Source organism: Streptomyces sp. MS06, from assembly GCF_047200655.1.
Taxonomy (GTDB): domain Bacteria; phylum Actinomycetota; class Actinomycetes; order Streptomycetales; family Streptomycetaceae; genus Streptomyces.
Genome location: NZ_JBJZOJ010000007.1, coordinates 1 through 57,671, shown reverse-complemented (window position 1 = coordinate 57,671; position 57,671 = coordinate 1). Strand labels below are relative to the sequence as shown.

Here is a 57,671-nt window from a genome sequence, read left to right as displayed (position 1 = left end):
GGATCGAAGGTCCATGTGGTCTACCTGTCCTACCTGTCCTGTACTGCCCCGGGTTGACGGTCCGTCTGGCTTGCCCGGGCCGCGTCGGTGGCGGGTGGATGACTCGGTTGTGCGGTCTCCCGGGGTTTCGCGTTGCGCCGGTCGCGTGTCTCTAACGAGCCTCCCGGGTTGCCAGTTGGTCCGGCGAGTGCGCCACCCCGAATGCCTGCGGGATCGGCTGGCCGGCCATGTAGAGGCGGTCGGCGGTGCGGCGCGGGAGCGGGAAGTGGCGGAAGGCGCCCTGCACGCGGCCGTCCCGTGTCATGGGCTGCGCGTCGAAGCGGGCGACCGTGGCCAGCCGGTACGGCTCCCCGCCGTGGCTGGACAGCAGCGCGATCTCGGTGATGCGGCGGGCGCCGTCGGGGAAGCGGGTGAGCTGGACGAGGGCGTCGACGGCGCTGTTGATCTGGTCGTGCAGGGCCACGAAGGGGATCTCGACGTCCGACATGGAGGCCAGGGTCTGCAGCCGGGTCAGGGCGTCCTCGGCGCTGTTGGCGTGCACGGTGGCGAGGGAGCCGTCGTGGCCGGTGGACATGGCCTGGAGCATGTCGAGGGATTCGCCGCCGCGGACCTCGCCGACCACGATGCGGTCGGGGCGCATCCGCAGCGAGTTGCGGACCAGGTCGCGGATGGTGATGCGCCCCTTGCCCTCGACGTTCGGCGGGCGGGACTCCAGGCGGATGACGTGGGTCTGCTGGAGTTGGAGTTCGGCGGAGTCCTCGATGGTGATGATGCGTTCGCTGGGCTGGATCAGGCCGGACAGGGCGTTGAGGAGGGTGGTCTTCCCGGTGCCGGTGGCTCCGGACACGATGACGTTGAACCGGGCCTGCACCAGTCCCGCGAGCAGCAGCAGCATGTGGTCGTCGAGCGAGCCGAAGCCGGCCAGTTCGGGAAGGGTGAAGGAGCGGGGGAAGCGGCGGATGGTGAGCGTCGGTCCGGTGAGGGACAGCGGGGGGATGATGACGTTGACGCGCTCGCCGGAGGGCAGCCGGGCGTCGACCATGGGGTGGGACTCGTCGACGCGGCGGTTGACGGTGGAGACGATGCGCTCGATGGTCTGCATGAGCTGGTCGGTGGAGGCGAAGCGCAGCGGGAGCTGTTCGACGCGTCCGGCACGCTCGACGAAGATCGCGTCGGGGCCGTTGACCATGATCTCGGTGATGGAGGCGTCCTCCAGCAGCGGTTCGAGGATGCCGAGGCCGAGTGCCTCGTCGACGACGCGGCGGATCAGTTGGGAGCGCTGCACCGTCGACAGCACCGGGCCCTCGCGGCTGATGATGTGTCCGAGGACGCGTTCCAGGCGGGCTCTGCGCTCGGCGGCGGCGAGCGATCCCATTTCGGCGAGGTCGATCTCCTCCAGCAGTTTGGCGCGGTAGGAGGCGACCAGATGGCCGTCCTGGCCCCGGACGGCGTTCTCCTCGGGGGGGTTGACGCGTGCCCTCAGACTCATCCCTGCGGCCCTCCTGGTCCTGCTTCCGATGCGCGGTCGAGCGGCATGGTGGCCGTCCGGTGGGCCTGCCCGAAGTCCCAGCCGGGGACCAGGGAGGGAATGTCGACGTCGGCGGTGACCCGGACCGCGTCGCCGAGGTCGGTGCCGGTGCAGCGGGTGCCGTCGGCGAGCCATCCGCTGACCGCCTGCGTGCAGCCCCGCTGTGCGCTCTGCTGGAGCGAGGCGCTGCGGGCGCCGGCGCGGGCGGCCGTTCCGGCCTGCTGTGCGGTGTAGGCGATCAGGCCGAGTTGGATGCCGGCCAGCGCGACGAGCAGCAGGACGGGGACGAAGCCCAGGTACTCCAGGGCGACCTGGCCCCGGTCGGGTGCGGTGCCGTCGCGGGGTGTGCCGGTGCCCCGGCTCGCCCGCCTCGGCCACCGGTCGGTGCGGTCGTACGGCATGTCAGTCCGTCGCCTCCTCCACCGCGCCCGCCGATCCGTGGACGGTGAACGGGAATCCGATCGCGCCCGGGAAGAGGACGGGCACCTTCAGTGCGACCCGGGCCTTCACGTAGCCGCCCCCGGTCGTGCAGGTCACCTCCGCGTCCCCCCTCCAGGGCCCGGACAGCTTGTCCAGGCCGGCGCGCCGGCAGGCGGCCCCCCGTGCGCCGGGCGCTGCGGCGGTCGCCGCCCGGACCGCCTCGTCTGCGGCATTCCCCGCCAGCGTGAAGGTGTATCCCATGAGCACGCACTGCCACATCAGCACGAGCGTGACGACGATCAGCGGGGTCATGCCGAGGAACTCGATCGTGACCTGGCCGCGGTCCGCGTCCGCGGCGGCGCCCCGCCCGCGGCCGGACGCCGCGTCCCCGTCTGCGGTCCTGCCTGCTGTCCCGGTCATCCCCCGCCCTCCCGACGCCGCCGGAACACCGCGGCCCCGCGGTCGCCGCGGGTTCGGTGGCCGGCCCGGTGGCCGGTGCCGCCGTCGGCGGCCTTGGCCAGCCCGAGTTCTGCGGCCAGGGACCACAGGGCCTGCTTCACGGAGCCCCTGTGGTCGAGGTCGTGCAGGCGGCCGGCGTCCACCGCGGGCTGGAGTTCCTTGAAGTGCGCGGGAACGGCGGTGGCGGCGATGCCGGTTCCGGTGATCTTCTGGATCAGGGGTGGCTGGATCTCGCTGCCGCGGGTGTGCCGGTTGACCACGACGGTGGTCTCCTCCGCCTTGCGGATCTGGAGCCGGTCCCACATCCGCACGGCCCTCTTGGCCCCCCGGACGGCGACCACGTCGGGGGTGGTGACCAGCAGTGCGCGGTCGGCCATTTCGACGGCGGTGGCACCGGCGCCGCCCATCTGGGCTCCGCAGTCGATGACGACGGCCTCGTAGCGGGCGCGCAGGGCGGTGACGAGGTGGCGGGCGGCCCGGTCGGTGACCTCCTCGCCGCGTTCGCCGTCGGCGGGGGCGAGGAGCAGGGCGACACCGGTGTCGTGGACGAAGACGGCGTCGGCGAGGACCCGGGCGGTGATGTCGGTGATCGCGGCGAGGTCGACGACGGAGCGGCGGAACTGCACGTCCAGGTAGGAGGCGATGTCTCCGGTCTGGAGGTCGAGGTCGACCAGTACGGTGCTGCGGCCGGACGCCTGGGCGGCGAGGGCGAGGTGGACGGCGACGACGGTGGCGCCCACGCCGCCCTTGGCGCCGCTGACGGTGACCACGGTGCCGCCGGCGCCGGTGAGCGCGTCGCTGCCGTGCCCGAGGTGACGCCGGACGCCCACCGACCACTGGGCGACCGCCTGTACGCGGTGGGCGAGTTCCTCGTAGGACAGCGGGAGGGCGACGAGGCCGCGGGCGCCGGAGTCCATGGCGGCGGAGAACAGGCCGGGGCCGGCGTCGGAGGTGACCAGGATGACGCCGACGGCGGGGAAGCGCAGGGCGACGTCGCGGATCAGCTCCAGGGCCGGGGCCGGACCGATGAGCTCGTGCACGACGACGACCTCGGGCAGTTCGTCCACCGACTCGGCGGCGAGCCGGGCCAGGGTGTCGATCAGCTGGGTCGAGTCGGTCACCGGGGTCAGCGGCTCGGCGTCGGGGAGCTGGCTGAGCAGGGTGGTGAGGGACCGGACGGCGTCCGCGTCGCCGACCGCCGGGAGGATCCTGGTGGGCATGCGGGCCTCTCACTTGTCCTTGGCGAGTTCGTACGTCCGGTCCCGGTCGGGAACGGTGGAGTCGCTGCCGGGCGCGACCAGGGCGAGGCGGACCCGCTTGGCGAACGACTCGGCGTAGGTGAGGCGCTGGGCGTCGATGGCGGACAGCGCGAAGGTGATGGGGACGGCGTCGGTGGGCTGCTGGGTGCGGTGGTCGGCGTCGGGTTCGAGGGAGGTCAGCCGGCCGACGTCGATGACCTCGGCGTCGGTGACGATGACCCGGGACTGGTCGGGCCGCCCGTTCCGGTCGCCCTCGAAGGTGGCGTAGACGTTGACGGTGGCGCCCGGCCGGATCTTCCCGGCCACTCCGGTCGCCGCGTCGATCAGGATGGCGACCTCCTGCTGGCCGGGTTTCAGGGCCGGCCGGTCGACGATCATGTCGCTCTGCAGCAGTGAGCCCTTGCGCAGGGTGGTGACGGCGATCTTTCCGCGGAGCTCGGCGAGGTCGGTGACGGCGGTGTCCGGCAGCCACCGCTTCGGCATCGTCACCTTCCTGAACCGGTCGGGGGTGAGCGAGGTGTACGGCGGCACGTTGCTCTTGACCTCGTAGGCGGTGACCTTGGGGCCGACCTGTGATTTCACGTTCTGGACGACGGACAGCACGCCGGCGAACGCGCCGAGGGCGCACAGGACGGACAGCAGCAGGAGGATCACGCCGCGGCGCTGACGGGAGTTCATGAGCGGTGCAACCTCATCGGAGTAGCGGTCGAGGGGCGGGGCGGGGGAGGTCAGCCGGTGGGTGGGCGGCCCGCGTAGGGCTCGAGTTCGCCGTGGACGGGCGGGACGGCGGAGCAGAACACGCACCGGTCGCCGATCATGTCGAGTCCGCACCAGTGGCAGGCGTTCCGGCGGACCGAGGCGACGAGTTGGTACAGCACCGGCAGGTCGGGCAGGTGGGCGCAGAACTCGATCGCCCTGCCGGTGCCCCACCAGTCGGCGGACTCGGCGGGCAGCGGCACCTCGCGCAGGCCCTGGGCCCGCCATGCCGGGGCGAGGGAGGAGTTGACCCAGTCGGACTGGAGCTGTCCGCGGGCGACGAGCAGGCAGGTGCCGAACTCGGGTCCCGGCAGGTCGGCTCCGGGGGTCCCGAGGCGTACGATCCTCGGCTCGGGGTGGGCGAGGACGGCGAACTGGCTGCCCGGCACCCAGGAGCGGGCGTGCGCCTTGAGGTCGACGGGGATGCGGTCGAGCCGGGTCAGCGAGCCGAGCACGGCGCCGGCGTGGAGGTAGTGGGTGAGCAGCCGCCCGGCGGAGGCGAGCACGCCGGGACCGAGGTCGCAGGAGGCGAGTTGGCGGAGCTGCCGGGCGAGGACGGCGGTGCCGAGGGGAGGCAGCCCGGGCCGGAACAGGGCGATGCGGTCGCTCTCCAGGAGTGAGCGGATGGTGCGCAGCCGCCGTTCCACTCCGGCCGGGACGGCGTCGGAGCAGACGACGACCAGGTGGCCGTGCTGCTCGGTGAGCGCCCGCACGGCGAGCAGCGCCTGTTCCAGCGGGCGTCGGTCGAGGTCCTGGAGGACGACGGCGGGCAGGGTCCGCTCGTCCTGTGCCGGCAGTGCCAGGTCGGCACTGGTCACGGCAATGGCAGTTGGCACGCGCAGCTCCCCATCCACGCCTGTCGGTTCCCCGGGGTCACTCCGGTGCACCGAGATGACTTCACTGCGTGACTACCTGAGCACTGTATCCACGCGGATGTGGCCGGAGAACAGCGTTTCTCCAGCTGGTTGGGAACGTGTGCCGCACAAGTCACTTCAAAACGGGGCAGGTTGCGCGAGCCGGTGAGCCCGGCGGGGGTCGCGTTCCGGTCTGGACCTCTTGACAGCCGGATTGGTCTGGACCAACTTGTAGGCCAACGGTGGCCACCGTCCCCCGCTCCCCTCTCCCCCACCGGAGGCCCCAGTGCACCGCGCACCAGCACGGCCCAGACTCGTCTGGGCGGGAACCCTCGCGGCCGCCCTCGCCCTCTCCTTCGCCGGTACGGGTCAGGCCTCGGCCGCCGACGTCAACAACGTCGCCAACGCGGGCTTCGAGTCCGGCCTGAGCGGCTGGACCTGCTCCGCGAACAGCGGCACCGCCGTCTCCTCGCCCGTGCACTCCGGCACCGCCGCGCTGAAGGCGGCGCCGACCGGGCAGGACAACGCCCGCTGCACCCAGACGGTCGCCGTGCAGCCGAACTCGACGTACACGCTCAGCGCCTGGGTGCAGGGCGGCTACGCCTACCTCGGCGTCACCGGCACGGGCACCACCGACGTGTCGACCTGGACGCCCGACTCAGCCGCCTGGAAGCAGCTGTCGACCGCCTTCACCACCGGCGGCTCCACGACCTCGGTCACCCTCTACACGCACGGCTGGTACGCCCAGTCGCCCTACTACGCCGACGACATCGCGGTGTACGGACCCGACGGAGGAGGCGGCGGCACCCCCGCCCCGACGGTGCCGGCCGCCCCGGCCGCCCTGGCGGTCTCCGGCACGACGTCCTCGTCGGCGTCACTGACCTGGGACGCGGTACCGGACGCGACGGGATACAACGTCTACCGCGACGGCACCGAGGTGGCCTCGACGACCGGCACCACCGCGACGGTCGGCGGGCTGGCGGCCGCCACGGCCTACGGCTTCCAGGTGTCCGCGACCAACGCGGCGGGCGAGTCGCCCCTGTCGGCCGAGGTGACCGCCACGACCGCGCCGTCCGACGGCGGCGGAGGCGGAGGCGGAGGCGGAGGCGGCGACGTCCCGAAGCACGCCGTGACCGGCTACTGGCAGAACTTCGACAACGGGGCGACCGTCCAGCGGATCTCGGACGTCTCCTCCCAGTACGACATCATCGCGGTCGCCTTCGCCGACGCCACGACCACACCGGGCGCGGTCACCTTCAACCTGGACTCGGCCGGGCTCGGCGGCTACACCGTCGACCAGTTCAAGGCGGACATCAGGGCCAAGCAGGCGGACGGGAAGAAGGTCGTCGTCTCCGTCGGCGGCCAGAACGGCACCGTGTCCATCCGGGACTCCGCCTCCGCCGCGAACTTCGCCGACTCGGTGTACACGCTGATGCAGACGTACGGCTTCGACGGCGTCGACATCGACCTGGAGAACGGCATCGACGCGACCTACATGACGCAGGCCCTGCGGTCGCTGTCCGCGAAGGCCGGCCCCTCGCTGGTGCTGACGATGGCCCCGCAGACCATCGACATGCAGTCGCCCTCGAGCGGCTACTTCAAGACCGCGCTGAACGTCAAGGACATCCTCACCGTGGTCAACACCCAGTACTACAACAGCGGCTCCATGCTCGGCTGCGACGGCAAGGTCTACTCGCAGGGCTCGGTCGACTTCCTCACCGCCCTCGCCTGCATCCAGTTGCAGGGCGGCCTCGACCCGTCGCAGGTCGGCCTCGGCGTCCCCGCCTCGACGAGCGGCGCCGGCAGCGGCTACGTGTCGCCGACGGTGGTCGACGACGCCCTGGACTGCCTCACCCGGGGCACCGGCTGCGGCACCTTCAAGCCGGCCACCACCTGGCCGGGACTGCGGGGCGCCATGACCTGGTCGACGAACTGGGACGCGGCCGCGGGCAACGCCTGGTCGAACGCGGTGGGGCCGCACGTGCACGCACTGCCGTAGGGCGCGGACCCCGGATGTGACACCCGGCACACCCCCTCCGGTGCATGCCCGGCCGCCCCACCCGGCGGCCGGGCATTCCGGCGTGAAAGGGGTCCTTCCGGACGCCTGCTGTGCGCCGCGTCCGAGAATCCCCGGAGATCGCTGTGAAACATTTCCCGGGGCCCGACGCATCAGAGAGGTGAAGGCAGCACACACCCGCCACTGCGACAGGGGGAGCAGATGAGACAGGTCCGCGCGGAGGAGTACGCGGAATTCGCGGCGGCACGCGCAGGCCACCTGTACCGGTCGGCGTGCCTGCTCACCGCGGGCGACACCCACCTCGCCGAGGACCTGGTGCAGGAGACCCTGGGGCGGATCTACGTCCGCTGGGGGCGGGTCTCCCGCGTCGCCAATCCCGCCGGGTACGCGCAGACGGTCCTCACCCGGACCTTCCTGGCCCACAAGCGGCTGCGCCGGAGCGGCGAGCGCGCCACCGACGTGCTGCCGGAGGTCGCCGCGGCCGGAGCGGACGCCTCGCTGCGGCTGACCCTGCTGGACGCGCTGGGGCGGCTGCCCGCCAAGGACCGGGCGGTGGTGGTACTGCGCTACTGGGAGGACCGGTCCGTGCAGGAGACCGCCGACGTGCTCAACGTCAGCTCGAGTGCCGTCCGGACCAGGAGCGTCCGCGCCCTCGGGCGGCTGCGGGACCTGCTGGGCGAGGACATCGCCGCGTACTCCCGCCCCTGAGGCCGCCCTCCCGGCCGGGTCGGCGGGGCTCCCGCCCGCCCCGCCGCCACGTCCCTCCCGTCCCACCCCTCTCATCGACTCAGCCGGAACGGTGGTTTGCCATGCCCGTCGACCAGCACAGCAGCCCGTACAGCGGCTCGCCCGACGACCCCTTCGAGACCCGTGTCGCCACCGCGCTGCACCAGGCGGGCGGCGTCTTCGACACCGACCGTGCCGCGCTCGCGGCCGCGGGCGCGGCACGCGGCCGGCGGAAGCTGCTGCTGCGGCGCGCCGCCGTCATGGGCGGGGTGACGGGCGTGGCGCTCGCCGGGGTGGGCGGCACGCTGCTGATCCCCTGGGGCCCGGAGGGCACCGATCCGGCACAGCGCTCGTCGGTGGCGGCCTCGCCCCGGCCGTCGGCCTCGGCATCGGCGTCGGCGTCGGCGTCGGCTTCCGCCGCCCCGGTCACCAAGGAGCAGGTGCTCCGGACCTTCGAGAAGCTGATGCCCGAGGGGAAGTACACCAAGGAGGAGGGGCGCGGCACCGAAGGGAGGATCCCCGTGCCGTACGCCTCGATGGTCTACGACGACGGCGACGGGCCCGGGGCGGTCGCCGTCACCCTGCAGCGGGTGCAACCGGGCAGCAAGGCGGCCCGGGACTCGGTCAAGTGCCCCGACAAGGTGTTCACCCCGTACGACGACTGCACCACGAGCCGGCTGTCCGACGGGTCCGTGATCACGATCGTCAAGGGCTACGAGTACCCGGACCGGCGGGTGGACACCAAGATGTGGCAGGCGGAGCTGATCACGCCGAAGGGGCAGCACGTCAGCGTGCGGGAGTGGAACGCGGCCGCCGAGAAGGGGTCGCCGGTCAGCCGCCCGGAACCTCCGCTGAGCGCCGAGCAGTTGACACAGCTCGCCTCGGCCGCCGAGTGGCGCCCGCTCGCCGACGCCGCCCCGGCGCCCAACCCGCCCCACGAGCAGCCCTCGGCCCCCTCGGTCGGCGGCCATCCCCGGGCCACGCTGATCGCGCTGCTGCCCGCGGGCCTGAAGGTGGTCGGCAGGAGCGACGAGGAGGACAGCGAGTACGCGTACGTCGTCGTCGACGACGGCAAGGGCAGGACCCTGGTGCAGGTCAACGTGCAGCCGAACATGCTGGACGTCGAGGGCCAGCTCTTCCGCGCGAGATCCGAGACCCTGCCCGACGGCACCCGGGTCGCCGAGCACAAGGGCAACGGCGAGAGCGCCGGCATGGTGATGTGGACGGTCGACACCATGCGCTCCGACGGGCGCCGGGTCGTGATCTCCGCGTTCAACGCCGGCACGCAGCACGGGCCGGCCACCCGGTCCACGCCCGCGCTGAGCATGGCGCAGATGCGGAAGATGGCCCTCAGCCCGCAGTGGTGGTCCGGCACGAAGGGCTGACCGGCACGCGGACACGACACCGTCGCCGGCGACGGCACCGGCGACGGCACGGGCACGGGCACGGGCACCGGCACCGGCACCCGACCCGGCGTACCGCTTCCGCAATGCCGGTCGCGGTACGCCCCGGGGAGCCGGTCGCGCGGGGCGTCCGCGCGACCGGCGTCCGTGTCGGTGCCGTCCCGGGCTCAGTCGTCCCCGTCGCCGCCGCTCTCCTCGACCGCGCCGCCCGCGTCACTCTCGTCGTCCGCCCCGCCGGCTTCGTCCGCGCCGTCGTCGAAGTAGGCGTCCAGCACGGCGTCCAGCCGCTCCTCCCAATCGGCGAAGAGCGAGCGGGCGGTCGCCTCGATCTCGATCGGGTACCAGCGCCGGTCAGGTGTGTGGACGGTGACGGTGAACCGCTTGCCGAAGCGGCCGGTCTCCGTCTCCACCGCGCCGATCTCGTCCCAGCGGAACTCGCACGCCTGGTCGTCCAGCGCGAGCCGGACACCCCGGTGATCGGCGACTATCCGCGCGCGGCGGTCGGCGGCCTCGAAGACGGGGCCGTCGGGGTCCTCCTCCGGGCCGTCGGCGGAGTCGGCCGCGTCGCCGGAGCCGGACGGCCACCCGGCCTCCGGCGGCTCCTGCACCGACTCCTCGCCCTCCTCGCCGAGGGCGCGCTCCGGTTGCGCGTCCTCCGGCTCCTCGGACGCGGGCGACGTGAGCCCGGGGATGAAGGCCGGGTCGAATCCGGCGCCTTCCAGGGGCTGGCTGCTCGAACCTATGCGCTGCTCCACAGCGGGCAGTATGGTCGACGATCCTGTGTCGGGTGCAACTCGGCCCCGTATTCGTTATCAGACTCCAATCCGACCGGCTCCCCCCGACGAGCAGAACCAGCTGATCAGGGAGGCTCCATGCCCGCCGACAGTCCCGCCGAGGCCTTCGCCCGGCTCGCCGCGGAACGCGTCGACCACCGCTTCAGGGGCCTGCCCCCGGACGCCGGCGGGCTGACCGTCGGGGAGCTGGCCGCCCAGCGCCGCAACCTGTTCACCGGAGGGTTCACCACACCGGTGCTCACGCTGTCCGCCGAACGGCTGGAGCACAACCTGAAGCTGATGCAGGCGTACACGTCGCGGCACGGCCTGGTCCTCGCGCCGCACGGCAAGACCTCCATGGCCCCGGAGCTGTTCCGGCGCCAGATCGAGCACGGCGCCTGGGGCATCACGCTGGCGGTGCCGCACCAGGTGCGGGTGGCCAGGGCCTTCGGGGTGGACCGGATCTTCCTCGCCAACGAACTCGTCGACGCCGCGGCACTGCGCTGGATCGCCGCCGAACAGGCCGCCGACCCGGATTTCCGGCTGGTCTGCTACGTGGACTCGGTGCGCGGGGTCGCGTTGATGGACCGGGCCCTTGAGGGGACGGCCGAGCGGCCGCTGGACGTGGTCGTCGAACTGGCCGCCGGGGACGACGCGCGCACCGGCGTCCGCACCGCGGCCCAGGGCAGGGCGGTCGCCGAAGCGGTGTCGGCCGCGCCCACCCTGCGGCTGGTGGGCGTCGCGGGCTACGAGGGAGAGGTTCCGCAGCCGAGCGCGGAGCGGGTGCGGGCCTGGCTGCGTCAGCTCGTCGCGCTCGCCGCCGCACTGGACCGGGACGGGCGCTTCGCGGCGGCGGACCGGATCGTCGTCAGCGCGGGCGGCAGCGCCTGGTTCGACGCGGTGGCCGAGGTGTTCGGCGAGCTGCCCGAACTGTCCCGGCCGGTGCTGAAGCTGCTGCGTTCGGGCGCCTACGTCGCGCACGACGACGGCCACTACCGCAGGCTCACCCCGTTCAACCGGGTGCCCGAGGAGGGCGCCCTGGAGCCCGCGTTCCGCCTGTGGGCCCAGGTCGTCTCCCGGCCGCGGCCCGACCGCGCCTTCCTCAACGCGGGCAAGCGCGACGCCGCCCACGACCTCGACCTGCCCCTGGCCCGGGTGGTGCGGCCCGCGGACGGCGGACCGGAGCGCCCCGCCGACGGTGTCGCCGTCACCGCCCTGTCCGACCAGCACACCTGGTTGCGTACGGGCCCGGAGGCCGTCCTGGAGGTGGGTGACTGGGTCGGCCTGGGCCTGTCGCACCCGTGCACCGCCTTCGACAAGTGGTCCCTGATCCCGGTCGTTCGGGCGGACGGCACGGTCGTCGAATACCTGCGCACCTTCTTCTGAGGAGGAGTCCGGTGGACGCTCTGGTCATCGGGAGGCGCCGGCGGACAGGTGAAGGGCCACCCGAGCGTGATCGTGGCGGTACTGTTCAGCTCCCGCGGGTTCCCGGCACAGTCTGCTCGGCCCAGATGACCTTGCCGTCATCGGTGTAGCGCGTGCCCCAGCGCTCGGAGCACTGGGCCACGAGGAAGAGGCCCCGTCCGCCCTCGTCCATGGTGGCCGCATAGCGCAGATGCGGCGAGGTGCTGCTGTGGTCGGAGACCTCACAGGTCAGCGTGTGGTCGCGGATCAGCCGCATTTTGATCGGCCCAACGGCATGGTTCATGGCGTTGGTGATCAGTTCACTGACGATCAGCTCCGTGGTGTCCACCAGATCCTCCAGTTGCCACTCCACGAGGCGAGCGGAGAGGTCGGCGCGGACCTGGTGAAGGGCGGCGGGGTCGGACTCCACGTCCCACTCGGCGACCTGCCCGGCCCCCAGCACCCGCGTACGAGCGACGAGCAGCGCGATGTCGTCGGTCTGGGGCTGCGGATGCAGGGCGTCGAGCACGGCGGCGCAGGTCTGTTCGGGCAACGGGTCGGCGCGTGCCAGCGTCTCGCGGAGCAGCCGGAGCCCGTCGTCGATGTCCTGGTCACGACGCTCGACGAGGCCGTCGGTGAACAGAACGAGCCTGCTGCCCTCGGGCAGCCGAAACTCGGCGGACTCGAAGGGCAGTCCGCCGACGCCGAGAGGAATGCCGGCCGGTACGTCCAGGAACTCCACCGTCCCGTCAGGGCGGGCTAGCGCGGGCTTCAAGTGGCCGGCCCTGGCGATAGCGCAGTTGCCGGACACAGAGTCGTAGATCGCGTACAGGCAGGTGGCGCCGGTGACGGTGGTCTTGTCGCCGGCCGCGATCACGTCCAGGTCGATGAGGGTGACCAACTCGTCGAGGTGCCTGAGGAGTTCGTCGGGTGCCAGGTCGAGGGAGGAGAAATTGTGCGCGGCCATGCGCAGCTGCCCCATGGTGGCTGCGGCATGCACTCCGTGCCCTACGACGTCGCCGATGACCAGCGCGATCCTGGCGCCCGGCAGCGGGATGACATCGAACCAGTCGCCGCTGGCTCCCTCCTGCGCGGGCAGGTAACGCGAAGCGGCCTCGACGGCGTTCTGTTCGGGAAGCGCGCGGGGCAGCAGTCTGCGCTGGAGCGCCACGGCCATGCCGTGCTCGCGGGTGTAGCGGCGCGCGTTGTCGAGGGACACGGCGGCTCGGGCTGCCAGTTCGGCCGCGAGGGCGAGATCGTCCGGCTCGAAAGGCTCCGGCTTCTCCGAGCGCCAGAAGGTGACGACACCCAGCAGCACACCGCGGGCGGACAGCGGGGCCGCGACGAGCGAATGGATTCCGTAGTCGATGACGCTGGAGGCACGTGCGGGATCGATCGCCTGCCATCCAGGGGAGTCCCTCAGACGAGGCACCATGACGGCCTGCCCGCTCTCGACACTGCGGGCCTGTGGCGAGGACGGCACGAAAGTGATCAGGTCACCGACGGCGAAGAGGGGAGCGTCGTCCCGGATGCCGCTGAGGGCCACGCGCCGCATCGGCGTGCCGCTGCTGGTGACTGTGCCGTTCGCTCCCGGTTCGTCGCCACGCAGCACCGGCTCGGCGAGGTCGACGCTGAGGAAGTCCGCGAAACGCGGAACCGCGACCTGCGCCAGCTCTTCGGCGGTCCGTGTCACGTTGAGGGTGGTGCCGATGCCGCCGGTCGCGTCGTAGAGCAACTTCAATCGCCGCCGGACCAGTTCGACCCTCTGAGACGCCTCGCCGATCATCTCCATCACCACGTCGGAACCCACCTCCTCCCCTCCGGCCACCGCGCTGATCGCAAGTCGCGCGGACGCCGCGCCCACCGAACCGGCAAGCTGGGATTCCGCGTGATGGACAAGCTCCGGAGACGCCTCTGCCGCCAGTGATTCGGGGCGCGCCCCAGGGTAGGAGTACAACGCCCGCTCGCCGGCCTCGCGCCCGAGGAAGCGTTCGAGCACGGTCCGCAGTTCGCCGACCGTGGCGCGGACCTGCCAGCGCCGCTCGCCGACGGGTTCCGAGAGGATGTCGACGAACTGCACCGCCTGCGCCCGCTCTGCCGCGTCCGGTCGGCCGGCGAGGGAGACCGCAACATACCCGCCGACGTTCAGCAGGGCACTCCAGAACATCGAATGGCCGACCGGGTCCATTCCCGTCAGACCGAAGAGCTGCTGCGGTCGGAGTTGCCCGATGCCGAGCGGGCCCTCACGCAAGAACGAGGTCGGTAGCAGCCCGGATTCGGCGAAGGCCGGCAGCAAAAGGGTGTAGGCCCAGACAGTAACCCCCGCCACCAGGCCGACCAGCACACCGCGGCGGGTACCACCCCTCCAGAACAGGCCGCCCAGGATGGCGGGCGTGAACTGTGCGACAGCCGCGAACGACACCAGGCCGATCTCCACCAGCGACTGGCCCTCGCCTGCAAGCCGAAAGTACGCGTACCCGAGCAGGAGGATCAGCACGATGGTGGCCCGGCGGATGCCCAGTACCAGCCAGGTGAGGTCGTCTCGGCGCGTCAGCCTGGACCCGCTGCGCAGCAGCACCGGCATCACGAGTGAGTTCGACACCATGGTGCTGAGCGCGATGGTATCGACGATGATCATGCCGGTGGCCGCGCTGAGGCCGCCGATGAAGACGAACAGTGCCAGTCCCTGCTGTCCTTCGGCAATCGGCAGGGTCAGTACGTAGGTATCGGCGCTGACGTCGTTTCCGAAGCGCAGTAGCCCGCCTGCTGCGATCGGAAGCGTGAAGAGACTGATCCCGAAGAGGTACAGCGGGAGTAGCCATATCGCCCGCTTGAGGTGACCCTCGTTGACGTTCTCCACCACGGTGACCTGCCACTGCCGGGGCAGCAGCACGATTGCCAGCATGGACAGCACCGTGAGCCACATCCATTGGCCGTAGCCGGTCTCCCCTTGCAGCGTGAACAGCGTGGTGAGGCCGGCGTCCGACGCCTGTGAGAACAGGTCGCCGAATCCCCCGAACATTCCGAAGGTCACGAAGAGCCCAGCCGAGAGGAACGCCACGAGCTTGACCACGGACTCGAACGCGATGGCTGCGACCATGCCCTCATGGCGTTCGGTGGCGTCCAGGTGACGGGTGCCGAAGAGGATGGTGAATGCGGCGAGCAGCAGCGCCACGTACAGCGCGGTGTCCTGGTGCAGGGGGATCCGCCCGAGCCCCGAGGTCTCGACCGTGGGGTGCCGCAGAGCGATCTCGAAGGTGTTGGAGACCGCTTTGAGCTGCAGGGCGATGTAGGGAACGATCCCGACCACAGCGATGATCGTCACCAGACCGCCCAACGCCGCGCTCTTGCCGTAGCGGGCGGAGACGAAGTCGGCCAGCGAGGTGATCCGGCGCCGGCGACTGATGCGGATGATCCTGCGCAGCACCAGCCAGCCCAGTGCGAGCATGAGCGTCGGCCCCAGGTAGACCGGCAGGAAGCCGACTCCAGCCGTGGTGGCCCGGCCCACGCTGCCGTAGTAGGTCCACGAGGTGGCGTACACCGCAAGGGACAGCGCGTAGATCGTGCCGTTGTCGATGAGGCTCCGCCCGGCTTCCGCCCGCCGGTCACCGTAGAAGGCCACGGCGAAGAGAACGCCGAGGTACGCGACCGAAGCAGCGATGACGACCCAGGTCTGCAGCACGGTACTACCTTGATCTGCCACCGATGACGGCGACCAGGGCGATCACGATCGCCCAGACGAGAAACAGGTAAGCCCCGAGAACCGGGATACCGAAGACCTGGTCGACGTGGTCGAATCGCGCCAGGAACGGCGGAGTGATCAGCAGGAACCCCAATGCTCCGACAGCCGCCAGGCGCTGTGCGAGTTGTTCATCGTCTCGCGACCGAGACATGGATCACCTCCGCATCCCATGCGCACCCAGGGTAACAATTCGCGTACTCAAAGTACACGAAAATGGCGCATTCGCACTCCCGAGCCGGGGCCGGGCGTCCGGCGGACCGCGCGGTGACGCCCTACGGCTTGGGCAGCACGCAGTCGCTGCGGCCGAGGTCGAGCTTGTTGTCGAGGCCGAAGCAGTCGGGGATCAGGTAGGTCTCCTCGGCGTAGTTGATGCCCTCGCGGACGGTCACGGTGCCGTTCTCGTCGACCTCGCAGGGGTTGTTGACCGTGCAGGTCTCGCCGTCCTCGTTGCCGGTGTTGTTGACGGCGACCACCTGGCCGGTGGTCTTGTCGATGACGGGCGAGCCGGACGTGCCGCCGATGGTGTCGCAGGCGGAGGTGTAGCGGACGGAGTCCTTCCAGGTCCAGCCGCCCTCCTTGAGGCGGTACACGAACCCGTCGACGGAGCAGTTGTAGATGTTCCTCCAGTAGCCGGAGACGACGGCGATGGGGGTGCCGGCGACCGGATGGGTGTCGCTCAGGGTCAGCGCGTCGATGCCGTAGCGGTTCCGGATCTGCGCGTAGGTGCGGGTGAGCTGGTAGATCGTCACGTCGGTGTCGGTCATGGTCGAGTAGGCGACCTTGCTCGCGCGCAGGGTGCCGATCCGCCAGCCGGAGGAGCTGAGCAGCCCGAAGGAGCGGGAGGACGGCTGGTCGACGATGACCTCGCCGGGCTCGGGGAAACCCGTCTCCAGGCAGTGGCCGTTGGTGAGGACGAGGGCCGGGTCGTCGTCCTGGGAGGCGGGGAGGCGTACGACGGAGCCGGAGCAGTTGCTGAGCGAGACGGTTCCGGCGAAGTCGACGGACTGTGCCGCGGACGCGTGGGCCGGTGCCGCGGACGCGTGGTCCGGTGCGGCGGCTGCCGGTACCGCGCCGGCCCCGACGATCGCCAGGGCGGACAGCGCGGCGGCGAGAGGCTTGTTCATGTGGGGGTCCCCTCTGATGGCTCTCATGGCGGGGCGGCCGGAGGTCGTCCGGCCACCCTGATTTGTCATGCGCATTGTGAGCGCGTGGGAGGGGTGCGACAAGGAGGCGTTTTCGGCCGCCGACCCCGCACCCGGGCGGTCCGGATACGGGGTCGGCGACACCGGCACGGGCGGCCGGCGGCACGGCGGCCGGCGGGTCGAGGGCACGACCGGGCGACGGCGCAGGTGAGCCGGCGGCCCGGACCGGCCGGGGCTCAGACCGGCTGCCGGCCCAGCGTCTGCGCGGCGGTCCCCGTGCGCTGCATCCGGTGCCAGCGCAGCCTGTTGCCCAGCAGGGCGGTCACCACCGACTGGACCACCACGAGGTACATCAACTGCCGGTACACGAAGATCTGCAGCGGCAGCGTCCACAGCGGCTCGAACCGCTCCCCGTCCAGGCGGAGGGCGTAGACCGCACTGACGACCTGGACGGCGGTGAAGCCGAGCCAGACGACGCCCGCCTGCGCCGCGCTCCGGAAGCACAGGCCGTAGACGGCGAAGACGTCGACGAGAGGGGCGAGCAGCGGCAGCAGGGTCTGGAAGACCGCCAGGTAGGTCAGCCCGCGGCGGCCGAACCTGCCCCCCGCACCGTGCTCGACGAGGGCGCGGCGGTGCTTCCACATCGCCTGCAGGGTGCCGTAGCACCAGCGGTAGCGCTGCTTCCACAGCTGCTTCACCGTCGAGGGCGCCTCGGTCCAGGCGATCGCCGACTCCTCGTACACCACGCGCCAGCCGGCCCTGCACAGCGCCATGGTCAGGTCGGTGTCCTCGGCGAGGGTGTCCTCGCTGACCCCGCCGACCCCGGCGAGCGCCTGCCGCCGGAAGGCGCCGATCGCGCCGGGTACGGTCGGCATGCACTCCAGGACGTCGAACATCCGGCGGTCGAGGTTGAAGCCGATGACGTACTCGAGGTGCTGCCAACGGCCCAGCACGCCCGTCCGGTTGCCGACCTTGGTGTTGCCGCTGACCGCGCCCGCACGCGGGTCGGACAGCGGCTGGATCAGCCGCTGGACGGCGTCCGGCTCGAAGACCGTGTCACCGTCGATCATCACCACGATGTCCGTCGACGTCCGGGACAGGCCGGTGTTGAGGGCGGCGGCCTTTCCCGCGTTGGGCTGGCGTACCACCGTCACCCTGGGGTCCTCGGCGCGCACCGACTCGGCGATCTCGTGGGTGCGGTCGGACGAGCCGTCGTCCACGACGACGATGTGGAGCCGCGGGTGCGTGGAGGCGAGCAGCGAGCGCAGGGTCGCCTCGATACCGGCCTCCTCGTTGTAGGCGGGCACGATCACGGTGACCGGGTCGGTCAGCGGTGGCGCGCGGCGGCCGCGCCGCCGCCTGCCGCGGGTGCGGCGCAGGTGGACCCGGGCCGCCGTGAACAGCAGTACCAGCCGGGCCAGCGTGAGCGCGCCCGCGGCGACCATGAGCCAGGTCATGCCGTCGGCGAAGGCCCGGGAGAGGGCCTGCGCCCACACCACGGCCCGGCCCTTGGCCCGGTCGAGGCCGGATGCCGGGTAGGTGGCACCGGTCAGGCCCAGCGCGGCACCGACGGTGGTGAAGCGCAGGTGCGGGGCGGGCGGGTGGGCGAGCAGTCGCGCGGTCTCGGTCACGGCCCGCGGTGAGCCGGTGTACTGGCGGATCGCGCCCTCGGCCGGATTCCTGCCGGGGGCGTCGGCGGCGACCAGGACGTAGCCGTCCTCGACCGCCCTCCGGCCCGCCTCCCACTCGGCGCCGCACAGCGAGGTCACCGCCGCCGTGTGCGGCAGCCTCAGCAGGCGGGTGCCGAGTCCGGAGGTGCCCGCGAGGGCGTTCTGGGCCAGCGCCAGCTCCAGGCGGGCGCGGACCGGACCCGCCTGGGCGAGGTCGGCGTCGCTGTAGGTGTGGGAGCCGATCTCGTGGCCCTCGTCGCGGATCCGGCGGACCAGGTCCGGGTGGGCGGCCGCCGCGCTGCCGGAGAGGAAGAAGGTGGCCTTGGCGTGGTGCGCGGCCAGCACGTCGAGCAGGCGCGGGGTCCAGGCCGGGTCGGGTCCGCCGTCGTAGGTCAGGGCCACGGTGCGGGCGGGCGGCCGAGCCGTGCGCAGCCGTCCGCCGGCCTCGCTGACCACCGGCCCGGCCGTGCGCACCGATGCCGGTGCGCGGGCGCAGTCGGCGGCGGGGGCCGCGGTGGGCGCGATCTCGTGCCGCCCGTACCCGGCGAACAGCAGCGCCGTCGCGGCGACGGCGAGCGTCAGGCCGAGCAGCAGCCAGTGCGCACGGGGATCACGGCGCCGGGCGTGCCGCCGCTGGAGGCGGGGCGGCCCGGCCGGAGGCGCCGGCACGGCGCGGGCCGACGGGGCGGCGGCACGGGGGCCGCCGGGCGGCGGGGCGGTGCGGGCCGGCCCGGGCAGGCGGGCGGCTCGCGGTCGTCGGCTCACTTGGGTCCCTTGCTGGCCCCCTGGCCTCGGCCGGGGGCGTCGCCGGAGTGTCCCCGCCCCGGTGCGGTCGAAGTGGCGGCCGTGGTCGCGGGCGCCGCGGAGGGCTGGGGGGCGCCGCCGCCCGAGCCGCCGGACGCGGCGGGGGTCGGCGCGGTGGTCGACCCGGCGGTCGCGCCGCCGGACGCGGAGCCGGTCGGCACGGGGGCGGGTGCCTCGGCGCCGGCGGTCGGGGCTCCGGCGGGCGGCGAGCCGGTCGCGGTCGACCGGCCGTCGTCCTGCTGCACGCCGTCGTCCTGCCCGTTGCCCCAGGGCAGCGGGCCCCCGGAAGGCCCGGAGCCGAACAGTCCGGCCACGACGACGACGATGAACAGCACGCAGGCCGCGCCCAGGGCTATCGCCGCCCGGCGCACCAGCCGACCGCGCCGGCCCGTCCCGTCGACGAACACCGAACCGTCGGGGTCGTCCGGGACGGCGCCTTCGGGCCCCGCGTACCCGGGGTCGGGCGGCTCGTCCCGAGGCCCGTGGAGGTCCTGCCCCGGCCCGGGCGGGGCGGCGGGGTGCGCGGACGGGCCGGACGGGGTGCGGTCCGGCGGCTCGCCGACCGGTGGGCCGGCTTCCGCCACCAGTGGCAGCGGCCGGGTGTCGTCGTACGCGTTCTGCCAGCCGTGGGCGGCGGCCGGGTCCGTGTACTGGTCGTAGGCGGGGGCTTGCACGGCATACGGGTGGTACACGTTCGGCTGAACGCCGGGACCGCCCGCCGCCGGGTGCGTGCCGGGCACTCCGGGGGCTCCGGGTTCGGCTTGCGCGCCCGGCGCACCCGGTGCGGCCGGTACGCCCGATTCGGCCGGCACACCGGTATCAGCTGGTACGCCCGATTCGGCGGGTGCGCCGTACGGCCCGTTGCCGTACTGCGGGGGACTGGACATGGCGGCGCATTGTAGAGACGTGAGCGCAGGCGGGACAGCTCTCGGCGATAACCGAGCAAAACGCCCGTCTCACGTGGCGGAAAACACGGCCCGCGAGGCGTTACCGCGCCGTAAGCTCCTGGACATGCAGGTGATCCAGTCGACCAAGCTCGCCAACGTCTGTTACGAGATCCGGGGCCCGGTACTCGAGGAGGCGATGCGGCTCGAGGCCGCCGGGCACCGCATCCTGAAGCTGAACACCGGCAATCCGGCCGCCTTCGGCTTCGACTGCCCGCCGGAGATCCTGGAGGACGTCCTCCGCAACGTCTCCACGGCACACGGCTACGGCGACGCCAAGGGCCTGCTGGCGGCCCGCCGCGCGGTCGTCATGCACAACCAGACGCTCGGCGTCGAGACGGACGTCGAGCACGTCTTCATCGGCAACGGCGTCTCCGAGCTGATCGTGATGGCCATGCAGGGCCTGCTGGACGACGGCGACGAGGTGCTGGTCCCGGCCCCCGACTACCCGCTGTGGACGGCCGCCGTGTCGCTGTCCGGCGGCACGGCCGTGCACTACCGGTGCGACGAGCAGTCGGACTGGATGCCCGACCTCGCGGACGTCGAGCGCAAGGTCACCGACCGCACCAAGGCCATCGTGGTGATCAACCCGAACAACCCCACCGGCGCGGTCTACGACGAGGCGGTGCTCCGGGGGCTGACCGACATCGCCCGCCGGCACAACCTGCTGGTCTGCTCCGACGAGATCTACGACAAGATCCTCTACGACGACGCCGTGCACACCCCGACCGCCGCCATCGCACCCGACCTGCTGACGCTCACCTTCAACGGAATGTCCAAGGCGTACCGGGTGGCCGGGTACCGGGTGGGCTGGATGTCGATCTCGGGCCCGCGGGCGCACGCCGCGTCCTACATCGAGGGCCTGACCATCCTGGCCAACATGCGGCTGTGCGCCAACATGCCGGGCCAGCACGGGGTGGTGGCCGCGCTCAGCGGCCGGCAGACGATCAACGACCTGGTGCTGCCCGGCGGACGGCTGAAGGAGCAGTTGGACACCGCCTACGAGCTGCTGACGCAGATCCCGGGCGTGACCTGCGTCCGGCCGAAGGGGGCGCTGTACCTGTTCCCGCGGCTCGACCCCAAGGTCTTCAAGATCAAGGACGATCGGCGGATGGTGCTGGACCTGCTGCGCCGCGAGAAGATCATGGTGGTGCAGGGCACCGGCTTCAACTGGCCCGAGCCGGATCACTTCCGCGTGGTGACGCTGCCGTCGGTCGGTGACCTGCGCGACGCCATGGACCGGATCGGGCACTTCCTGGACGGCTACAGCCAGCCCTGACAGCCCGGACCGCTGCAGCCGGCTGACGGGCGGCCGCCCCCGGACCGCTACCGCCGGCCCGACCCTGTGGACCGCTGCGGTCGGCCCGCGCCGGGCGTCACCCTCGGTGGGCATGCGGCCCTGTTTTGTGCAAGGCACAAATTTAGACCAAATCCAAGCTAGGATGGTCTTCTGTCCGCACGCAGGAGGCCGTCCCATGTACGAACCGATCCGCCCCAAGTCGGTCCACAGCACGACGGCCGACACCCCCGCGGACTTCCCCCACCGCTCCCGCGAGGAGGAGCTGGACATCCAGCTCTCCGGCCATCTCGCCGCGCTGCTCGCCGTCACGGACGAGCTGCGGGCCGCGGCCCCCTCACCCGTACTGGACACGGCGGCCGAGCGGCTCGCCGCGCAGGTGGCGCGGTTGCGGGGAGGGCATGCACCGGTCCGTGCGGCGGGGGACGACCGGGAACCGGACCCCGGCGCCCTGCACCGTCGCGCCCACGCCCTCGCGGGCCGCGCTCTGGTGGTCGCGGCGTCGCGGGCCGACACCGCGGCGGCGATCCTCGCCGCCGAGCAGATGGACGTGCACGCCGCGGCCCTGGAGCCGGTCGCCCTGGCGGCCCGCTGAGCACACCTCCGGGCCCGGCACGGCCGCGTCCGCGGCCGGGTGCGCGGAAAGGAGAGCGGGCAGGGGGCCCGCACGCCGTTGTGCGGGCCCGCGTTCGTGACTCTGCCCGCCCGCGGCCGGCCTGACGATCACTGGTCAGGGCTCCCATCGGGGCCGGCCGCGGGGGTTTGCGGGGGGACGGGTTCAGCCCAGGCGCTGCACCAGCGCGCGGTACTCGTCCCACAGTTCCTTCGGCGTGTGCTCGCCGAAGGTGTTGAGGTGCTCGGGGACCAGGGCGGCCTCCTCGCGCCAGACCTCCTTGTCGACGGTGAGCAGGAAGTCCAGGTCGCCGTCGGAGAGGTCGAGGCCGTCGGTGTCCAGGGACTGCCTGGTCGGCAGGATGCCGATCGGGGTCTTGACCCCGTCGGCCTTGCCCTCCAGGCGCTCCACGATCCACTTCAGGACGCGGCTGTTCTCACCGAAGCCGGGCCAGACGAAGGAGCCCTCGTCGTTCTTGCGGAACCAGTTGACGTAGTAGATCCTCGGCAGCTTCGCCGGGTCCGCGGACTGGCCGACCTCGATCCAGTGGCCCATGTAGTCGCCCATGTTGTAGCCGCAGAACGGCAGCATCGCGAACGGGTCGCGGCGCAGTTCGCCGACCTTGCCCTCGGCGGCCGCGGTCTTCTCGCTGGCCACGTTGGCGCCGAGGAAGACGCCGTGGTTCCAGTCGAAGGACTCCGTCACCAGCGGAACGGCGGTGGCGCGGCGACCGCCGAAGAGGATCGCGGAGATCGGCACGCCCCGCGGGTCCTCCCACTCGGGGGCGATGATCGGGCACTGGGCGGCCGGGGTGGTGAAGCGGGCGTTGGGATGGGCGGCGGGCTCGCCCGACTCCGGCGTCCAGTCGCGGCCCTTCCAGTCGGTCAGGTGGGCCGGGGTCTCCTCCGTCATGCCCTCCCACCACACGTCGCCGTCGTCGGTGAGCGCGACGTTGGTGAAGACGGAGTTGCCCCACAGCGTCTTCATCGCGTTGGCGTTGGTGTGCTCGCCGGTGCCGGGGGCGACGCCGAAGAAGCCGGCCTCGGGGTTGATGGCGTACAGGCGGCCGTCCTCCCCGAACCGCATCCAGGCGATGTCGTCGCCGATCGTCTCGACCGTCCAGCCCGGGACGGTCGGCTCCAGCATGGCGAGGTTGGTCTTGCCGCAGGCACTCGGGAAGGCGGCGGCGACGTACCGGGACTCCCCGTGCGGCGGGGTGAGTTTGAGGATCAGCATGTGCTCGGCGAGCCAGCCCTCGTCCCGCGCCATGACGGAGGCGATGCGCAGGGCGTAGCACTTCTTGCCGAGCAGGGCGTTGCCGCCGTAGCCGGATCCGAAGGACCAGATCTCGCGGCTCTCCGGGAAGTGGGAGATGTACTTGGTGCTGTTGCAGGGCCAGGGGACGTCCGCCTGGCCGGGCTCCAGCGGGGCGCCGACGGAGTGCACCGCCCTGACGAAGAAGCCGTCCTCGCCGAGCTCGTCGAGGACCGGCTGGCCCATCCGCGTCATGGTGCGCATGGAGGCGGCGACGTACGCCGAGTCGGTGATCTCCACCCCGATCGCGGAGAGTTCGGAGCCGAGGGGGCCCATGCAGAAGGGCACGACGTACATGGTCCGGCCGCGCATCGAGCCGCGGAAGACGCCCTGCTCACCGGAGAACACCTCGCGCATCCTGGCGGGGTCCATCCAGTGGTTGGTGGGGCCGGCGTCCTCCTCCTTCTCGGAGCAGATGAAGGTCCGGTCCTCGACGCGCGCGACGTCGGTGGGATCGGAGGCGGCGTAGTAGGAGTTGGGGCGCTTGATCGGGTCGAGCTTCTTGAAGGTGCCCTTCGAGACGAGCTCCTCGCACAGTCGCTCGTACTCGGCCTCGGATCCGTCGCACCAGACCACGTTGTCCGGCTGGGTCAGTTCGGCGATCTCGTCGACCCACGAGATCAGTTGCTGGTGGTTGGTCCGGCTGACGGGGGGAGCCGCGATGTCGCGCGCCACGATCGCTCCTAGGTGAGGGATTTTTTTCCTTTTTGCCCCGTGGGGGCCGCGGCCCGGATGCTTCGCAGTGTGCACTGTTGGCGCTCATCCGGTACCGACCGCACTCATTTGATCATCCGACGTCCATGCCCATCTGTCCAGGGGGCGTCACAGGTGAGCAGCGTGAGGAACGCCACGATTTCGATGTTTCTTTGCGTCCGCTTGACGTTGGGCCGGATTTCTTGAAGGTCGACGGGTACCCCGGTGAGACGATGGCCACTCTTCGACGGTCATCGCGGCAGACCGATACGCCACTTACGGTCGCGTAGGTACGATGCCGCCCATGACTGCGTCCGCCTCCGACGCGCACCCGGAGACGCCGGCCGCCGGCCGCGGTTCTGGAGCGCCCTCGCTTCCCCGTCAGATCGCCGGGACGATCCCCCACCCCCGGAAGCCCAAGCTCCGCGGCTGGCTGCACCTGGGCATGTTCCCGGCCGTGCTGATCGCCGGACTGGTGCTCACCGCGCTCGCCGATTCCGCGCGCGGGCGGATCGCGTGCGGGATCTACGTACTCACGGCCTGCCTGCTGTTCGGCGTGAGCGCGCTGTACCACCGGGGGAACTGGGGCCCGCGCATGGACGGCGTGCTGCGCCGCCTCGATCACGCCAACATCTTCCTGATCATCGCGGGCACCTACACCCCGCTGACCCTGCTGCTCCTGCCGGGCGCCAAGGGGCAGTGGCTGCTGTGGGGCATCTGGGCGGCGGCTGCGGCCGGGATCGTCTTCCGGGTGTTCTGGGTCGGCGCCCCCCGCTGGCTCTACACGCCCTGCTACATCGCGATGGGCTGGGCGGCCGTCTTCTTCCTGCCCGACTTCCTGCGCGCCGGGGGTATCGCCGTCCTGGTGCTGGTCATCGTCGGCGGTGTCCTCTACAGCGCGGGCGGCGTGGTCTACGGCATCAAGCGCCCCAACCCCTCACCGAGCTGGTTCGGTTTCCACGAGGTCTTCCACTCCTTCACCCTGGCCGCGTTCGTCGTCCACTACGTCGGGATCTCACTGGTCGCCTACCAGCACGGATAGCGCGCACCGCACCTCCGCCCCCCAGGGCCACGGCTTCCCGCCGTGGCCCTTTCCGGTGCGCCCGGACATCTCCCGCCCGTCCACCGCCACCCCTGCGGGCCACCACCCCCAGCAGGCCGGCGCTCCCCGCGCAGCCACCGGCGAACACGCCTCCCATTATTGACGGTAACCGCTTTTTGAGAGCTACTGTCATTTCATGGATACTCTCATCAACGCGCCGGAGGTCCGGCGCGACCCGCGCCGCTGGTGGGCCCTGGGCGCCCTGGTCGCCGCCCTGCTGGTGCTCGGCTTCGACATGACGATCCTCAACGTGGCCCTGCCGACCATGGCCGGCCGGCTCTCCGCCACCACCGGCGAGCAGCAGTGGATGGCGGACGCCTACGTCGTCGTCCTCGCCGCGCTGATGCTCCCCGCCGGCCTGCTCGGCGACCGCTTCGGACGGCGCCGGATGCTCATCACCGGGCTCGGCGTCTTCCTCGGCGGCTCCCTGCTGGGCTCCCTCGCCGCGGACGTGCCCGAGGTGATCGCCGCCCGGGTGGTGATGGGCGTCGGCGCGGCTCTGGTGATGCCGCTCGCCCTGTCCGTGCTGCCCTCGCTGTTCGCGCCCGACGAACGGACCAGGGCCGTCGGCCTGGTCTCGGCCGCCTCGGCACTCGGCCTGCCGCTCGGACCGATCACCGGCGGCTGGCTGCTCGGCCACTTCTGGTGGGGTTCGGTCTTCCTGATCAACGTCCCGACGGCCGCCCTCTCCATCGCCGCCTGCGTCTTCCTGCTCCCCGAGAGCCGCGATCCGGCCTCCCCCGCGGTCGACGCCGTCTCCACCGCGCTCACCGTCTCCGGCCTCGCCGCCCTCGTCTACGCCGTCATCGAGGCGCCCGGCAGGGGCTGGAGCGACCCGCTGGTGCTCGCCGCGGCGGCTGCCGCCGCCGCACTGCTGACCGGACTGGTCCTGCGGGAGCGGCGCGCCGCCAGGCCCCTGCTCGACCTGGCGCTCCTCGCCCACCGCGGCTTCCTGCTCCACACCCTCGCCGCGACGCTGGTGATGTTCACCCTGTCCGGCCTGATGTTCGTGCTGCCGCCCTACCTCCAGGCCGTCCTCGGGCACGACGCCTTCGGCACCGGGCTCCGGCTGCTTCCGATGATGGGCGGGCTGCTGGTCGCCGCCCGGGGAGCGCAGCCGGTCGTCGCCCGCCTCGGCTCCCGCGCCGTCATCTGCGCGGGGCTGGCGCTCCTCGCCTTCGCCGCCTTCCTCGGCAGCCGCACCACGGTGGATTCCGGCTACGGGTTCACCGCGCTGTGGCTGTCGATCGCCGGCACCGGCTTCGGCTTCTCGGTGGTGCCGGCGATGGACGGCGCGCTCGCCGCCCTGCCCGCCGGCCGGGCGGGCAGCGGGTCCGGCCTGCTGACGACCCTGCGGCAGGTCGGTGGCGCGATCGGCATCGCCCTGCTGGGCAGCCTGCTCGCGGGCGCCTTCCGGGACCGGCTCGACACGACCGGACTGCCCGCGCCGGCCGCCGGCACGGCCGGCGAGTCGGTGGTGGCCGCACACCGGGTCGCCGGGGAGACCGGATCGGCCCGCCTGGCGGTCTCCGCCGACGGCGCGTACCTGCACGGGATGACCGTGGTCCTGCTGGTGTGCGGGGTCGCGGCACTGATCGCCGCGGTGCTCGCCGCCGCTTTCCTGCCCGGCACCGCGGCCGGGGGCACGACCGCGGACCGGGACACGGCGGACCGCGACACCGCAGACCGGGACACCGCAGACCGGGACACGGCGGACCCCGACACCGCAGACCGCGACACCGCGGCGCCTGCAGCGGACGGCGCCGCCGCCGTCCCGGCCGTGGCCCCGCCGGAGGCCGATGGCCGACAATGACCCCCATGACGGCCCCGCACCCCTCCTCCGCTCCCACCGACCGCGACCGCCCCGGCCTGCGGGAGCGGAAGAAGATCAAGACCCGGACGGCGATCCGCGACGCGACGTACGCGCTGATCGAGGAACAGGGCTACGACGCCACCACCGTCGAGCAGATCGCCGACCGCGCCGAGGTCTCGCCGTCGACCGTCTTCCGCTACTTCCCGACCAAGGAGGACATCGTCCTCACCGACGAGTACGACCCGATCCTGGAGGCGGAACTGCGGGCCCGGCCCGCCGACGAGCCCTGGGCGGACTCGCTGCGGTACGTGCTGCGCCGGGGCGTCGGCTTCGGCACCGGCGAGGAGGGCGAGGTCACCCGGCTCCGCAGCCGGCTGGTGAGCGAGGTGCCGGCGGTGCGCTCGCGGATGATGGAGAGCATCTCGGTCACCGGCCGCATGCTGGCCCGGGCCATCGCCGAACGCACCGGCCATGACCCCGACGGGCTGGAGGTGCGGGTCCTGGCGGCGTCCCTCGTCGGCGGGCTGATGGAGGTCATGCAGTACTGGGCCGAACACGACCACGCCGACGGCCTCGGAGATCTGGTGGACCGCGCCCTGGACGTCATGGAGCACGGCCTGCCCGCCGGGAAACCCCGCGGCAACGACGTGGCACCGTGACATGCTGACCGGGTGAACGGTCCCGAGATCCACGTCGACATCGCCCCCGAGCTGGAGATCTTCGTCCCCTCCGGACGCCGCCGCGAGGGCGCCGCGGTCACCACCGACGGCATGTCGAGCCTCGGCCACGTGGTGGAGTCGATGGGCGTGCCGCTCACCGAGGTCGGCACCCTCCTGGTGGACGGACACGAGGTGCCGGTGTCCCACGTCCCCTCGGCGGGCGAGCGGGTCCGGGTACAGACCGTCCGACGGCCCCAGCGCGTCCCCGGCGCGCCCCTGGCCTTCCTGCTGGACGTGCATCTGGGCACCCTCGCCCGCCGGCTGCGCCTGCTGGGCGTGGACACCGGCTACGAGTCCACCGACATCGGCGACCCCGCGCTGGCCGCCCGCTCCGCGGCAGAGCGGCGCGTGCTGCTCAGCCGCGACCGGGGCCTGCTGCGCCGCCGCGAACTGTGGGCCGGCGCCTACGTCTACAGCACCAGCCCCGAGGAGCAGCTCCGGGACGTACTGGACCGCTTCCGGCCCGAGCTGCGCCCGTGGACCCGGTGCACCGCCTGCAACGGGCTGCTGCGGGAGGCCACCGAGGAGGAGGTGGCCGACCAGCTCCAACACGGCACGCGACGCACCTACGACGTGTTCGCGCGGTGCCGGGAGTGCGGGCGGGCGTACTGGAAGGGCGCGCACCACGAGAAGCTGGAGGCCATCGTGGAGCGCGCCCTCACCGAGTTCGCCGAGCGCGGCTGACGCCCTCAGCCGTTCAGCGCCGCGCGCAGCCGCTCCGCGTCGGTGGTCGGCGCGTCGCAGGTGAAGCCGCGGCAGACGTACGCGGTGGACTCCCCGCCGCTCAGCGGGCGCCCGGCCAGCAGCGGGAACTCCCCGCCGTCCGGCACGCCCCGGGCGACGACGGCACCGGGTGCGGTGCCCAGCAGCGCGGTGCGGTGCAGGGACGCGGCGGCCGGATCGTCCGGGCCCGCCCCCACCACCGCGACCTCCCGCGGCCCGTCGAGCAGCGCCTCGGCGACGGCGAGCCCCCAGCCGACGAAGCGCGGCACCCGCGGCCCGAGCGCCCCCACGACGGCGAGCGCCCGCTCGGCCGCGGTGCGGTGCGCCTCGGAACCGGTGTGCGCGGCGTAGCCCAGCAGCGCACCGGCGGCGGCGGTCCACCCCGACGGGGTCGCGTTGTCGGTGGGGTCCTGGGGGCGGCGGATGAGCCGCTCGGCGTCCGCGGCGGTGTCGAACAGCGCCCCGGAGTCCGGGTCGGTGAAGGACACCAGCACGTGGTCGAGCAGCAGGCCGGCGAAGTCCAGCCAGACGCCCTCCCCGGTCACCGCCGCCAGTGCGAGGAAGCCCTCGGCGACGTCGCCGTAGTCCTCCAGTACCCCCGCGTTCGCACCGGTCCGCCCGTCCCTGCTGGTGCGCGCCAGGCGGGCCCGCTCGTCCAGGTGCACCCGCACGAGCAGGTCGGCCGCACCCACCGCGGCCTCGACCAGGTCGGGCCGGTCGAAGTAGGCGCCGGTCTCGGCGAGCGCGGCGACGGCGAGACCGTTCCAGGCGGCGACGACCTTGTCGTCGCGGCCCGGGGCCGGGCGCCCGGCCCGCGCCTCGAACAGGCGCCGCCGCACGGAGGCGACCCGCTCCGCGTCGAACACCCGCTCCTGCCGGGGCAGCCTCAGTACGGACGCGCCGCGCTCGAAGGTGCCCTCCTCGGTGACGTCGAAGCAGGCGGCGGCGAGACCGGCGTCCTCGCCGAGCACCTCGCGCAGCTGCCCGGGCGTCCACACGTAGTAAGCCCCCTCGACGTGGCGCCCCTGCCCGTCGTCGCTGTCGGCGTCCAGCGCCGAGGCGAACCCGCCTTCCGGGGTGCGCAGTTCACGCACCAGGAAGTCCGCCGTCTCCAGCGCGATCCGGCGCGCCTGCTCCGAGCCGGTGGCCCGCCACAGGTGCGCGTAGCCGCGGCACAGCAGCGCGTTGTCGTAGAGCATCTTCTCGAAGTGGGGCACCAGCGGCGCCCCGGCGCGAGGCGTGAGCACGTACCGGTGGAACCCGCCTCCCACCTGGTCGTACAGGCTGGAGCGGGCCATCGCGTCGCAGAGCCCCTCCGCCATCTCCAGCGCTGCCACCGAGCCGGCCCGCGCGTGGTGGCGCAGCAGGAACTCGATCACCATGGAGGGCGGGAACTTGGTGTCGCCCTTGAACCAGCCGCTCGCGGGATCCATGTCCCGGGTCAACTGGAGGAGGGACAGGGCCTGGGTCTCCCCGGTGGGCGTCCCCGCGTCCCCGGTGCTCAACTCCCGCTCGGCGAGGTCCCGGGTGATCTTCCCGGCGACCTCCGCCACCTCGTCCCGCCGGTTCGTCCAGGCGTGGTCCACGCCTTCCAGCACCTGGCGGAAGGACGGCATGCCGTGGCGGGCCTCGGGCGGGAAGTAGGTGCCGAAGTAGAAGGGCTCCCCGTCCGGCGTCATGAACACCGTCATGGGCCAGCCGCCCTGGCCGGTGGCGGCCTGCACCGCCTCCATGTACACGGCGTCCACGTCCGGGCGCTCCTCCCGGTCCACCTTGACCGAAACGAAGTGCTCGTTCAGGTACGCGGCGGTCGCCTCGTCCTCGAAGGACTCGTGCGCCATGACGTGGCACCAGTGGCAGGCGGAGTAGCCGACCGACAGCAGGACGGGTGCGTCGCGCCGTCGCGCCTCCTCGAACGCCTCCGGCGACCAGGGCCACCAGTCGACCGGATTGTCAGCGTGCTGAAGCAGATAAGGCGAGGTCACACCAGCCAACCGGTTCATACGACCCAGCCTCTCACAGCGCCCGGCGCGACCGGTGAATCGCTGACGAGCCTGCCTCACTTGGCCGAATTGCACTTGTGCGCCCTCACGTGGTGAGCGACACCGTCCACCTCCGGGTCGGGCGACCCGGCACATCTGAACAGTAGGGTGGGCAGGGACGGTGAGGTGTTCACCGGCACGGTGGAGGCCACCGCGCCCTTTTCCTTCATGGTCGATCTTGGGGCCCTGTAAAGGGCAACAGCGCGAACACCCGCCGAAAAGAGAAGGAACACCGCTCACACGGCGCCTCGAAGGCCAGGACATCCACCCTCAGCGAGTTCATTCGTGGCCTCCGCGCTCGTCGCACACGCCCCGCCCTGACGGCGAAGCCCGTCCGGGCGTGCGCGGCACGCGGCTCGAACCGAGCGCACCGTCCCCGCGGACCGCCCCGGGCGCAGATAGGCTCAACTCATGAGTCTGACGCCACGGTTGATCGTCCCGGACCCCGACACCGCCGCGACCTACTACCAGAAGGCCATGGGCGCCGAGGAGGTCTTCCGCGCCCAGGACGACAGCGGCCGCGTGGTGGTCGTCGTCCTTCAGATCAACGGTTCCACGCTCTCCCTGTCCCCCGCAACGCCCGAGTGGGGCTGGCTCTCGCCCGGCGACGTCGGCGGCTCCCCGGTCCTGCTGGAGGCGGAGTTCACCGACCAGGACGCCGTCGCCGAGCGGATGGTCGCCGGTGGCGGCACCGTGGTCGTGCCGGTGGAGAACCGCCCGTACGGCAAACGGGAGGGGCGCCTCCGGGACCCGTTCGGCCACCTGTGGATCGTCACCGGCGAGCCGCGCTGAGACACCGGCCCGGCGGTCGACGGCCGCCGACACCCCCTTCGGCGCCTCCCGCGCCGTGAGGCCGCTGCGCCCGCGTGCGTCTCAGCCGACCTGCACGGGCCACGGCGAAGGCCGGTAGGAGTACGCCTCGGTACCCTTGCGCACCCCCTGCTTGATGGCCATCGGCAGCATCAGGTCGCGTACCGCCCGGGCGATCCACCGGTCGGGGGTCATCACCGCCCCGGTCTGCCGGGCCTGCTTCGCCATCGCGGCGACCCGGCCCCGCCGGGACTCCTCGAACGCGGTGAACGCCTGCGGCGCGGTCGGGTGCCGGTGCAGTGCCAGGGCGAGTTCGTAGGCGTCCTCCATACCGAGCGCGGCACCCGCCCCCAGGTGCGGGGCCACCGCGTGCGCGGCGTCCCCCAGCACCGCGGCGTCGCCCCGGTGCCAGGTGTCCAGCGGCGGCACCTCGTGGACCGGCCACCGGCCGACCGGCCCGGTGGCGGCGTTCAGGACGCGCCGGATCACGGCGGGGTCGGGGCGGTGCCGGTCGGCCAGCGCGGCCGCCCACCGCGCGTCGTCGATCTCGGCGAGTTCGGCGAAGGTGCGTTCACGGGTCTCCTGGTGATTCTCGAACCACCACACGACACCGGGCGACACCACCTGGTACCCGAAGAAGCCGCGCAGGCCGAAGACCATGTGGAACCGGCCGTCCACGGGGAGTTCCGCGGCGCCGATCTCCGACCTGCCCCCGGAGCCGACCACGCCGGTGTAGGTGGGCCGGGGCGCGTCGGGCAGCAGCAGGCGGCGCGTGGCGGAGTTCACGCCGTCGCAGCCGAGCACGATGTCGGCCTCGGCGTGCGCGCCGTCCTCGAAGCCGAGGCGCCAGTGGCCGTCACCGCTCTCGTCCAGTGCGACGAGGCGCTTGGCGGTGTGCAGTTTCACCCCGTCGCCGGTCGCCGCCTCGCGCAGGGCGCCGCTGAGCTCGCCGCGCATGATGTTGGTGGTGCTCTCCGGGTTCCGTGCGAGTTCCCGGCCCCTGTGGTTGGCGAAGTCGACAGAGCTCGCCGCCCTGCCCTGTTCGAGGATCCGGTCGGCCAGGCCAAGGCGCTCCAGCACGGCCCGCCCGTTCGGAGCGAGGTTGACGAACGAGCCGACGTCCTGCGCCCGGCGCACGTAGGCCTCGTACAGGTCCACCTCGAAGCCCAGCCTCGCCAGGCACAGGGACAGCACGGGTCCGGTGATGCCGGCGCCGACAACGGCGACCCTGCGGCTCGGTGTGCTGTTGTCGTTCGTCATCGTGTGCTCCTGATCGTGACCGTGGTCGGAGGTCGGGGCAGTCGGTTCCCCTACGGGGTCTTGCCGATCACCGCGCGGTGGCACACGACCATGTCGTGAATCTGTCGGCGCCCCCGCCCGTCCGCCGCGGAGGAGCGCGCGGCCGGCTCCGAACCGGAATCGAGTCCCCGCCGGAGCGGAATCCACCCAGAATTGACCTGGAATCGAGACCCGGCAGGATCGGAATCACGGGGGCCGGTGACGGTGTCACGCGGGAACCGGCGTCGAAGCCAGGCAGCAGAACCTCTCGTGCGCGTCCCGGACCAGCTCCGGCGGCCCCGTCGGCCGACCATCCGACGGTGGCCCCGGAGGGGACGCGCGCATGCCCGACGACGCCGCCGGTCCTCGACCACGAGTTGTCACTCGTCACGCGAGAACGGGGGCACGACCATGACCGCGCTCACCCACCACAAAGAAGTCAAGTTCCTCCGCTGGCCGGTGCAGAACCACGAACGCGACCAGTTGCGCGAGGCGGGACTGCCGTGCCTGCTGGTCCTGGAGGGCCAGGCGGCGCCGCCGAACGACATCTCCCCCACCGAGGACTGGGTGCGCCCGCCGGTGGCCCGCCTCGACCTGGCGGCTCGCGTCCACACCCTCCAACGGCGCACCGGAACCGACTTCATGCCCACGCTGGATCCGACCGGGGTGCTCTACTACGGCGGGCAGTCGGTGCCCATGTCCGAGGCGCAGAGCGAGATGATGCGGTGCTTCCTGGCCGACTTCGGCCATCTCGTCCGCCGGGACGCGCTGAAGGAGGCCCTGGGCCGGATCAGGGACGAGACGGTCACCAGCAACGCGATAGACCTGCACATCATGCGGCTGCGCCAGCGGCTGGACGGCGTCCGGCTGAGCCTGCGCACCGTGTGGGGGCGGGGCTACATCCTGGAGACCGCCACCTGATCCGACCGGCCCCGGAACGCACTCGCCTGCGCGTTCCGGGGCGCTGCCCGCCGAGCGGTCAGCCCGCCTGCCGGCGCCGGCGCTCGTGCACCTTGCCGCGCAGTTCGTGGAGTTCGGTGAACGGCATCGTGGCGCGGTCCATGAGGTGTGCCGCCCCCGAGGTGCCGGCGGTGCCCGGCTGTTCCCCGATCATCCTCATCACCAGGCCCACGTGCCCGATCTTCCACTGGAAGTAGCCGTTGCCGACCCTGAGCATCGCCTCGACGACCCGGTGGAACGAGCCCGCTTCGACACCCGCCGCGACGATCTCCTCCAGGTCGGCGCCGATCCGCTCCAGCCCGGAACGGAAGGCGAGGAACAGTGTTCCCGAACGGCTGGCGCTGCCGAGCACCCGCTCCAGTCGGTGGGACTGGCTGGACTGGGCTCCGCTGGCCATGCCGAGGTACTGGCGGAACCGGGCGAAGTCCTCCAACGGCAGCCGTTCGAGGGCGGTGAGCTGCTCGTGCAGCAGGCGCAGCAACTCACCGGACCGGTAGAGCAGGTCCACCGAGCGCTCCAGGCCCGCGGTGCTCATGGTCCGGAAGTGGCCCTCCACGGCGGCGAGGTCGTCCAGGATCTGCTTCAGCCACAGTTCACAGGTCTGGTGGCTGACGATGAAGAACTGTTCGGAGAGCACCGTGGCGGCATCCGCCTCGTCCTCGCAGGCACGCGGTTGCTGGAGGGTCAGCAGCTCGTCGAGCTTCAGGTAGGAGGCGTAGGTCACCTCGGTGGGTGTCACCGCTGCCTCTTCTCACGGACCAGCGCGACCAGACGTTCCACCCCGGTGACGAGTTGCTCCCGTTCGACGCAGAACGCGATCCGGACCAGGCCGGACGCGACGCCGCCGGGCTTGAGGGGTCGCATCGTGCCGTCCGGAGCGAATGCGGGACGTGCGGAGAACCCGCTGCCGGGAACGACCACGACGTCGTGGCGGAGCATGAGTTCGGCGCTGAACTCCTCGCCGCTCAGACCGGTGGAGGAGATGTCGGCCATGGCGTACCAGCCGCCGCCGGGCAGTGCGGGCAGCAGCCCCTCGTCGACCAGCGGGGCGAGCGCGGCGTCCCGGTTTCCCCGCACGAAGTCGTGGTTGCCGGCGAGGGATCCCGACGCGTCCAGGGCGGCCAGGCCGGCGTACTGGACGGGCGCGTTGGGCGCGATGATGCAGGACTCCTGGACCGTGCGCATCGCGGCAGCCGTCTCCGGCCGCGACACCGCGACGTAGCCGAGCCGGTAGCCGGTCATCGCCGGCCCCTTGGAGAACGTGAAGACGCTGTTGACGATGCGCTGCGACGCGGGGCGGTCGCGCTCCAGCGCGGCGATCGACAGGTGGGGGCCGGAGAAGGCGAAGTCCTCGTAGGCCTCGTCGCTGATGATCTGCCAGCCCCGCTCGTCGGCGATCTCGTACAGGGCCTGCTGCAGCGGGAGGTCGGCGACCGCACCGGTCGGGTTCGAGGGGGTGTTGAGCAGCAGCACCCGTGTCGCGGGGGTGGCCACCTGCCGGATCGACTCGGGGTCGGGCGCGAAGTGTTCGTCGAGCTTGTAGAACACCGGGCGGAATCCGGCGAGAAGGGCCTGTTGCAGGTGCACGGGCCAGTGGATCTCCGGCATCAGGATCTCCGCTCCCGAGCCGGCGAGACAGCGCATCAGGGCGCTGAGTCCCTGGCACGACCCGGGGGTGACGAAGAGCCGGAAGGGCTCGCTGTCGATGCGGTTGACGGTGTCGAGCTTGTGCGCGAGACGCTCGCGGAGTTCCGGGAGCCCCTGCACGTCGATGTAGCGGGCCCGGCCGTCCAGGACGGCGGCGCCGAACTCCTTGGCGACGGATTCCGGCGGACCGAAGGCGGGCTCGCCCACGTGCAGCTTGATCTGGCCGGGGTGCTCCCGCTCGCGCTCGTTGGCGATCCGGAAGGACTCGTACAGCCAGGAGGAGGGGATCGCCGAGGCCGGGGCGAACCACGGTGAAGCTGTCTGCGTCATCTGATTCATGCCTTTCCGCTGAGGGCAGGACCGGCCGGATCGGGCCGGCCGGATGGTGCTGCTGGACTGTGGCTCAGGCCGTGCGTCCGCCGTCCACGGACACCAGGGATCCGGTGACCCAGGACGAGGTCCCGGGGTCGACGAGGTGGCACACCCAGGCCGCCACCTCCGCTGCCAGGCCGAACCGCCCCAGGGGGGTGCCGGCCACGATTCCCTCGCGCAGAGCGTCCGCGTCCTCGCCCGCCGCCAGGTCCCACAGGCCCGTGTCGACCGGGCCGGGCAGCACCGCGTTCACCCGGACCTCGGGCGCCAGTTCCACGGCGAGCGACCTGGTCAAGGAGTTCAGGGCGGCCTTGCTGGCCCCGTAGAACGACCGGTTCGGCATCGCCAGGACGCCGCCCACGGAGGACACGTTGACCACGCAGCCCCGGCTGGCGCGCAGCAGCGGCAACAGCGCCCGGATCAGCAGGGCGGGCGCCACCAGGTTGGTGTCGATCATCTCCCGCAGGTCCGCCTCGGCGGCGTCCTCCAGGCGGTCGAAGACCGCGTGCCCGGCGTTGTTGACCAAGGCGTCGACGCCGCCGAGCACTTCGCCGGCGTGCTCCGCGATCCGCGCGGCGGCGTCGGGGGCGGTGACGTCCACGGCGTACGGCACCGCGGTGCCCGCTCCCGCGGCCCGGGCCTTCGCCGTCGCCTCCGCCAGCCGGTCGGCACGTCGGCCGACCGCCAGGACGTCGGCGCCCAGCCCGGCCGCGCGGGCGACCACGGCGGCCCCGATGCCCGAACCGCCGCCGGTGACGATCAGCCGCAGGCCCGCCCAAGGACTACTCATGTGCCGAACCGCCTCCCTTCGTGTGGGTGGGAACCCGCCGCGCCAGGTCCTCCAGCAGCAGCGCGGGGGCGTCGAAGACGTGGAAATGGGCTCCGCGTCTGATGTCGATGCTCGTGTTCCCCGTGGTGAGACGGCCCCAGCTGCGGCCGGCCGGAACCGGTACGAGGGGATCTCCCCGGGCCACGCAGACGTGCACGTCGCAGTGGAGCGACACCGGGTCCGGGCAGCCGAGGTAGCGCTCGTGCGCGGCGATGTCCGCGCGTATCACGGGGAGCAGCAGGTCGCGGAGCTCGGTCTGCGACGCGATGGCGGGGTCGATGCCCCCGAGGGCGACAAGGCGCCCCCAGAGCTCGTCGTCGGGCAGCAGATGTTCGTCGCGAGGGGGCCGGGCCGGGTCCCCCGGGGCCCAGGCGCTGGACGCGACGAGCAGGACGACGTCGATGCCCGCCCCGGGGCACCGGCGGGCCACCTCGCAGGCGACGGCCGAGCCGAAGCTGTGGCCGAAGAGCAGCAGGTCCGCCGGTGGCAGCCGGGTCAGGTCGGCGACGATCTCCTCGGCGATCGCGCCGACCTCCTCCTTCGGCGACTCCGCCAGCCGGTCGCCGTGCCCGGGGTACTGCGCGGCGCACAGTTCCACCGCGGCCCCGGGGAACGCGCCGGGGAGCGCGTCACGCCAGCCGGTGAAGCTCTCCGCGCGGCCGCCGGAGTGCGGGAGCGCGAGCAGCCGGAGCCCGGGGCGTTCCGTGCTCGACATCGTGCGCACGGATCCGCGGTGCACGCCCATGGCCGATCTCCCCTCCGCCGCCTCGGATGTGAGAATCGCACGCAGGCCCGAGGCCGCCGCGGAAACCTTCATCATTCATTCAGCGCCGCATCGCGGGCGGGGGCGAGAGGTGAGGATCGGTGCCGGAAACGAGCACCTCCGCACCGGCCCGGCGTCCGGCCCGGGCCCCTCGTACAGGCCCGCTGCCCCGGGCCGAAAGGAGTCTCCCGGTGGTCTCCTCCCGCAACGCCGCCGTTTCCGGCGGCTCGTACGACGACCCCTCCGGGGTGGCTCTCGACCTCGCAGACCCGGCGGCGTTCGTCGGGCACGATCCGTACGCGTACTGGGACCTGATGCGCCGCAGTGATCCGGTGCGCTGGCATCCCCCCGCCGAGGGGCGCCCCGGGTTCTGGGCGGTGGCCCGGCACCGGGACGTCCAGGCCTGCTACAAGGACGCGGCCCGGCTGAGCTCGGCCCGGGGAACGGTGCTGGACGTCCTGCTGAGCGGCGGCGACTCGGCCGGCGGGCGGATGCTGGCGGTGATGGACCGTCCCCGCCACCGCGAGCTGCGCCGGGTGATGCTGCGTGCCTTCTCACCGCGGGTGCTGCGGCACGTGGAGGAGGCGGTGCGGCAGCGGGCCGACGCGCTGGTGGCCGCGGTCGTCGGTGCGGGCGAGGCGGACGCCGCGCGGGACATCGCCGAGCACCTGCCGCTGAACACCGTCTGCGACCTGCTGGAACTGCCCGTCTCCGACCGGCCGTCGCTGCTGGGCTGGAACAAGCGCGCGCTGTCGTCAGAGAGCGGCGAGGACGACCCCTTCGACGCGCTGGAGGCCCGCAACGAGATCCTGTCGTACTTCGTGGACGTGGTCCGCGAGCGCCGCCGCCGTCCCGGCGAGGACGTGATCAGCATGATCGCCGGCGCCCGGGTGGAGGGCGAGCCGATGACGGAGGACGATCTCGCCCTGAACTGCTACAGCCTGATCCTGGGGGGCGACGAGTCCACCCGGGTGACCACGATCGGCGCCCTGCACGCGCTGGGCACCCACGAGGAGCAGTGGCGTCGGCTGCGCACCGGCGGGGCGGCGGTGCGCACGGCGGTGGAGGAGGTGCTGCGCTGGGTGACCCCGGCCATGCACTTCGCCCGTACGGCCGCCGTCGACCTGCGGATCGGCGATGCCGAGGTGTCGGCGGGCGACATCGTCACCCTGTGGAACATCTCGGCCAACAACGACCCCGAGGTCTTCACGCGGCCCCGCGGTTTCGACGTCGGCAGGGAGCACAACCCGCACGTCGCGCTCGGGCACGGCCCGCACTTCTGCCTGGGGGCCTTCCTCGGCCGGCTGGAGCTGTCGGCGGTGCTGGACTCGCTGGTGCGTCGGGTGGACCGGATCGGGATCCTGGCGGAACCGCCGCGCGTCTACTCCAACTTCCTGTTCGGGCACAGCGCCCTGCGCCTGCGGCTCGACTGAGCCGCGTCCGCCTCCCCAGGGGGCGGGTCACCGGTGCGGGGGCCGCGCGGACCGCGGCCGGCTCACGGGCCCGCGCCCGGGGTCCCGGCCACCGGCGGGGGCGCTGCCCGGCCGGCGTCGGCCGGGGCCCCGTGGGTGTGCTCCGGCTCGGACCGAGTCCGCGCGGGTGCGGTCGCGGCCCGCCGGTTCGGCCGGCGCCCGGCCCAAGTTCAGTCCGTGGTCAGCGAGCCGGCCAGCTCCGTCATCGTCGGCTGCTCGAAGACGGCCCGCACCGGCAGGTTCATCCCCCATTCGTCCCGTACGGCCTTGGCGAGCCGTACCGCGAGGACCGAATGGCCGCCCCGGTCGAAGAAGTTGTCGTCCTGCGCGACCGCGGCCACCCCCAGCAGCCTGGCGGCCAGTGCGCACAGCGCGGCCACCGGGTCGGTCGGGTCGGACGGGTCGACGGCGGTGTCCGGCCCGAGGGGCGGCGCCACGGTGCTCCCGGCGGCGGGCGCGGCGGCCCGTTGCTCCAGGGCACGCCGGTCGATCTTGCCGTTGCTGGTCATCGGCAGGGACGCCGCCACCTCGACGCGGGAGGGCACCATGTGAACGGGCAGCCGCGCGGCGAGCCGCCCGCGCAGGTCCTGTGCGAGGTCGTCGGCCGCGCCCGCACCGGGCACCACGAAGGCGACCAGCCGCGCCGAGTCCAGCTCGCCGGTCACCACCACCGCCCCGAGCCGGACCCCTTCACACGCCTCCAACGCCGCCTCGACCTCCCCGAGTTCGACTCGGAAACCGCGCAGCTTGACCTGGCGGTCGGCGCGGCCCGTGAAGTAGAGCATGCCGTCCTTGTCCCGGTGGCCGAGGTCGCCGGAGCGGTACATCCGGCGGCCGGGTACGCCGTAGGGGTCCGCGACGAAGCGCTCCGCGGTCAGGGCGGGCCGGTTGAGGTATCCGAGGGCCTCGCCCTCGCCCACCAGGTAGAGCTCGCCCTCCTCGCCGGGCCGGCAGGGCTGGAGTCCGGAGTCGAGGACCCGGACCTCGTTGCCCGGCCACGGCTCCCCGATGCTGACCGGCTCGCCCGGCCGTACCGGGCCCGCCATGGTCACTCCCACCGTCATCTCGGTGGGCCCGTACCCGTTGAACATGCGCCTGCCGGGCGCCCACCCGGCCACCAGCGCCGGGGTGCAGGAGTCACCGGTGGAGAGCACCACCCCGCCGGGCAGGACGCCGTCCGGGTCGGTGGCGGTGAGCGCGACCGGGGGCAGCACCGCGTGGCTGATACGCCGGTCGATCAGGGTGCGGCGCAGCTCCTCGCCGGGCAGCACCGCCCGGTCGTCGGTGAGCACCAGGGTGGCCCCCGACAGCAGGGCCAGCGTCAGGTCCCAGAAGCCGGCGTCGAAGTTGAACGACGCCCACTGCAGCACCCGGTCGCCGGGACCGGGGTCGATCCAGTGCCGCTGCGCCTCGGCGAGCGCCGCCATGCCCGCGTGCGGGACCACCACGCCCTTGGGTGTCCCGGTGGAGCCCGAGGTGTAGATGACGTACGCGGTGTCCTCGGCGTCCAGCGGCCGCCGCCGCTCCTCGTCGGCGACCGGCCCGGCCGGGAGGGCGGCGGGGCCGGGGGCGGCCGGGTCGAGGGTCTCCAGGCCGGTGGCGTCCACCGGCGGGGGGCCGGTGTGCAGCAGGGTCCGCAGCCCCGAGTCGGCCACCATGTGGCGCAGCAGAGCCGGGGGATACGCCGGGTCCAGGGGGACGTAGCCCGCTCCGGCGGTCGTCACGGCGAGTGCCGCCACCACCTGGTCGGTGCCGCGGGGTACGCAGATCCCGACGAGGTCGCCGGGGCCGAGGCCGGCCGCGATCAGCCGCCGGGCCAGCCGGTTGACCCGGTCCGCCAGCTCCCCGTACGTCAGAGCGGTGCTCTCGCTCTCCACCGCGGGCAGTTCGGGGTACTTGGCCGCCACCCGTTCGAAGAGCACGGGGAGGGTTTCGGCGGCGAGAGCGGCGGGACCCGCGGATGCCGTGGACCGGGCTGCCGCGGGCGGGCGGGGGCGTACGTCCGGCCAGACGCGTTCGACGTGGGCGAGGGCGCGGGCGCGGGAGGTCGCGGGCAGTTCCACCGGCCATCCGGCGGGGGCCGGCAGCCGGGCGGGCCACAGCGACCGCTGGCCGCGCTCGTTGCACAGGACCAGGTAGCTCTCGTCCGGGTCTTCGAAAGGGTTGGCGGGCATCGAGCGACCTCCCGTGTGACGGTGCCGCTGGACGGGTCGGGCGCCCTGCGGGGGCGCCGCGCGCGACACGGATGTCCCCACCCTGGCCCGGACGGGGGCGGGGCCCGCGGGGCCGGAAAGAAGCCTGAAGGTCCTCTCAGCTTTCTTTCAGCGGCGGCTGCGCGGGCCGCGACCGTCGTTACCTTGCCCGACGTGACAGTCACCGAGATCCGCCCGTCCGTGGGCCAGACGCTGCTGTGGTTCCTCGACCGCTACCGGGGCGAGGAGGGCGCGCTCAACTGCCCGGTGCTGTGCAGGTTGCGCGGCCCGCTCGACCGGGACCGGCTCGGGGAGGCGATCGGCCGCGTGTCGTCCCGGCACGAGGCGCTGCGCACCACCTTCACCGGCGGTGGCCGCCGCCTCAAGGCGCTGGTGCATCCGTCCGTGTCACCGCGGATCCGCGAGGTGGACCTGACCGGCGAGCCGGACCCCGGGGCGTGCGCCGACCGGGAGGTGGCCAGGGAACTGGGCACCCGGATCGACGCCACCGAGAGCGCGGTGCGCATCACGCTGTGGCGGCTCGCCGAGGACCATCACGTGCTCTGCCTCAACATGCACCACATGGTGACCGACTCGTGGTCCTGCAACGTGGTCTTCGAGGACCTGTGCGCCGCGCTGGACGGCAGACCCTGCGGCGACACCGCCGCCTACTCGCGGTTCGCCGAGGAGCAGCGCGAGACCCTCGCCGGCCCTTCCGGGAAGCGGCTGAAAGCCTTCTGGGGCGAGCGCCTGAAGGACCTGACGCTGCCCCCGCTGCCGATCCGGCCGGCCACCGCGGGCGCGCCGCGCGACACCAGGCTCGTGCAGCACGTCCTGGACGCGCCGACGGTGGCCGCGCTGGACGCCCTGGCCAAGCGGGAGCGGTCGACGATGTTCGTGGCCCTGCTCACCGCCTACTACCGGGCCCTGAAGGCGGTCAGCGGCGCCGAGGACCTGGCGGTGGCGACCCTGTTCGCCAACCGCGGTACCGCGCACCGGCGCACCGTGGGGTTCCTGGCCAACATGGTGCTGCTGCGGACCCGGCTCGGCGGCGGCGACTTCGCCGCGCACCTGCGGGCCGCGCACGGCACGGTGATGGAGGCGTTCGTCCACCAGGCGCTGCCGTTCCAGATGCTGCCGATCAACCCGGGCGGCACCGACCGCCGGCTGGACGACGTGGTGTTCCAGATGATGGCGGACCCGGTGTACGCGACCCGGGCCGGCGGGCTGGACCTCGAGGTCCTGGTGCCCGACGACGTCGCCACCCGTTTCGAGCTGGAGCTGGTCGCCGTGCCCGACCGGGACACGGTGCGGGTGCTGCTGTTCTACAACCCCGACCGTTTCGATCCGGAGTTCGCCGAGTCGCTGCTCGCCGCGTACGTCGACATCTGCACGAGCGCCGCCCGCAGCGCGGCGCCCCACACCGACCAGCCCGGGGCCGCGTCCCCGGCAGCGCACGGGAGGCCACGATGACCAGTGAGGTGACGGCGGGACGCGCGCTGTCCGCCGAGGAGATCCGCGAAACCGTCGCCGCGCGGCTGGAACTCCCGGCCGCGGAGATCGGCCTGGACGAGGACCTCGTCACGCTCGGCCTGGACTCCCTGGGGATGATGAACCTGGCGGCCTCCTGGCAGGAGGCCGGTGTGGAGGTGGCCTTCGGCGACCTGGTGGAGGAACCCACCGTGCGCGCCTGGGCCGCGCTGCTGTCCGGGGCCGGCGACGGCACGGGCCCGCGCCCGGAGGAGGAGCAGGACCCGGCCGCCGGGACGGGAGGGTTCCCGCTGGCGCCGATGCAGCACGCCTACTGGTCGGGCCGTCAGCCGGGCATGCCGCTGAACACGGGGTCGCACTTCTACTTCGAGTTCGACGTCACCGGCGACGTCGCGCGCTGGGACGGCGCGGTGGCCGCGGTGCGCCGTCGGCATCCCATGCTGCGCGCGGCCGTCGGCGAGGGCGGCCAGCGGATCCTGCCGGAGTGCCGGGGCCTGGACGAGGTCGTCGACCTGCGCGGTCTGGAGCCTCCGGAGCGCGGGCAGCGACTGGCACGGCTGCGCGAGACGCTGTCCCACCAGACGCTGCCCGTCGCCGAGGGGGGCGGGCTGGACGTGCGGCTGGCGCTGCTGCCGGCCGGGAAGGGCCGGCTCTTCCTCGACATCGACATGATCGTCTGCGACGCGTCGAGCTTCCGGATCGTCGTCGCCGACCTGGCCCGCCTCTACGAGGACCCGGCCGGCGCGCCCGCGCGGCCCGCCCTGGACTTTTCCGGGTACCGCCGCCTGGTCGCCGAGGGCGGCCGGGAGCCCCGCCCGGCCGACGTCTCCTACTGGCGCGACCGTGCCGAGGACCTGCCCGAGGCGCCCCGGCTGCCGCTGGCCGTGCCGCCGGAGCGGATCGAGCGGGTGCACACGGTCCGCCGGCACGCCTGGCTGGCGCCGGAGACGTGCGAACGGTTCGCCCAGCACGCGCGCAGCAACGGTCTGACCGTGTCGATGGCCGTCGCCGCCGCCTACGCGGACGTCCTCGCCGCCTGGAGCGAGGAGGCGGGGTTCCTGCTCAACCTGCCGGTGCTGAACCGGATCCCGGTGCACCCGGACGTCGGCCGGATCGTCGGGGACTTCACCGACCTGCTGCTGTTGCAGGTGGCGCCCGACACGCGCCGCACCTTCGCCGATCGCGCCCACGCGGTGCAGGAGCAGTACCGGCGCGATGCGGCGCACGCGGCGTACGGCGGCACGTCGGTCCTGCGCGACCTGGCCAGGACGGCCGCCGGGGCGAACCGGCGGGCGGGTGTGGTGTTCACCAGCGCGCTCAGCCTGGGTGAGCTGTTCGACGGACCGACCCGCGCGGTGCTCGGCACCCCGCTGTGGATGAGTTCGCAGACCTCGGGCGTGTGGATCGACCTGCAGTTGATCGAGCACGACGACGGCATGCTGATCAACTGGGAGACCGCCGAGAACCTCTTCGAGGCCGGTGTCCCCGAGGCGATGTTCGAGGCCTTCGTCAACCGGGTGCGGCTGCTCGCCTCGCAGCCCAGCGCCTGGTGGGAGAGTCTGCCGGTGCGGCCGCCCGCTCCGCAGCTCCAGGCCCGCCGCGGCGCCAACGACACCGCCGCGGACCTGCCCCGCCGGGCGCTGCACCAGGAGTTCTTCCGGCAGGCGGCCGAGCGCGGCGGGGCACCGGCGGCGCTCTGGGGCGAGGGCCGGGTGCTGACGTACGGGGAACTCGCCGGGCGGGCCCTGCGGCTGGCCCACGTCCTGCGCACCGCCGGTGTCACCGCGGGCGACCGGGTCGTGATCACCCTGCCCAAGGGCGTCGACCAGGTCGTCGCGGTGCTGGCGGTGCACGCGCTGGGCGCGGCGTACGTGCCGGTGGGCGCGGAACAGCCCGAGGCGCGGCGGCGCACCGTGGAGTCGCTGTCCGGCGCCCGGTGCGCGGTGACCGCGGGTCCGGCCCGGGACGCCGCCGGCGGCCGGGTCGCCCGCATCGACGTGCGGTGCGCCACCGACCGCGAACTGCCGTCGCTGGAGCGGCCGGTGGACGTCCCGCCGGACGCCCCCGCCTACGTGATCTTCACGTCCGGCTCGACCGGGGAGCCCAAGGGCGTGGAGCTGACCCATGCGGCGGCCCACAACACGGTGGCCGCGCTGAACGAGCGCTACCGGATGGGCCCCGCCGACCGCACGCTGTGTCTGTCGGCGCTCGACTTCGACCTCTCCGTGTACGACATCTTCGGCCCCCTCACCTGCGGTGGCGCGCTGGTCCTGGTGGACGACGAGGAGCGGCGCTCGCCCGGGACGTGGCTGCGCAGGGCGGCCGAGCACCGGGCCACCGTCCTCAACTGCGTGCCGGCGCTGCTCGACATGGCGCTGGCCGCGGCCTCGACGCGGCCGGAGCCGGGCGGCTGGCCGTTCCGGCTGCAGCTCCTCGGCGGCGACTGGGCGGGGCTCGACCTGCCGGGCCGAGTGCACGCGCTGCGTCCGGACAGCGTGTTCGTGGTCCTGGGCGGCACCACGGAGACCGCGATCCACTCGACCGTCCAGGAGGTCACGGAGGTGGACCCCTCCTGGCCCTCGATCCCGTACAACGTGCCGCTGCCCAACCAGTGCTGCCGGATCGCCGACGAGCACGGCGGCGACCGCCCCGACTGGGTGCCCGGGGAGCTGTGGATCGGCGGGGCCGGGGTGGCCCGCGGGTACGTGGGCGCACCGGAGCTGACCGCCGAGCGGTTCGCGGAGGTGGACGGCGTGCGCTGGTACCGCACCGGCGACCGGGCCCGCTACCGGCCCGGGGCCGTGATCGAGTTCCTCGGCCGCGCCGATCTCCAGGTCAAGGTGAACGGCTATCGGATCGAGCTCGGCGAGGTGGAGCGCGCGCTGGGCCTGCACCCCGGGGTGCGCGACGCGGTGGTGACGCCTCTCGCCGGGCACGGCGGCGCGCTGTACGCCCTGGTCGCTCCGGCCGCGGCCGACACCGAGGGCGTGCTGGCCACGGCCGCCCGGCAGGTGCCCGCGTACATGGTGCCCGCCCGGGCGGTGGCCGTGGACGCCCTGCCGCTGAGCCGCAACGGCAAGGTCGACCGCGCCGCGGCGGGGCGGCTGCTGACCGCGGCGCTGGACGAGCGGTTGGCCGGCGACGCGTCGGACGCCCCGCGCGGTGCGGCGGAGGAGACGGTCGCCGCGCTGTGGGCGGACCTTCTCGGGTGCGGGCCCCTCGGCCGGAACACCGACTTCTTCCGGGTCGGCGGCGACAGCCTGCAGGCCACCCGCCTGCTGGCCGCCCTGCGCCGGCAGGGGTACGAGGCCAGGCTCGGCGACCTGTTCACCCGTCCGACGGTGAGCGGTTTCGCCCGGACGCTGACGCGCACCGACGCGCACGGTCCCGGCACGGTCCCGGCCGACCCGGTCCACCGGTACGAGCCCTTCCCGCTCACCGAGGTGCAGCGCGCCTACTGGCTCGGCCGCGACCCCGACTTCGTCCTCGGCGGCGTCGCCTCGTACTGGTACTGGGAGTTCGAGAGCGACCACGTCGACCTGGAGCGGCTGGAGGCCGCCTGGAACACGCTGGTGCGGCGGCACGGGATGATGCGCGCCGTGCTGGACGGCGAGGGCGGCCAGCGCGTCCTGCCCGAGGTGCCGCACTACCGGTTCGCGGTCACCCGCACCACGGCGGCCGACCACGAGGAGGCGGTCGCCGCGCTGGGGGAGATGGCGCAGCAGGTCCTCGACGTGACCTCCTGGCCGCTGTTCGACGTGCGCGCCGTGCAACGCGACGACGGGCGCACGGTGTTCGGGGTGGGGTTCGACTACGTGGTGCTCGACGCGCTGTCGATCATGACCATCTTCACCGAGCTGAACGCGCTGTACTCCGACCCCGGGCGGGAACTCCCGGCACTGGAGCTGTCCTTCCGCGACTACCTGCTCGCCCGGCGGACCGATCCCGCGGCGAGGGCGCGGGACGAGGAGTTCTGGCTGCGGGCGATCGAGGAACTGCCCGCGGCTCCGGCGCTGCCCATGGCCACGGACCCCGAGCGCATCGGTCGACCGCGGTTCGTGCGGGAGGAGTTCCGCCTCGACGCGGCGACCTGGGCGAAGCTCCGCCGCCGCACGGCCGACGAGGGGCTGACCGCGTCGACGGTGGTGGCGGCGGCCTTCGCCGAGGTGCTGGCGGCGTGGAGCGCCGAGACCTCGCTGACGCTGAACCTCACGGTCTTCGACCGGCAGGACGTGCACCCCCAGGTGAACCGGGTGGTCGGCGACTTCACCTCGCTGCTGCTCCTCGGGCACCACAGCCGTCCCGAGGGGTCGTGGGCCGACACCGTGCGCCGGCTGCAGGGACAGGTGTGGGAGGGCCTGGAGCACCGCGACGTCTCCGCCACCTGGGTGCTCCAGCAACTGGCCCGGCGCGCCGGGGGCGGGCAGACGCTGATGCCGGTGGTGTTCACCTCCACGCTCGGGGTGAGCGCGGACTTCAAGGACCTCTCCTTCGGTTTCGGCGAGCTGCGCCGGGGGCTTTCCCAGAGCCCGCAGGTCGCCCTGGACTGCCAGGTGGTGGAACGCGGCGGCGGACTCGCCGTCAACTGGGACCACGTCGAGGGCCTCTACAGTCCCGGGGTGGTCCCGGCGGCTCTGGAGGCGATGCGCCGCCTGCTGGTCGCGCTCGCCGACCGCGACTGGTCCCGCCCGGCCCCGCCGGTCGCCCTTCCCGAGGCGCAGGCGAGGGTCCGTGCCGAGGTGAACGACACCGCCGCGGCCCGCCCCGCCCGTACGCTGCACGAGCCGGTCCTCGACGTCGCCCGCCGCACTCCCGGTGCCGTCGCGGTGCGCACGCCGTCGGGCGAGGCCCTGACCTACGCCGAGCTGGCCGGCCGGGTCCTCGGTGTCGCCGGGCACCTGGTGTCGCTGGGGGCGCGGCCGGGCGAGACCGTCGTCGTCTCGCTGCCGAAGGGGCCCGACCAGGTGGTCGCGGTGCTCGGCGTGCTGGCGGCGGGCTGCGCGTACGTACCGGTGGGGGTGGGCCAGCCGGCCGCGCGCCGCAACCGGATCGTGCGGTCCGCCGGGGCGCGCCTGGCCCTGGTCGCGGACGGCGCGGCCGCCGCCGCGGACTGGGACGAGGCGGTACGGCCGGTGCCGGTGGCCGAGGCGTCGGCGGCCGTACCGCTCGCCGAGCCGGTGCCGGTCGACCCGGGGCAGCTCGCGTACGTCATCTACACCTCGGGCTCCACCGGCGAGCCCAAGGGGGTGGAGATCACCCACGCGGCCGCCGCCAACACCGTCGACGACGTCAACGCCCGCTACGGCGTGGGCCCCGCCGACGTGGTGCTGCAGGTCTCGGCGCTCGACTTCGACCTGTCCGTCTACGACCTGTTCGGGCTGCTCGCGGTGGGCGGCACCGTGGTGACGCTCCCCGAGGACGTCCGGCGGGAGGCGGCCGTCTGGGCCCGGCTCGCCGCCGAGCACGAGGTCTCCGTCTGGAACACGGTGCCCACCCTGCTCGACATGCTGCTGGTGGCCTGCGAGTCGGGCACGAGCCTGCCGCGGCTGCGCGTGGCGATCGTCTCCGGCGACTGGGTCGGGCTGGACCTGTGCGACCGGCTGCGGGCGTGTGCGCCGAACGCCCTGCTCGTCGCGATGGGCGGGGCCACCGAGGCCTCGATCTGGTCGAACGCCCACGAGGTGCCCGCCGTCGACCCCGCGTGGGTATCCGTCCCGTACGGGCGTCCGCTGGCCAACCACCGCTTCCGGGTGGTCGACGCACACGGCCGGGACCGGCCCGACTTCGTGCCGGGCGAGCTGTGGATCGGGGGCGCCGGCGTGGCGCTCGGCTACCGCGGCGACCCGGAGCGCACCGCGGCCTCCTTCGTCACGGCCGGGGGCGAGCGCTGGTACCGCACCGGCGACCTGGGCCGCTACCACCCCTCGGGCATCCTGGAGTTCCTGGGCCGGCGCGACCACCAGGTGAAGATACGCGGGCACCGGATCGAACTCGGCGAGATCGAGACCGGGCTGCGCGAACTGCCCGGTGTCGCACACGCGGTGGCCTGGGTCGACACCGGCGCCGGAGCGCGCCGCCTGGCCGCGGTCGTCACCCCCGCACAGGGCGCGGGTCCCGCACCGGCCGCGGGAGAGCTGCTCGCGGCGCTGGCCGCACGCCTGCCCTCCCACATGCTCCCCGAACACCTCACCGTCGTCGAGCGGTTGCCGCTCAACGCGAACGGCAAGGTCGACCGCGCCGCCGTCGCGCGGACGCACGGACCGCGCCACGCGGCGCAGGAGCCCGCGGCGGACGACCGTCCCCGAGGGGGCACCGAACGCGCGGTGGCCGGGGTGTGGGCCGATCTGCTGGAGGCCCCCGGGGTGGGCCGCAACGCCGACTTCTTCAGTCTCGGCGGGGACAGTCTCACCGCCACCCGGGTCGTCCAGCGGTTCGCCGAGCGCTTCGGCGTGGAGCTCTCGCTGCGCCAGCTCTTCAACCACCCGACCGTCGCCGGGATCGCCGCCGTCCTCGACGCCGAGATCTCCGGCAGCCACCCTCGCCAAGCGTCCGTCCGACTGGAAGAAGGTGTCCTGTGACCGCCGCCGACATCATCAGCGAACTCGAACAGGCCGGACTGCACCTGTGGGAGGACGAGGGCAGGCTCCGGTTCCGTGGCCCGGAGGGGACCATGACCCCCGAGCGGCGCGCCCTGCTCTCCGGCTGCCGGGAGGACGTGCTCCGGGTGCTGCGCGAGCGCGGCCCGCAGCAGGTGCGGGCCGATCCCGACGCCGCCCACGAGCCGTTCCCGCTCACCGAGGTCCAGTCGGCCTACCTGCTGGGCCGCCGGGGCGCCTTCGAGTACGGTTCGGTGCCCTGCCACGCCTACGGCGAGCTGGAGTTCCCCGCGCTCGACCGGGACCGGCTGCTGCGGGCCTGGCAGCGGGTGGTCGACCGGCACGAGATGCTGCGCGTGGTCATCGACTACGACGGCCACCAGCGGGTGCTGAAGGACCCGCCCGCCCCCGTCATCGGCTGGCACGACGTGACGGCCCTGCCCGCGGAGGCGGGCGAGGAGGTGCTGCGCGAGGTCCGCGGCCGGCTCTCCGCGGAGTCCAAGGACGTCACCGCGTGCCCGCTGTACTCCCTGGAGGTCACCGGGTTCACCGACCGGGCCGTCCTGCACTTCTCCATCGACTTCCTGATCGCCGACTACGTGAGCATCTACCGGCTGCTGGACGAGTTCGGCACGTTCTACGAGGACCCCGACGCCGCTCTCCCGGCCCCCGGGATCTCGTTCCGCGACTATCTGCGGGCGGAACGGGCGGTGCGCCAGGGGCCCGCGTACGAGCGCGACCGCGACTACTGGACGGCGCGCCTGGACAGTCTGCCGCCGGCCCCCGAACTTCCGTTGGCCGACCGGCCCAGCCGGCACGGTGCGGCCGGTTTCACCCGGCGCGAGCTGCGGCTCGAACCGGCGCTGTGGTCGGCGCTGAGGACCCGTGCCGGTGAGCGGCAGGTCTCCGCCTCGACGGCCGTGATGGCCGCCTACGCGGAGGTGATCGGCCGCTGGAGCCGCAGCCCCCGGTTCACGCTCGACGTGACGGTGCTCAGCCGGCTGCCGCTGCACCCGGACGTGGGCGACGTCGTGGGCGACTTCACCTCCGTCGAGCTGCTGGCCGTCGACGGCGGCTGTGCCGACACCTTCGCCGGGCGGGCCCGCAGGGCGGGCGAGCAGCTCTTCGAGGACCTCGACCACCGGCTGTTCTCCGGCGTGGAGGTGCTGCGCGAGCTGACCCGCCGCCGGGGCCAGCAGGGTTCGCTGATGCCGGTGGTGTTCACCAGCGCCATCGGGCTGTCCGACGGCCTCGCCCCGCAGGGCATGATGCGCTCCCGGATCCGCAACGGCATCAGCCAGACGCCGCAGGTGTGGGTGGACTGCCAGGCGATGGAGGCGGGCGGGGCGCTCCTCGTCAACTGGGACGTGCGGGACGGCACCGTGCCCCCGCCGGTCCTCGACGACATGTTCGCCGCGTTCCGCGACCTCCTGCACCGCCTCGCCGGCGGGGACGAGGCGTGGGAGGGCGATCCGCTCGCCCTGCCCGCCCACCAGGCGCGGCGGCGCGCGGCGGTCAACGGCACGGCGCGGCCCGTGAGCGACGCGCTGCTGCACCGGGCGCTGCTCGACGAGGCCCGCCGGCGGCCGGAGGCGACGGCGGTGATCGACCACCGCGTCAGCGTCGACCGCGCGACGCTGACCGGCCGGGCGGCCGCCGTGGCCGCCGCGCTCGCCGCGCGGGGCCACCGGCCGCACCGGCGGGTCGCGGTGGTGGTGGAGAAGGGCTGGGAGCAGATCGCCGGTGCGCTCGGGGTGCTGCTGGCCGGGGGCACGTACGTCCCCGTCGAGGCGGGCCAGCCCGAAGCCCGGCGCAACAAGATCATCGAGTCGGCCGGGGCCGACCTGGTGGTCTCGCACAGCGCGGTCGGCGGCGAACTGCCCGCAGGGGTGGAACGTGTCGACGTGGACCGGCTGTCGACGGCCGCCGTCGACGAGGTCCCGGTCTCCCCGGGCGACTCGGCGTACGTCATCTTCACCTCGGGCTCGACCGGTGAGCCGAAGGGCGTGGAGATCAGTCACCGGGCCGCGGTCAACACCCTGGACGACGTGTGCCGCAGGTTCGCGATCGGCGCGGACGACGTGGCGCTGGGGCTGTCGAGCCTGGGCTTCGACCTGTCCGTCTTCGACGTCTTCGGCGTTCTCGGCCGGGGCGGCACCCTGGTGCTGCCCGACCCGGAGCGGCGCAGCGACCCCTCGCACTGGGCCGAGCTGATCACCGGGCACGGGGTGACGGTGCTGAACACGGTGCCCGCCCAGATGATGCTGCTGGAGGAGTACCTGCGCGGCGACGGCCGCGACTGCGGGAGTGTGCGGCTCGGCATGATGTCGGGCGACTGGATACCCGTGACGCTCCCCGACGCCGTCCGGGAACGGCTCCCCCGGGTGGAGCTGTACAGTCTCGGCGGCGCCACCGAGGCGTCGATCTGGTCGATCGTCCACCCGATCGGCGAGGTCGACATGGCGGCTCCGAGCATCCCGTACGGCACTCCGCTGGAGAACCAGCGCTTCCACGTGCTCGACGCGTCCCTGCGGCCCAGCCCCGACCTCGTCGTGGGCGACCTGTACATCGCCGGCGCCGGCCTCGCCGAGGGCTACCTGGGCGACCCGGAGAAGACCGCGGCGAGCTTCTTCGCGCTGCCGGACGGCGAGCGGGTGTACCGCACCGGCGACCTGGCCCGCTATCTGCCCGACGGCACCCTGGAGTTCATCGGCCGCGACGACCGGCAGGTCAAGATCCGCGGCCACCGCGTCGAACTGGCCGAGGTGGAGTCGGCCCTGGCCGCCGATCCGCAGGTCGACGCGGTGGCGGTGACCACGCAGGGCGAGCGCAACGACCGCAGGCTGATCGCCTTCGTCTCGCCCTCTCCCGCCGGACCGTCCGACCACACGGTGGACGCGGACCTGGTGCCCGAGGTGCTCGCGGCGGCCGAGGAGATCCATGACGGGGTGGACGTCGCGAAGGTGGTCGAGTTCGCGGCCGTGCTCGACGACGCGGCGCTGCGGCGCATGGTCGACGTCCTGCGCCGGGAGGGCGTGTGGCCGGACACCGCCACGCGGCACAGCACCTCCGAGGTCATGCGGCTGGCCGGGGTGGCCCCCAGGCACGAGCGGCTGGTGCGCCGCTGGCTGGCGGCCTGCGTGGAAAACGGCTACCTGGACCGGGCCGCGGACGGCAGTTTCGGCTGCCTGCGCCCGGTCACCCCCGAGGACGTGGCGCAGGCGTGGGGCGAGGTCGACCGGCTGCTGCCGGAGGCCAACGACCGTCCCGAGCTGGTGGACTACTTCAAGCTCGCCGCCACCCACCTGCCGGAGCTGATGCGCGACGAGCGGGACCCGCTGCGGATGCTGTTCCCCGAGGGCGACCTGAGCATCCACGAGGCCGCCTACATGGAGGGCTTCCTCTCCCGCTACCTCAACCGGCTGGCCACCTCCACCGTGCTTGCCGCGGCCCGGCGCAACACCTCCGGCCGTCCGCTGCGGGTGCTGGAGGTCGGCGCCGGCGTCGGCGGCACGAGCGTCGACACCATTCCGGCGCTGGACGGGGAGAACGTCCGCTACACCTTCAGCGACGTGTCGCAGTTCTTCCTGAACAAGGCCGGTGAGCGGTTCGCCGAACACCCCTGGGTCGACTACGCGCTGTTCGACTTCAACGAGCCGTACCGCGAACAGGGCGTCCGGCCGAACTCGGTGGACGTGATCCTGTGCGGCAACGTCATGCACTACGCGAAGGACGCCCGCGCGGTCCTGCGCCGGATGCGCGAGGCTCTGGTGCCCGGCGGGTGGCTGGTCTTCATCGAGACGACCCGCGACAACTACCAGATCCTCACCTCGATGGAGTTCCTCTTCGACGCCACCGCCGGGGACTTCCAGGACGTGCGCCACGGCAAGGACCAGACCTTCATCGGCCGCGGACAGTGGTACGAGCTGCTGGCCGAGGCCGGGGCCGAACTGGAGCTGTGCGTCCCGGCGCCCGAGGACGAGCTGGCCCGCATCGGCATGCACGTCTTCGCGGCCCGCTTCAAGACCGACCGCGCGCCGCTCGACACCGAGGAGCTGGCCCGGCGGCTCGCCGAACGGCTCCCGGCGGAGATGATCCCCTCGCGCTTCGAGGTGCTGGACGCGCTGCCGCTGACCGACAACGGCAAGGTCGACCGCGCCGCCCTGGCCCGGTGGGCCGAGGAGCACCGCACGGCGGGCGCCGCGGCCGCCGCGGAGAACCCGCGCGAGGCCGGCGAACTGGAGCTGGGCGTCGCCGCGGTGTACGCGGAGGTGCTGCGCGAGACGGAGGTGCCGCTGGACACCAACTTCTATGCCCTCGGCGGGGATTCGCTGCTCGCCGCGCAGCTCGTCACCGCGCTGCGCGAGCAGGTGCCGACGGCGGCCGAGGTCTTCTTCGACGAGCTGCTGCGCGAGCTGCTGAACGGCGCGTCGGTGCGTGAGCTGTCCGCCTTCCTCCAGCAGGGGCAGGAGGTGTCCGAGGAGAGCGGGGCCGGTGACGAGCTGACGCTGGCCGGGGCGGCGGACGCTCTGGGCAACCCGGTGCACGTCCTGGTCGGCGACGGTCTGGGCGGCCACGCGGAGCGGCTCGCGGCGGGCCTCGGGGCGCTCGACCCGGTGGTGGTGGTGCCGCCGGTGCGGGTGGCCGAGGGGCAGGACCTGGACGACGTGGCGCAGGAGATCGTGGCACGGGTAAGGACGTTGAGCCCGGGCCCGTTCCATCCGGTCGGCGCGCACAGCGGGGGTGTGCTGGCGCTCGCGGTCGCCCGGCAGCTGGTCGAGCTCGGCGCCCCGGTGTGCGGGCTGACCGTCCTGAGCAGCTACCCGCTGCCCGCAACGGTCCGCGACGACGTCCTCGAAGAGGCGCTGTTCTGCCTGGACCGCGGGCTGGACCCGGCCGCCCTGGGCTATCCGGACGAGTCCGCCCTCGGGTCGGCGCTCGCCGTACTCGCCCCCGCCGGTGACATACCGCCCGGTGCGCCGGCCGCGCTGGCGGACCGGAGCGAGCCGGAGCTGCGGGCCGTGGGCGAGACGGCCGCCGCGCTCGGCGCGCGCCCGCGCGAGGAGCGGCTGGCCGGGCTGGCCCGGGCGCTGGGGCTCGGCGCCGACGAAGTCGCCGGACGCCTCGCGCGGGGACGGGCGCTGGCGGCCTGCGTCGCCGCCCACGACCCCGGTCCGTACACCGGGGAGGCCCGGCTGCTGGTGCACGCCGAGGAGTCCCCCGTCTGGCCCGCCATGGCCGCCGACATGTCCGCGCTGTGGGAGTCGGTGTGCGTGGGCGGACTCCGGCGGCAGACCGTGCCGGGCGACCACTTCACCTGCCGTGAGCTGGTCACCTCCGAGGTGATCGGCCTGCCCGACGAGGAGGACGCGTGAGCGGGCACAGCACCCCTTCGGTGGCGGTGGTCGGCGCCTACGGCGCCGTCGGCGAGGCCGCCGTACGGGCCGTCGCCGAGCGCCGTCCCGACGCCGTCGTACGGCTCGGCGGGCGCGACCGCGCCCGGGCCGAGAGCCTGCTGGCCAAGTCCGGTCTGCGCGGTGAGGCGGTCGAGGTGGACCTGTACGACGGCCGGTCGCTGGCCCGGTTCTGTCGCGGCGCGCGGGTCGTCCTCAACTGCGCGGGCCCGTCCTACCAGGTCCTGGACCGGGTGGCCTGGGCCGCGGCGGCGGCCGGCGCCGACTACGTCGACCCGGGCGGTGACGAACCGCTGCTGGAGGCGCTGACCCGGCCGGGCACCTTCGCCGGTACCGCCGTCGTCACCGCGGGCATGCAGCCGGGCCTGACCGGTCTGCTCCCCCGCCACCTGTGCTCCGCCCTGAACCGGCCGCGGCGGCTGACGGCCTACGTCGGCACGATGGACCGGCTCACCCCGGCCGGAGCCGCCGACTACCTGCTGTCCATGGGCGGTGCGTACGGGGAGGCCCGCGGCGCGATCAGGGGCGGCGTCCGCGTGGAGCGCGAGCTGGAGCCGCGTACCGGCGTCGAACTCCCCTACGCGCACAACCGGGTGGACGTGTACCCGTACCTGAGTTTCGAGTCCGCCCGGCTCCCCGAGGCCACCGGGCTCACGGAGATCGACTGGTACAACGTCTTCGACGGCGGCGCGCACATGATGAACTGCCTGAGCAGGCTCCAGGGGGCGATGCGCGGTGAGTCCGCCCTCGTCGAGGCGGCCGAGGAGCTCACCCGGGCCGCGGCGCTCGACCTGTTCGGCAGGGATCCCTACCAGCTCATGCTGTTCGAGGTCACCGGCACCGACGGCGCCGGCCGCCCGGCCACCCGCAGCCTGGCCCTGCGCGCCGGCGACACGTACGCCCTGACCGGCCTCGCCGCTGCGCTGGCCGTGCTGGCGGTCCTCGACGGCACGGTGGCCCCGGGGGTGCGCTTCGCCTCCGACGTGCTCGACGCCGGGACCGTGCTCGCGGCGCTGCGGGCCGAGCCCGCGGTCGGGCTGCTGGAGGTCGTCGACCGGCCGATCCTCGCGGCCCGTGCCATGGAGGAGGGCGAACTGTGACCCGCCCCCGCGTCCTGGTGGCCGGTACCGGATTCGGCCGCGCCTACCTGGCGGCCTTCGAGCGAGCGGACTTCGGCTTCGAGCTGGCCGGGATCCTCGCCTCCGGCAGCGCCCGCAGCCGCGCCTGCGCCGCGCACCACGGCGTACCGCTGTGGTCCGCGGTCGAGGAGGTGCCCGACGACGTCGACCTGGCCTGTGTGGTCGTCGGGGGGGTCATGAACGGCGGTCCGGGGCCCCGGCTCTCCCAGGCGCTGATGCGCCGCGGCGTGCACGTGCTGCAGGAACACCCGCTGCACCCCGACGAGTTGGTGGCCTGCCTGCGTGCCGCCACCGAGTCCGGCGTGGTGTTCCGGCTGAACACCCACTATCCGCACGTGGAGCCGGTGCGCCGGTTCATCGCCGCCGCCCGCGGCCTGGTGGCCCGGCAGCAGCCGCTGTTCCTCGATGTGACCTGCGCCTTCCAGGTGCTCTACACGGTCTTCGACATCCTCGGCCAGGCCCTGGGGACGATCCGCCCGCACGGCGTCGGCGGGGCGCTCGCGGAGGAGCCGGAAGCGCCCTACCGGAGCCTGGCCGGCCGCTTCGGCGGGGTTCCGATGTCCTTCCGGCTGCAGAACGAGCTGGTGCCCTCCGATCCGGACAACTACAGCCACCTCTTCCACCGCATCACCCTGGGCACGGACGGGGGGCACCTCACCCTGGTCAACACGCACGGCCCGGTGCAGTGGAGCATGCGCCCGCACATGCCGGACGGCATGAAGGAGCTGGTGCGCTTCGGCGACTCCGCCGCCCCCCACCTGGCGGTGCCGAGCGTGGAGCACATCGGTCCGGCGCAGGGCGCCTCCTACCGCGAGGTGCTGCGCGAACTGTGGCCGCAGGCCACGGCCCGGGCCATCGCCGCGACCTGGGACGAGGTCCGCTCGGGCGCGGACAGCCGGGGGCATGTGCAGTACCAGGTGGCCCTGGCGAAGCTGGCGATGCGCGTGAGCGAGGCCTGCGGGCCGGTACGGATGCGCCACCCGAAAACGCCGCCGGAACTCCTGGCCGCCTCGGATCTGCTGGAGGTCCCGGTATGAGCACCGACGTCCCCAACCCGTGGCTGCGCGGCTACTTCCCCCGGCCGGGAGCAGCGCGGCGGATCGTGTTCTTCCCGCACGGCGGAGGGGCGGCGAGCTTCTACCGCCCGCTGCTGCGCGACCTGCCCGAGGACGTCGAGGGCATGGTGGTGCAGTACCCCGGCCGGGAGGACCGCATGGGCGAGCCCTGCTGCACCGACATGCCCGGCCTGGTGGAACCGCTGGCCAAGGCGCTGGCCGGCCTGGACGACAAGCCCGTGTGGTTCTTCGGGCACAGCATGGGCGCCTCCGTCGCGCACGAGGTGGCCCGGCTGCTCGGCTCGGCGGGCGAGGCGCTCCCGGAGCGGCTGATCGTCTCCGGCCGTCCGGGGCCCGCCCGGCAGCGCCCGGACGACAAGTACCTCGACGACGAGCGGCTGTGGGCCGACGTGTGCCGGCTCGGCGGGACCGACGCACGCCTGCTGCGGATGCCCGGCCTGCGCGAGGTGATGCTGCCGGTGCTCCGCGCGGACTACCGCCTGGTGGGCGGCTACCGCCCCGCTACCGGCCGCGACCTCGCGGTGCCGGTGAGCGTCTGCTACGGCACCGAGGACCCCGAGGTGGACGCGGCGGACGCGGCGGCCTGGGCCGACGCCACCTCGGCGCACACCGAGCTGACCGCGTTCCCGGGCGCCCACTTCTACCTGCGCGGGCCCGCCCGCGACGCGTTGACGCACTGGCTGGCCCGACGGCTGCACGCCCACACCGACCCCGCGGGAGGGAACCGAGGATGATCGTACGACCCGTCGTGGAGAAGTACGCCGAGGAGGTCTCCTCCCCCGCGCCGTCCTGGCTGGCCGGCCTGGTCGCCGACACCGAGGCCGAGACGGACCTGCCGGCCATGATGGTGGGGAGCCTGGAGGGGGAGTTCCTGGCCTCCCTGGTGTTCGCCCTGCGGCCCCGCCGCATTCTGGAGATCGGCACCTTCACCGGCTACTCCGCGCTCTGCATGGCCCGGGCGATGCCGCAGGACGCCGAGCTGCACACCTGTGAACTGAGCCCGCTGCACGCCTCGATCGCCCGCAAGCACCTCGCGGCCTCACCCTGGGCGGAGCGCATCCACCTCTGGGAGGGCCCGGCCCTGGCGTCGGTGGGGGACCTGCCCGGCCCCTTCGACCTGGTCTTCGTCGACGCCGACAAGCCCGGCTACATCGACTACTACGAGGCGGTGCTGCCGAAGCTGTCCCCGCACGGACTGCTGCTGGCCGACAACGTCCTGCAGTTCGGAGGTGTCGCCAACGAGCGGGACCAGCAGCCCGACACCGTCGCGATGCGCGCGTTCAACGCGCATGTCGCGGCCGACCCCCGGGTGCGGCAGAGCGTGCTGACCGTACGCGAGGGCGTGAGCGTCATCCGGCGGGTCGGCTGACCCGGCCTCCGTACACGTCGCGGGGGGGGGGGGGGGAGGAGAGGGG

41 protein-coding genes and 1 pseudogene (1 of these 42 running past the window's edge) are annotated in these 57,671 nt (G+C 73.1%); 21 read left to right on the top strand and 21 right to left on the bottom strand.

Features of this window, described 5'->3' with window-relative positions; all coding sequences use genetic code 11:
* The 7 genes from ACL02U_RS05240 to ACL02U_RS05210 form a co-directional block, all read right to left on the bottom strand.
* Positions 1 to 15, bottom strand: the beginning of a protein-coding gene (locus tag ACL02U_RS05240; RefSeq protein WP_412789442.1) for a type II secretion system F family protein. It extends 930 nt beyond the left edge of the window; only the first 15 of its 945 coding nucleotides appear in the window; its start codon is at positions 13 to 15; its stop codon lies off the left edge, out of view.
* Between the two features lie 136 nt (positions 16 to 151).
* Entirely contained in the window at positions 152 to 1,489 is a 1,338-nt protein-coding gene (locus ACL02U_RS05235) for a CpaF family protein (protein ID WP_412789441.1), read from the bottom strand.
* Positions 1,486 to 1,929: a TadE/TadG family type IV pilus assembly protein gene (locus ACL02U_RS05230; RefSeq protein ID WP_412789440.1), complete on the bottom strand. Its 444-nt coding sequence runs from the start codon at positions 1,927 to 1,929 to the stop codon at positions 1,486 to 1,488. Before ACL02U_RS05230 ends, ACL02U_RS05235 begins: the two co-directional genes overlap by 4 nt.
* 1 nt (position 1,930) lies before the next feature.
* Positions 1,931 to 2,368 (bottom strand): TadE/TadG family type IV pilus assembly protein, encoded by a 438-nt coding sequence (locus tag ACL02U_RS05225; protein ID WP_412789439.1) that lies wholly within the window; start codon positions 2,366 to 2,368, stop codon positions 1,931 to 1,933.
* Complete coding sequence (locus tag ACL02U_RS05220) at positions 2,365 to 3,627, bottom strand: AAA family ATPase (protein ID WP_412789438.1); 1,263 nt, start codon at positions 3,625 to 3,627, stop codon at positions 2,365 to 2,367. The genes ACL02U_RS05225 and ACL02U_RS05220 overlap by 4 nt, the downstream gene beginning before the upstream one ends.
* 9 nt (positions 3,628 to 3,636) lie before the next feature.
* Positions 3,637 to 4,344, bottom strand: coding sequence for a Flp pilus assembly protein CpaB (cpaB, locus tag ACL02U_RS05215; protein ID WP_412789437.1), 708 nt, complete (start codon positions 4,342 to 4,344; stop codon positions 3,637 to 3,639).
* A 50-nt stretch (positions 4,345 to 4,394) separates the two neighbouring features.
* A complete protein-coding gene (locus tag ACL02U_RS05210) occupies positions 4,395 to 5,258 on the bottom strand; it encodes a hypothetical protein (protein ID WP_412789436.1) in 864 nt (287 codons plus the stop codon).
* Positions 5,259 to 5,562: 304 nt separating this feature from the next.
* Between ACL02U_RS05210 and ACL02U_RS05205 the strand changes: the two genes are divergently transcribed.
* The 3 genes from ACL02U_RS05205 to ACL02U_RS05195 all read left to right on the top strand — a co-directional run bounded on the left by ACL02U_RS05205 (position 5,563) and on the right by ACL02U_RS05195 (position 9,404).
* Positions 5,563 to 7,275: a chitinase gene (locus ACL02U_RS05205; protein ID WP_412789435.1), complete on the top strand. Its 1,713-nt coding sequence runs from the start codon at positions 5,563 to 5,565 to the stop codon at positions 7,273 to 7,275.
* A 219-nt stretch (positions 7,276 to 7,494) separates the two neighbouring features.
* Positions 7,495 to 8,001, top strand: a complete 507-nt coding sequence (locus ACL02U_RS05200) for a SigE family RNA polymerase sigma factor (RefSeq protein WP_412789434.1) — start codon at positions 7,495 to 7,497, stop codon at positions 7,999 to 8,001.
* 101 nt (positions 8,002 to 8,102) lie between these two features.
* Entirely contained in the window at positions 8,103 to 9,404 is a 1,302-nt protein-coding gene (locus ACL02U_RS05195; RefSeq protein WP_412789433.1) for a hypothetical protein, read from the top strand.
* A 185-nt stretch (positions 9,405 to 9,589) separates the two neighbouring features.
* Here ACL02U_RS05195 and ACL02U_RS05190 read toward each other — a convergent pair whose 3' ends face one another.
* Positions 9,590 to 10,177, bottom strand: a complete 588-nt coding sequence (locus ACL02U_RS05190; RefSeq protein ID WP_412789432.1) for a hypothetical protein — start codon at positions 10,175 to 10,177, stop codon at positions 9,590 to 9,592.
* A gap of 117 nt (positions 10,178 to 10,294) precedes the next feature.
* On the opposite strand from ACL02U_RS05190, the gene ACL02U_RS05185 reads away from it, so the two are divergent.
* Positions 10,295 to 11,581, top strand: coding sequence for an amino acid deaminase (locus tag ACL02U_RS05185; protein WP_412789431.1), 1,287 nt, complete (start codon positions 10,295 to 10,297; stop codon positions 11,579 to 11,581).
* 85 nt (positions 11,582 to 11,666) lie between these two features.
* On the opposite strand, the gene ACL02U_RS05180 is transcribed toward ACL02U_RS05185, so the two are convergent.
* The 5 genes from ACL02U_RS05180 to ACL02U_RS05160 all read right to left on the bottom strand — a co-directional run bounded on the left by ACL02U_RS05180 (position 11,667) and on the right by ACL02U_RS05160 (position 19,844).
* The gene (locus tag ACL02U_RS05180; RefSeq protein WP_412789430.1) at positions 11,667 to 15,281 is read right to left on the bottom strand and encodes a SpoIIE family protein phosphatase; all 3,615 of its coding nucleotides are present in this window, start codon (positions 15,279 to 15,281) and stop codon (positions 11,667 to 11,669) included.
* Positions 15,282 to 15,285: 4 nt separating this feature from the next.
* Entirely contained in the window at positions 15,286 to 15,492 is a 207-nt protein-coding gene (locus tag ACL02U_RS05175; protein ID WP_412789429.1) for a hypothetical protein, read from the bottom strand.
* A 121-nt stretch (positions 15,493 to 15,613) separates the two neighbouring features.
* Complete coding sequence (locus ACL02U_RS05170; protein ID WP_412789428.1) at positions 15,614 to 16,465, bottom strand: S1 family peptidase; 852 nt, start codon at positions 16,463 to 16,465, stop codon at positions 15,614 to 15,616.
* 254 nt (positions 16,466 to 16,719) lie between these two features.
* Entirely contained in the window at positions 16,720 to 18,918 is a 2,199-nt protein-coding gene (locus ACL02U_RS05165; RefSeq protein ID WP_412789427.1) for a bifunctional polysaccharide deacetylase/glycosyltransferase family 2 protein, read from the bottom strand.
* Positions 18,915 to 19,844, bottom strand: a complete 930-nt coding sequence (locus ACL02U_RS05160; RefSeq protein ID WP_412789426.1) for a hypothetical protein — start codon at positions 19,842 to 19,844, stop codon at positions 18,915 to 18,917. The genes ACL02U_RS05165 and ACL02U_RS05160 overlap by 4 nt, the downstream gene beginning before the upstream one ends.
* Before the next feature lie 124 nt (positions 19,845 to 19,968).
* Here ACL02U_RS05160 and ACL02U_RS05155 point away from each other — a divergent pair, with 124 nt between their 5' ends.
* Both ACL02U_RS05155 and ACL02U_RS05150 read left to right on the top strand, forming a co-directional pair.
* On the top strand, positions 19,969 to 21,180 hold the full coding sequence (locus tag ACL02U_RS05155; protein ID WP_412789425.1) for a pyridoxal phosphate-dependent aminotransferase: 1,212 nt from the start codon (positions 19,969 to 19,971) through the stop codon (positions 21,178 to 21,180).
* Positions 21,181 to 21,376: 196 nt separating this feature from the next.
* Positions 21,377 to 21,793, top strand: a complete 417-nt coding sequence (locus tag ACL02U_RS05150) for a hypothetical protein (protein ID WP_412789424.1) — start codon at positions 21,377 to 21,379, stop codon at positions 21,791 to 21,793.
* Positions 21,794 to 21,976: 183 nt separating this feature from the next.
* On the opposite strand, the gene ACL02U_RS05145 is transcribed toward ACL02U_RS05150, so the two are convergent.
* Positions 21,977 to 23,800: a phosphoenolpyruvate carboxykinase (GTP) gene (locus ACL02U_RS05145; RefSeq protein ID WP_412789423.1), complete on the bottom strand. Its 1,824-nt coding sequence runs from the start codon at positions 23,798 to 23,800 to the stop codon at positions 21,977 to 21,979.
* 322 nt (positions 23,801 to 24,122) lie between these two features.
* On the opposite strand from ACL02U_RS05145, the gene trhA reads away from it, so the two are divergent.
* The 4 genes from trhA (at position 24,123) to ACL02U_RS05125 (ending at position 28,136) form a co-directional block, all read left to right on the top strand.
* Positions 24,123 to 24,860, top strand: a complete 738-nt coding sequence (gene trhA, locus ACL02U_RS05140) for a PAQR family membrane homeostasis protein TrhA (RefSeq protein WP_412789422.1) — start codon at positions 24,123 to 24,125, stop codon at positions 24,858 to 24,860.
* Positions 24,861 to 25,056: 196 nt separating this feature from the next.
* Complete coding sequence (locus tag ACL02U_RS05135) at positions 25,057 to 26,733, top strand: MFS transporter (RefSeq protein WP_412789421.1); 1,677 nt, start codon at positions 25,057 to 25,059, stop codon at positions 26,731 to 26,733.
* A complete protein-coding gene (locus ACL02U_RS05130; protein ID WP_412789420.1) occupies positions 26,730 to 27,392 on the top strand; it encodes a TetR/AcrR family transcriptional regulator in 663 nt (220 codons plus the stop codon). The genes ACL02U_RS05135 and ACL02U_RS05130 overlap by 4 nt, the downstream gene beginning before the upstream one ends.
* A 12-nt stretch (positions 27,393 to 27,404) precedes the next feature.
* On the top strand, positions 27,405 to 28,136 hold the full coding sequence (locus tag ACL02U_RS05125) for a Mut7-C RNAse domain-containing protein (RefSeq protein ID WP_412789419.1): 732 nt from the start codon (positions 27,405 to 27,407) through the stop codon (positions 28,134 to 28,136).
* 5 nt (positions 28,137 to 28,141) lie between these two features.
* On the opposite strand, the gene ACL02U_RS05120 is transcribed toward ACL02U_RS05125, so the two are convergent.
* Positions 28,142 to 30,178, bottom strand: coding sequence for a thioredoxin domain-containing protein (locus ACL02U_RS05120; protein WP_412789418.1), 2,037 nt, complete (start codon positions 30,176 to 30,178; stop codon positions 28,142 to 28,144).
* A 150-nt stretch (positions 30,179 to 30,328) separates the two neighbouring features.
* On the opposite strand from ACL02U_RS05120, the pseudogene ACL02U_RS05115 reads away from it, so the two are divergent.
* A pseudogene (locus ACL02U_RS05115) lies at positions 30,329 to 30,409 on the top strand (Uma2 family endonuclease); the annotation flags it as partial.
* Positions 30,410 to 30,628: 219 nt separating this feature from the next.
* A complete protein-coding gene (locus tag ACL02U_RS05110; RefSeq protein ID WP_412789417.1) occupies positions 30,629 to 31,009 on the top strand; it encodes a VOC family protein in 381 nt (126 codons plus the stop codon).
* A gap of 81 nt (positions 31,010 to 31,090) precedes the next feature.
* Here ACL02U_RS05110 and ACL02U_RS05105 read toward each other — a convergent pair whose 3' ends face one another.
* Entirely contained in the window at positions 31,091 to 32,287 is a 1,197-nt protein-coding gene (locus ACL02U_RS05105) for an FAD-dependent oxidoreductase (RefSeq protein WP_412789416.1), read from the bottom strand.
* 429 nt (positions 32,288 to 32,716) lie between these two features.
* Here ACL02U_RS05105 and ACL02U_RS05100 point away from each other — a divergent pair, with 429 nt between their 5' ends.
* Positions 32,717 to 33,226 carry a helix-turn-helix domain-containing protein gene (locus ACL02U_RS05100; RefSeq protein WP_412789415.1) on the top strand — a complete coding sequence of 170 codons (510 nt, stop codon included), beginning with the start codon at positions 32,717 to 32,719 and terminating at the stop codon, positions 33,224 to 33,226.
* Positions 33,227 to 33,284: 58 nt separating this feature from the next.
* Here ACL02U_RS05100 and ACL02U_RS05095 read toward each other — a convergent pair whose 3' ends face one another.
* The 4 genes from ACL02U_RS05095 to ACL02U_RS05080 all read right to left on the bottom strand — a co-directional run bounded on the left by ACL02U_RS05095 (position 33,285) and on the right by ACL02U_RS05080 (position 36,858).
* A complete protein-coding gene (locus ACL02U_RS05095; RefSeq protein WP_412789414.1) occupies positions 33,285 to 34,004 on the bottom strand; it encodes a tryptophan 2,3-dioxygenase family protein in 720 nt (239 codons plus the stop codon).
* Positions 34,001 to 35,242 carry a pyridoxal phosphate-dependent aminotransferase gene (locus tag ACL02U_RS05090; RefSeq protein ID WP_412789413.1) on the bottom strand — a complete coding sequence of 414 codons (1,242 nt, stop codon included), beginning with the start codon at positions 35,240 to 35,242 and terminating at the stop codon, positions 34,001 to 34,003. Before ACL02U_RS05090 ends, ACL02U_RS05095 begins: the two co-directional genes overlap by 4 nt.
* A gap of 73 nt (positions 35,243 to 35,315) precedes the next feature.
* Positions 35,316 to 36,074 carry an SDR family NAD(P)-dependent oxidoreductase gene (locus ACL02U_RS05085; protein WP_412789412.1) on the bottom strand — a complete coding sequence of 253 codons (759 nt, stop codon included), beginning with the start codon at positions 36,072 to 36,074 and terminating at the stop codon, positions 35,316 to 35,318.
* On the bottom strand, positions 36,067 to 36,858 hold the full coding sequence (locus ACL02U_RS05080; RefSeq protein ID WP_412789411.1) for a thioesterase II family protein: 792 nt from the start codon (positions 36,856 to 36,858) through the stop codon (positions 36,067 to 36,069). Before ACL02U_RS05080 ends, ACL02U_RS05085 begins: the two co-directional genes overlap by 8 nt.
* Before the next feature lie 209 nt (positions 36,859 to 37,067).
* Between ACL02U_RS05080 and ACL02U_RS05075 the strand changes: the two genes are divergently transcribed.
* Entirely contained in the window at positions 37,068 to 38,309 is a 1,242-nt protein-coding gene (locus tag ACL02U_RS05075) for a cytochrome P450 (protein WP_412789410.1), read from the top strand.
* A 209-nt stretch (positions 38,310 to 38,518) separates the two neighbouring features.
* On the opposite strand, the gene ACL02U_RS05070 is transcribed toward ACL02U_RS05075, so the two are convergent.
* Positions 38,519 to 40,522 carry an amino acid adenylation domain-containing protein gene (locus tag ACL02U_RS05070; protein WP_412789409.1) on the bottom strand — a complete coding sequence of 668 codons (2,004 nt, stop codon included), beginning with the start codon at positions 40,520 to 40,522 and terminating at the stop codon, positions 38,519 to 38,521.
* 192 nt (positions 40,523 to 40,714) lie between these two features.
* On the opposite strand from ACL02U_RS05070, the gene ACL02U_RS05065 reads away from it, so the two are divergent.
* The 7 genes from ACL02U_RS05065 to ACL02U_RS05035 are packed head-to-tail and all read left to right on the top strand — an operon-like array spanning position 40,715 to position 57,625.
* Positions 40,715 to 42,013, top strand: a complete 1,299-nt coding sequence (locus tag ACL02U_RS05065) for a condensation domain-containing protein (protein WP_412789408.1) — start codon at positions 40,715 to 40,717, stop codon at positions 42,011 to 42,013.
* Positions 42,010 to 48,609, top strand: coding sequence for an amino acid adenylation domain-containing protein (locus ACL02U_RS05060; RefSeq protein WP_412789407.1), 6,600 nt, complete (start codon positions 42,010 to 42,012; stop codon positions 48,607 to 48,609). The genes ACL02U_RS05065 and ACL02U_RS05060 overlap by 4 nt, the downstream gene beginning before the upstream one ends.
* Positions 48,606 to 54,002 carry an amino acid adenylation domain-containing protein gene (locus ACL02U_RS05055; RefSeq protein ID WP_412789406.1) on the top strand — a complete coding sequence of 1,799 codons (5,397 nt, stop codon included), beginning with the start codon at positions 48,606 to 48,608 and terminating at the stop codon, positions 54,000 to 54,002. The genes ACL02U_RS05060 and ACL02U_RS05055 overlap by 4 nt, the downstream gene beginning before the upstream one ends.
* On the top strand, positions 53,999 to 55,141 hold the full coding sequence (locus ACL02U_RS05050; protein WP_412789405.1) for a saccharopine dehydrogenase NADP-binding domain-containing protein: 1,143 nt from the start codon (positions 53,999 to 54,001) through the stop codon (positions 55,139 to 55,141). The genes ACL02U_RS05055 and ACL02U_RS05050 overlap by 4 nt, the downstream gene beginning before the upstream one ends.
* Complete coding sequence (locus tag ACL02U_RS05045) at positions 55,138 to 56,217, top strand: Gfo/Idh/MocA family oxidoreductase (RefSeq protein WP_412789404.1); 1,080 nt, start codon at positions 55,138 to 55,140, stop codon at positions 56,215 to 56,217. Before ACL02U_RS05050 ends, ACL02U_RS05045 begins: the two co-directional genes overlap by 4 nt.
* Positions 56,214 to 56,990 carry a thioesterase II family protein gene (locus ACL02U_RS05040; protein WP_412789403.1) on the top strand — a complete coding sequence of 259 codons (777 nt, stop codon included), beginning with the start codon at positions 56,214 to 56,216 and terminating at the stop codon, positions 56,988 to 56,990. The genes ACL02U_RS05045 and ACL02U_RS05040 overlap by 4 nt, the downstream gene beginning before the upstream one ends.
* Positions 56,987 to 57,625 (top strand): O-methyltransferase, encoded by a 639-nt coding sequence (locus ACL02U_RS05035; protein WP_412789402.1) that lies wholly within the window; start codon positions 56,987 to 56,989, stop codon positions 57,623 to 57,625. Before ACL02U_RS05040 ends, ACL02U_RS05035 begins: the two co-directional genes overlap by 4 nt.
* The last annotated feature ends 46 nt before the right edge of the window (positions 57,626 to 57,671 follow it).

What these genes read in the sequence shown, in the direction of transcription:
- ACL02U_RS05235 (WP_412789441.1), bottom strand. Translation starts at nt 1,489, where the DNA reads ATGAGTCTGAGGGCACGCGTCAACCCCCCCGAGGAGAACGCCGTCCGG.
- ACL02U_RS05230 (WP_412789440.1), bottom strand. Translation starts at nt 1,929, where the DNA reads ATGCCGTACGACCGCACCGACCGGTGGCCGAGGCGGGCGAGCCGGGGC.
- ACL02U_RS05225 (WP_412789439.1), bottom strand. Translation starts at nt 2,368, where the DNA reads ATGACCGGGACAGCAGGCAGGACCGCAGACGGGGACGCGGCGTCCGGC.
- ACL02U_RS05220 (WP_412789438.1), bottom strand. Translation starts at nt 3,627, where the DNA reads ATGCCCACCAGGATCCTCCCGGCGGTCGGCGACGCGGACGCCGTCCGG.
- cpaB (WP_412789437.1), bottom strand. Translation starts at nt 4,344, where the DNA reads ATGAACTCCCGTCAGCGCCGCGGCGTGATCCTCCTGCTGCTGTCCGTC.
- ACL02U_RS05200 (WP_412789434.1), top strand. Translation starts at nt 7,495, where the DNA reads ATGAGACAGGTCCGCGCGGAGGAGTACGCGGAATTCGCGGCGGCACGC.
- ACL02U_RS05195 (WP_412789433.1), top strand. Translation starts at nt 8,103, where the DNA reads ATGCCCGTCGACCAGCACAGCAGCCCGTACAGCGGCTCGCCCGACGAC.
- ACL02U_RS05185 (WP_412789431.1), top strand. Translation starts at nt 10,295, where the DNA reads ATGCCCGCCGACAGTCCCGCCGAGGCCTTCGCCCGGCTCGCCGCGGAA.
- ACL02U_RS05175 (WP_412789429.1), bottom strand. Translation starts at nt 15,492, where the DNA reads ATGTCTCGGTCGCGAGACGATGAACAACTCGCACAGCGCCTGGCGGCT.
- ACL02U_RS05170 (WP_412789428.1), bottom strand. Translation starts at nt 16,465, where the DNA reads ATGAACAAGCCTCTCGCCGCCGCGCTGTCCGCCCTGGCGATCGTCGGG.
- ACL02U_RS05160 (WP_412789426.1), bottom strand. Translation starts at nt 19,844, where the DNA reads ATGTCCAGTCCCCCGCAGTACGGCAACGGGCCGTACGGCGCACCCGCC.
- ACL02U_RS05155 (WP_412789425.1), top strand. Translation starts at nt 19,969, where the DNA reads ATGCAGGTGATCCAGTCGACCAAGCTCGCCAACGTCTGTTACGAGATC.
- ACL02U_RS05150 (WP_412789424.1), top strand. Translation starts at nt 21,377, where the DNA reads ATGTACGAACCGATCCGCCCCAAGTCGGTCCACAGCACGACGGCCGAC.
- trhA (WP_412789422.1), top strand. Translation starts at nt 24,123, where the DNA reads ATGACTGCGTCCGCCTCCGACGCGCACCCGGAGACGCCGGCCGCCGGC.
- ACL02U_RS05135 (WP_412789421.1), top strand. Translation starts at nt 25,057, where the DNA reads ATGGATACTCTCATCAACGCGCCGGAGGTCCGGCGCGACCCGCGCCGC.
- ACL02U_RS05130 (WP_412789420.1), top strand. Translation starts at nt 26,730, where the DNA reads ATGACCCCCATGACGGCCCCGCACCCCTCCTCCGCTCCCACCGACCGC.
- ACL02U_RS05120 (WP_412789418.1), bottom strand. Translation starts at nt 30,178, where the DNA reads ATGAACCGGTTGGCTGGTGTGACCTCGCCTTATCTGCTTCAGCACGCT.
- ACL02U_RS05110 (WP_412789417.1), top strand. Translation starts at nt 30,629, where the DNA reads ATGAGTCTGACGCCACGGTTGATCGTCCCGGACCCCGACACCGCCGCG.
- ACL02U_RS05105 (WP_412789416.1), bottom strand. Translation starts at nt 32,287, where the DNA reads ATGACGAACGACAACAGCACACCGAGCCGCAGGGTCGCCGTTGTCGGC.
- ACL02U_RS05100 (WP_412789415.1), top strand. Translation starts at nt 32,717, where the DNA reads ATGACCGCGCTCACCCACCACAAAGAAGTCAAGTTCCTCCGCTGGCCG.
- ACL02U_RS05090 (WP_412789413.1), bottom strand. Translation starts at nt 35,242, where the DNA reads ATGACGCAGACAGCTTCACCGTGGTTCGCCCCGGCCTCGGCGATCCCC.
- ACL02U_RS05085 (WP_412789412.1), bottom strand. Translation starts at nt 36,074, where the DNA reads ATGAGTAGTCCTTGGGCGGGCCTGCGGCTGATCGTCACCGGCGGCGGT.
- ACL02U_RS05080 (WP_412789411.1), bottom strand. Translation starts at nt 36,858, where the DNA reads ATGGGCGTGCACCGCGGATCCGTGCGCACGATGTCGAGCACGGAACGC.
- ACL02U_RS05070 (WP_412789409.1), bottom strand. Translation starts at nt 40,522, where the DNA reads ATGCCCGCCAACCCTTTCGAAGACCCGGACGAGAGCTACCTGGTCCTG.
- ACL02U_RS05060 (WP_412789407.1), top strand. Translation starts at nt 42,010, where the DNA reads ATGACCAGTGAGGTGACGGCGGGACGCGCGCTGTCCGCCGAGGAGATC.
- ACL02U_RS05040 (WP_412789403.1), top strand. Translation starts at nt 56,214, where the DNA reads ATGAGCACCGACGTCCCCAACCCGTGGCTGCGCGGCTACTTCCCCCGG.
- ACL02U_RS05035 (WP_412789402.1), top strand. Translation starts at nt 56,987, where the DNA reads ATGATCGTACGACCCGTCGTGGAGAAGTACGCCGAGGAGGTCTCCTCC.